General features: G+C 38.5%; 67 protein-coding genes and 6 tRNA genes (1 of these 73 running past the window's edge). 15 read left to right on the forward strand and 58 right to left on the reverse strand.

What is annotated here, in order from left to right:
- Nucleotides 1-18: 18 nt before the first annotated feature.
- The 12 genes from F938_RS17855 to F938_RS17910 all read right to left on the reverse strand — a co-directional run bounded on the left by F938_RS17855 (nucleotide 19) and on the right by F938_RS17910 (nucleotide 8647).
- Nucleotides 19-95: transfer RNA gene (locus F938_RS17855), tRNA-Arg, on the reverse strand.
- A gap of 346 nt (nucleotides 96-441) precedes the next feature.
- Nucleotides 442-1602, reverse strand: a complete 1161-nt coding sequence (locus F938_RS17860; RefSeq protein WP_005034004.1) for a tyrosine-type recombinase/integrase — start codon at nucleotides 1600-1602, stop codon at nucleotides 442-444.
- A 98-nt stretch (nucleotides 1603-1700) separates the two neighbouring features.
- Nucleotides 1701-2441, reverse strand: coding sequence for a 3'-5' exonuclease (locus F938_RS17865; RefSeq protein ID WP_005034006.1), 741 nt, complete (start codon nucleotides 2439-2441; stop codon nucleotides 1701-1703).
- On the reverse strand, nucleotides 2441-2845 hold the full coding sequence (locus tag F938_RS17870) for a hypothetical protein (protein ID WP_005034009.1): 405 nt from the start codon (nucleotides 2843-2845) through the stop codon (nucleotides 2441-2443). Before F938_RS17870 ends, F938_RS17865 begins: the two co-directional genes overlap by 1 nt.
- On the reverse strand, nucleotides 2845-3537 hold the full coding sequence (locus tag F938_RS17875; protein WP_005034011.1) for a hypothetical protein: 693 nt from the start codon (nucleotides 3535-3537) through the stop codon (nucleotides 2845-2847). The genes F938_RS17870 and F938_RS17875 overlap by 1 nt, the downstream gene beginning before the upstream one ends.
- An 85-nt stretch (nucleotides 3538-3622) precedes the next feature.
- The gene (locus F938_RS17880) at nucleotides 3623-4144 is read right to left on the reverse strand and encodes a hypothetical protein (protein ID WP_005034017.1); all 522 of its coding nucleotides are present in this window, start codon (nucleotides 4142-4144) and stop codon (nucleotides 3623-3625) included.
- 3 nt (nucleotides 4145-4147) lie between these two features.
- Nucleotides 4148-4498, reverse strand: coding sequence for a hypothetical protein (locus tag F938_RS17885; RefSeq protein ID WP_005034019.1), 351 nt, complete (start codon nucleotides 4496-4498; stop codon nucleotides 4148-4150).
- 67 nt (nucleotides 4499-4565) lie between these two features.
- Nucleotides 4566-5237 (reverse strand): hypothetical protein, encoded by a 672-nt coding sequence (locus F938_RS17890; RefSeq protein WP_005034022.1) that lies wholly within the window; start codon nucleotides 5235-5237, stop codon nucleotides 4566-4568.
- Nucleotides 5238-5259: 22 nt separating this feature from the next.
- Nucleotides 5260-8019, reverse strand: a complete 2760-nt coding sequence (locus F938_RS17895) for a toprim domain-containing protein (RefSeq protein WP_005034025.1) — start codon at nucleotides 8017-8019, stop codon at nucleotides 5260-5262.
- A gap of 15 nt (nucleotides 8020-8034) precedes the next feature.
- Entirely contained in the window at nucleotides 8035-8214 is a 180-nt protein-coding gene (locus F938_RS17900) for a hypothetical protein (RefSeq protein WP_005034027.1), read from the reverse strand.
- Between the two features lie 4 nt (nucleotides 8215-8218).
- Nucleotides 8219-8446: a hypothetical protein gene (locus tag F938_RS17905; RefSeq protein ID WP_005034030.1), complete on the reverse strand. Its 228-nt coding sequence runs from the start codon at nucleotides 8444-8446 to the stop codon at nucleotides 8219-8221.
- A 3-nt stretch (nucleotides 8447-8449) separates the two neighbouring features.
- Nucleotides 8450-8647 (reverse strand): hypothetical protein, encoded by a 198-nt coding sequence (locus F938_RS17910; RefSeq protein ID WP_005034032.1) that lies wholly within the window; start codon nucleotides 8645-8647, stop codon nucleotides 8450-8452.
- Between the two features lie 83 nt (nucleotides 8648-8730).
- On the opposite strand from F938_RS17910, the gene F938_RS17915 reads away from it, so the two are divergent.
- On the forward strand, nucleotides 8731-9078 hold the full coding sequence (locus F938_RS17915) for a hypothetical protein (RefSeq protein WP_005034035.1): 348 nt from the start codon (nucleotides 8731-8733) through the stop codon (nucleotides 9076-9078).
- A gap of 49 nt (nucleotides 9079-9127) precedes the next feature.
- On the opposite strand, the gene F938_RS17920 is transcribed toward F938_RS17915, so the two are convergent.
- Nucleotides 9128-9700 carry a hypothetical protein gene (locus F938_RS17920; RefSeq protein ID WP_005034037.1) on the reverse strand — a complete coding sequence of 191 codons (573 nt, stop codon included), beginning with the start codon at nucleotides 9698-9700 and terminating at the stop codon, nucleotides 9128-9130.
- 3 nt (nucleotides 9701-9703) lie between these two features.
- Nucleotides 9704-9901 (reverse strand): hypothetical protein, encoded by a 198-nt coding sequence (locus F938_RS17925; RefSeq protein ID WP_005034038.1) that lies wholly within the window; start codon nucleotides 9899-9901, stop codon nucleotides 9704-9706.
- A gap of 332 nt (nucleotides 9902-10233) precedes the next feature.
- On the opposite strand from F938_RS17925, the gene F938_RS17930 reads away from it, so the two are divergent.
- Nucleotides 10234-10974: a hypothetical protein gene (locus tag F938_RS17930; protein WP_005034041.1), complete on the forward strand. Its 741-nt coding sequence runs from the start codon at nucleotides 10234-10236 to the stop codon at nucleotides 10972-10974.
- A gap of 34 nt (nucleotides 10975-11008) precedes the next feature.
- Nucleotides 11009-12064 (forward strand): HNH endonuclease, encoded by a 1056-nt coding sequence (locus F938_RS17935; RefSeq protein ID WP_005034043.1) that lies wholly within the window; start codon nucleotides 11009-11011, stop codon nucleotides 12062-12064.
- A 12-nt stretch (nucleotides 12065-12076) separates the two neighbouring features.
- Here the strand turns inward: F938_RS17935 and F938_RS17940 are convergent, their stop codons facing one another.
- The 5 genes from F938_RS17940 to F938_RS23960 all read right to left on the reverse strand — a co-directional run bounded on the left by F938_RS17940 (nucleotide 12077) and on the right by F938_RS23960 (nucleotide 14562).
- Nucleotides 12077-12523 (reverse strand): hypothetical protein, encoded by a 447-nt coding sequence (locus F938_RS17940; RefSeq protein ID WP_005034045.1) that lies wholly within the window; start codon nucleotides 12521-12523, stop codon nucleotides 12077-12079.
- Nucleotides 12524-12528: 5 nt separating this feature from the next.
- Nucleotides 12529-13191: a hypothetical protein gene (locus F938_RS17945; RefSeq protein WP_005034048.1), complete on the reverse strand. Its 663-nt coding sequence runs from the start codon at nucleotides 13189-13191 to the stop codon at nucleotides 12529-12531.
- On the reverse strand, nucleotides 13166-13849 hold the full coding sequence (locus tag F938_RS17950) for a hypothetical protein (RefSeq protein ID WP_010590765.1): 684 nt from the start codon (nucleotides 13847-13849) through the stop codon (nucleotides 13166-13168). Before F938_RS17950 ends, F938_RS17945 begins: the two co-directional genes overlap by 26 nt.
- Nucleotides 13846-14073 carry a hypothetical protein gene (locus F938_RS17955; RefSeq protein ID WP_005034052.1) on the reverse strand — a complete coding sequence of 76 codons (228 nt, stop codon included), beginning with the start codon at nucleotides 14071-14073 and terminating at the stop codon, nucleotides 13846-13848. The genes F938_RS17950 and F938_RS17955 overlap by 4 nt, the downstream gene beginning before the upstream one ends.
- 210 nt (nucleotides 14074-14283) lie before the next feature.
- Nucleotides 14284-14562, reverse strand: a complete 279-nt coding sequence (locus tag F938_RS23960; RefSeq protein ID WP_322783453.1) for an Ogr/Delta-like zinc finger protein — start codon at nucleotides 14560-14562, stop codon at nucleotides 14284-14286.
- 95 nt (nucleotides 14563-14657) lie between these two features.
- Here F938_RS23960 and F938_RS23965 point away from each other — a divergent pair, with 95 nt between their 5' ends.
- Both F938_RS23965 and F938_RS17960 read left to right on the forward strand, forming a co-directional pair.
- Entirely contained in the window at nucleotides 14658-14864 is a 207-nt protein-coding gene (locus F938_RS23965) for a Com family DNA-binding transcriptional regulator (RefSeq protein ID WP_080740838.1), read from the forward strand.
- Nucleotides 14827-15633, forward strand: coding sequence for a DNA adenine methylase (locus tag F938_RS17960; RefSeq protein ID WP_004723889.1), 807 nt, complete (start codon nucleotides 14827-14829; stop codon nucleotides 15631-15633). Before F938_RS23965 ends, F938_RS17960 begins: the two co-directional genes overlap by 38 nt.
- Nucleotides 15634-15670: 37 nt before the next feature.
- Here the strand turns inward: F938_RS17960 and F938_RS17965 are convergent, their stop codons facing one another.
- The 25 genes from F938_RS17965 to F938_RS18080 all read right to left on the reverse strand — a co-directional run bounded on the left by F938_RS17965 (nucleotide 15671) and on the right by F938_RS18080 (nucleotide 34193).
- Nucleotides 15671-16948 (reverse strand): contractile injection system protein, VgrG/Pvc8 family, encoded by a 1278-nt coding sequence (locus F938_RS17965; RefSeq protein ID WP_005034054.1) that lies wholly within the window; start codon nucleotides 16946-16948, stop codon nucleotides 15671-15673.
- Nucleotides 16949-17374, reverse strand: a complete 426-nt coding sequence (locus F938_RS17970) for a phage tail protein (protein WP_005034056.1) — start codon at nucleotides 17372-17374, stop codon at nucleotides 16949-16951.
- 5 nt (nucleotides 17375-17379) lie between these two features.
- Nucleotides 17380-20253, reverse strand: a complete 2874-nt coding sequence (locus F938_RS17975) for a phage tail tape measure protein (protein WP_005034059.1) — start codon at nucleotides 20251-20253, stop codon at nucleotides 17380-17382.
- A complete protein-coding gene (locus F938_RS23970) occupies nucleotides 20250-20369 on the reverse strand; it encodes a GpE family phage tail protein (RefSeq protein ID WP_004723897.1) in 120 nt (39 codons plus the stop codon). The genes F938_RS17975 and F938_RS23970 overlap by 4 nt, the downstream gene beginning before the upstream one ends.
- 8 nt (nucleotides 20370-20377) lie before the next feature.
- Nucleotides 20378-20719, reverse strand: a complete 342-nt coding sequence (locus F938_RS17985) for a phage tail assembly protein (RefSeq protein ID WP_005034061.1) — start codon at nucleotides 20717-20719, stop codon at nucleotides 20378-20380.
- Between the two features lie 73 nt (nucleotides 20720-20792).
- Nucleotides 20793-21308, reverse strand: coding sequence for a phage major tail tube protein (locus tag F938_RS17990; protein WP_005034063.1), 516 nt, complete (start codon nucleotides 21306-21308; stop codon nucleotides 20793-20795).
- A 26-nt stretch (nucleotides 21309-21334) separates the two neighbouring features.
- A complete protein-coding gene (locus F938_RS17995) occupies nucleotides 21335-22507 on the reverse strand; it encodes a phage tail sheath protein (protein ID WP_005034065.1) in 1173 nt (390 codons plus the stop codon).
- 220 nt (nucleotides 22508-22727) lie between these two features.
- A complete protein-coding gene (locus tag F938_RS18000; RefSeq protein WP_005034067.1) occupies nucleotides 22728-24929 on the reverse strand; it encodes a phage tail protein in 2202 nt (733 codons plus the stop codon).
- A gap of 25 nt (nucleotides 24930-24954) precedes the next feature.
- Entirely contained in the window at nucleotides 24955-25560 is a 606-nt protein-coding gene (locus tag F938_RS18005) for a phage tail protein I (protein ID WP_005034068.1), read from the reverse strand.
- Nucleotides 25557-26462: a baseplate assembly protein gene (locus F938_RS18010; protein ID WP_005034069.1), complete on the reverse strand. Its 906-nt coding sequence runs from the start codon at nucleotides 26460-26462 to the stop codon at nucleotides 25557-25559. Before F938_RS18010 ends, F938_RS18005 begins: the two co-directional genes overlap by 4 nt.
- Nucleotides 26459-26806, reverse strand: coding sequence for a GPW/gp25 family protein (locus F938_RS18015; protein WP_005034070.1), 348 nt, complete (start codon nucleotides 26804-26806; stop codon nucleotides 26459-26461). Before F938_RS18015 ends, F938_RS18010 begins: the two co-directional genes overlap by 4 nt.
- Nucleotides 26803-27489, reverse strand: coding sequence for a phage baseplate assembly protein V (locus tag F938_RS18020; protein WP_005034071.1), 687 nt, complete (start codon nucleotides 27487-27489; stop codon nucleotides 26803-26805). Before F938_RS18020 ends, F938_RS18015 begins: the two co-directional genes overlap by 4 nt.
- Nucleotides 27490-27557: 68 nt before the next feature.
- On the reverse strand, nucleotides 27558-28004 hold the full coding sequence (locus F938_RS18025) for a phage virion morphogenesis protein (RefSeq protein WP_005034072.1): 447 nt from the start codon (nucleotides 28002-28004) through the stop codon (nucleotides 27558-27560).
- Nucleotides 28004-28507 carry a phage tail protein gene (locus tag F938_RS18030; protein ID WP_005034074.1) on the reverse strand — a complete coding sequence of 168 codons (504 nt, stop codon included), beginning with the start codon at nucleotides 28505-28507 and terminating at the stop codon, nucleotides 28004-28006. Before F938_RS18030 ends, F938_RS18025 begins: the two co-directional genes overlap by 1 nt.
- A complete protein-coding gene (gene lysC / locus F938_RS25045) occupies nucleotides 28504-28695 on the reverse strand; it encodes an Rz1-like lysis system protein LysC (protein ID WP_369441064.1) in 192 nt (63 codons plus the stop codon). Before lysC ends, F938_RS18030 begins: the two co-directional genes overlap by 4 nt.
- Nucleotides 28625-29041 (reverse strand): hypothetical protein, encoded by a 417-nt coding sequence (locus F938_RS24800; RefSeq protein WP_005034075.1) that lies wholly within the window; start codon nucleotides 29039-29041, stop codon nucleotides 28625-28627. The genes lysC and F938_RS24800 overlap by 71 nt, the downstream gene beginning before the upstream one ends.
- A complete protein-coding gene (locus F938_RS18040) occupies nucleotides 29038-29871 on the reverse strand; it encodes an N-acetylmuramidase domain-containing protein (RefSeq protein WP_005034077.1) in 834 nt (277 codons plus the stop codon). The genes F938_RS24800 and F938_RS18040 overlap by 4 nt, the downstream gene beginning before the upstream one ends.
- Nucleotides 29868-30140 carry a phage holin family protein gene (locus F938_RS18045; protein ID WP_005034080.1) on the reverse strand — a complete coding sequence of 91 codons (273 nt, stop codon included), beginning with the start codon at nucleotides 30138-30140 and terminating at the stop codon, nucleotides 29868-29870. Before F938_RS18045 ends, F938_RS18040 begins: the two co-directional genes overlap by 4 nt.
- Complete coding sequence (locus tag F938_RS18050; RefSeq protein WP_005034082.1) at nucleotides 30137-30496, reverse strand: putative holin; 360 nt, start codon at nucleotides 30494-30496, stop codon at nucleotides 30137-30139. The genes F938_RS18045 and F938_RS18050 overlap by 4 nt, the downstream gene beginning before the upstream one ends.
- Before the next feature lie 7 nt (nucleotides 30497-30503).
- Nucleotides 30504-30716 carry a tail protein X gene (locus F938_RS18055; RefSeq protein ID WP_004723928.1) on the reverse strand — a complete coding sequence of 71 codons (213 nt, stop codon included), beginning with the start codon at nucleotides 30714-30716 and terminating at the stop codon, nucleotides 30504-30506.
- 3 nt (nucleotides 30717-30719) lie between these two features.
- Nucleotides 30720-30953 (reverse strand): hypothetical protein, encoded by a 234-nt coding sequence (locus F938_RS18060; RefSeq protein WP_005034084.1) that lies wholly within the window; start codon nucleotides 30951-30953, stop codon nucleotides 30720-30722.
- The gene (locus F938_RS18065) at nucleotides 30950-31399 is read right to left on the reverse strand and encodes a head completion/stabilization protein (RefSeq protein ID WP_005034087.1); all 450 of its coding nucleotides are present in this window, start codon (nucleotides 31397-31399) and stop codon (nucleotides 30950-30952) included. Before F938_RS18065 ends, F938_RS18060 begins: the two co-directional genes overlap by 4 nt.
- 116 nt (nucleotides 31400-31515) lie before the next feature.
- Complete coding sequence (gpM, locus tag F938_RS18070) at nucleotides 31516-32313, reverse strand: phage terminase small subunit (RefSeq protein WP_005034089.1); 798 nt, start codon at nucleotides 32311-32313, stop codon at nucleotides 31516-31518.
- Between the two features lie 2 nt (nucleotides 32314-32315).
- A complete protein-coding gene (locus F938_RS18075) occupies nucleotides 32316-33320 on the reverse strand; it encodes a phage major capsid protein, P2 family (RefSeq protein ID WP_005034091.1) in 1005 nt (334 codons plus the stop codon).
- 30 nt (nucleotides 33321-33350) lie between these two features.
- The gene (locus F938_RS18080) at nucleotides 33351-34193 is read right to left on the reverse strand and encodes a GPO family capsid scaffolding protein (RefSeq protein ID WP_005034094.1); all 843 of its coding nucleotides are present in this window, start codon (nucleotides 34191-34193) and stop codon (nucleotides 33351-33353) included.
- Nucleotides 34194-34375: 182 nt separating this feature from the next.
- Here F938_RS18080 and F938_RS18085 point away from each other — a divergent pair, with 182 nt between their 5' ends.
- Both F938_RS18085 and F938_RS18090 read left to right on the forward strand, forming a co-directional pair.
- On the forward strand, nucleotides 34376-36145 hold the full coding sequence (locus F938_RS18085) for a terminase large subunit domain-containing protein (RefSeq protein ID WP_034715510.1): 1770 nt from the start codon (nucleotides 34376-34378) through the stop codon (nucleotides 36143-36145).
- Entirely contained in the window at nucleotides 36142-37206 is a 1065-nt protein-coding gene (locus F938_RS18090) for a phage portal protein (RefSeq protein WP_005034098.1), read from the forward strand. Before F938_RS18085 ends, F938_RS18090 begins: the two co-directional genes overlap by 4 nt.
- Nucleotides 37207-37960: 754 nt before the next feature.
- On the opposite strand, the gene F938_RS18095 is transcribed toward F938_RS18090, so the two are convergent.
- The 5 genes from F938_RS18095 to F938_RS18115 form a co-directional block, all read right to left on the reverse strand.
- Nucleotides 37961-38037 (reverse strand) — tRNA-Arg (locus F938_RS18095).
- A 53-nt stretch (nucleotides 38038-38090) separates the two neighbouring features.
- A tRNA-Arg gene (locus F938_RS18100) sits at nucleotides 38091-38167 on the reverse strand.
- A gap of 53 nt (nucleotides 38168-38220) precedes the next feature.
- Nucleotides 38221-38297: transfer RNA gene (locus F938_RS18105), tRNA-Arg, on the reverse strand.
- Between the two features lie 53 nt (nucleotides 38298-38350).
- A tRNA-Arg gene (locus F938_RS18110) sits at nucleotides 38351-38427 on the reverse strand.
- Nucleotides 38428-38442: 15 nt separating this feature from the next.
- A tRNA-Ser gene (locus F938_RS18115) sits at nucleotides 38443-38532 on the reverse strand.
- Nucleotides 38533-38796: 264 nt separating this feature from the next.
- On the opposite strand from F938_RS18115, the gene rnr reads away from it, so the two are divergent.
- From rnr to F938_RS18145, 6 genes are all read left to right on the forward strand, one after another.
- Entirely contained in the window at nucleotides 38797-41241 is a 2445-nt protein-coding gene (gene rnr / locus F938_RS18120) for a ribonuclease R (RefSeq protein ID WP_026040254.1), read from the forward strand.
- A 65-nt stretch (nucleotides 41242-41306) separates the two neighbouring features.
- Complete coding sequence (locus F938_RS18125) at nucleotides 41307-41870, forward strand: hypothetical protein (protein ID WP_005034104.1); 564 nt, start codon at nucleotides 41307-41309, stop codon at nucleotides 41868-41870.
- A 79-nt stretch (nucleotides 41871-41949) separates the two neighbouring features.
- On the forward strand, nucleotides 41950-42576 hold the full coding sequence (locus F938_RS18130) for a hypothetical protein (RefSeq protein WP_005034106.1): 627 nt from the start codon (nucleotides 41950-41952) through the stop codon (nucleotides 42574-42576).
- A 92-nt stretch (nucleotides 42577-42668) separates the two neighbouring features.
- Nucleotides 42669-44696: a M3 family metallopeptidase gene (locus F938_RS18135; protein ID WP_005034109.1), complete on the forward strand. Its 2028-nt coding sequence runs from the start codon at nucleotides 42669-42671 to the stop codon at nucleotides 44694-44696.
- Nucleotides 44697-44750: 54 nt separating this feature from the next.
- Nucleotides 44751-44960, forward strand: coding sequence for a YheV family putative zinc ribbon protein (locus F938_RS18140; protein WP_171064900.1), 210 nt, complete (start codon nucleotides 44751-44753; stop codon nucleotides 44958-44960).
- A 15-nt stretch (nucleotides 44961-44975) separates the two neighbouring features.
- Nucleotides 44976-45410, forward strand: coding sequence for a hypothetical protein (locus F938_RS18145; RefSeq protein WP_005034111.1), 435 nt, complete (start codon nucleotides 44976-44978; stop codon nucleotides 45408-45410).
- A gap of 67 nt (nucleotides 45411-45477) precedes the next feature.
- On the opposite strand, the gene F938_RS18150 is transcribed toward F938_RS18145, so the two are convergent.
- Nucleotides 45478-46398 carry a DMT family transporter gene (locus tag F938_RS18150; RefSeq protein ID WP_005034113.1) on the reverse strand — a complete coding sequence of 307 codons (921 nt, stop codon included), beginning with the start codon at nucleotides 46396-46398 and terminating at the stop codon, nucleotides 45478-45480.
- 162 nt (nucleotides 46399-46560) lie between these two features.
- On the opposite strand from F938_RS18150, the gene F938_RS18155 reads away from it, so the two are divergent.
- Nucleotides 46561-47340, forward strand: a complete 780-nt coding sequence (locus F938_RS18155) for an AraC family transcriptional regulator (RefSeq protein ID WP_005034115.1) — start codon at nucleotides 46561-46563, stop codon at nucleotides 47338-47340.
- Between the two features lie 168 nt (nucleotides 47341-47508).
- Here the strand turns inward: F938_RS18155 and F938_RS18160 are convergent, their stop codons facing one another.
- The 5 genes from F938_RS18160 to F938_RS18180 form a co-directional block, all read right to left on the reverse strand.
- Nucleotides 47509-49707, reverse strand: coding sequence for a TRAP transporter large permease subunit (locus F938_RS18160; RefSeq protein WP_005034117.1), 2199 nt, complete (start codon nucleotides 49705-49707; stop codon nucleotides 47509-47511).
- Between the two features lie 327 nt (nucleotides 49708-50034).
- Nucleotides 50035-50613 carry a rhombosortase gene (gene rrtA / locus F938_RS18165; RefSeq protein WP_005034118.1) on the reverse strand — a complete coding sequence of 193 codons (579 nt, stop codon included), beginning with the start codon at nucleotides 50611-50613 and terminating at the stop codon, nucleotides 50035-50037.
- Between the two features lie 75 nt (nucleotides 50614-50688).
- Nucleotides 50689-51777 (reverse strand): hypothetical protein, encoded by a 1089-nt coding sequence (locus F938_RS18170; RefSeq protein ID WP_005034120.1) that lies wholly within the window; start codon nucleotides 51775-51777, stop codon nucleotides 50689-50691.
- Between the two features lie 574 nt (nucleotides 51778-52351).
- Nucleotides 52352-52750: a hypothetical protein gene (locus tag F938_RS18175; protein WP_004825170.1), complete on the reverse strand. Its 399-nt coding sequence runs from the start codon at nucleotides 52748-52750 to the stop codon at nucleotides 52352-52354.
- A complete protein-coding gene (locus F938_RS18180) occupies nucleotides 52743-53000 on the reverse strand; it encodes an FAD assembly factor SdhE (protein WP_004825172.1) in 258 nt (85 codons plus the stop codon). The genes F938_RS18175 and F938_RS18180 overlap by 8 nt, the downstream gene beginning before the upstream one ends.
- Nucleotides 53001-53180: 180 nt before the next feature.
- Here F938_RS18180 and F938_RS18185 point away from each other — a divergent pair, with 180 nt between their 5' ends.
- Entirely contained in the window at nucleotides 53181-54353 is a 1173-nt protein-coding gene (locus F938_RS18185) for an acyl-CoA dehydrogenase family protein (protein WP_005034122.1), read from the forward strand.
- Between the two features lie 117 nt (nucleotides 54354-54470).
- Here the strand turns inward: F938_RS18185 and F938_RS18190 are convergent, their stop codons facing one another.
- From F938_RS18190 to F938_RS18200, 3 genes are all read right to left on the reverse strand, one after another.
- Nucleotides 54471-55964 (reverse strand): flavin-containing monooxygenase, encoded by a 1494-nt coding sequence (locus F938_RS18190; RefSeq protein WP_004825174.1) that lies wholly within the window; start codon nucleotides 55962-55964, stop codon nucleotides 54471-54473.
- 201 nt (nucleotides 55965-56165) lie between these two features.
- A complete protein-coding gene (rplQ, locus tag F938_RS18195; protein ID WP_004281488.1) occupies nucleotides 56166-56531 on the reverse strand; it encodes a 50S ribosomal protein L17 in 366 nt (121 codons plus the stop codon).
- 18 nt (nucleotides 56532-56549) lie between these two features.
- A protein-coding gene (locus F938_RS18200) for a DNA-directed RNA polymerase subunit alpha (RefSeq protein ID WP_004650465.1) crosses the window boundary here: on the reverse strand, nucleotides 56550-56558 show its final stretch. Its footprint extends 999 nt past the window's final position; 9 of the gene's 1008 nt are visible here — the last part of the coding sequence; its start codon lies off the right edge, out of view; it ends in the stop codon at nucleotides 56550-56552.

Here is a 56558-nt window from a genome sequence, read left to right on the forward strand (position 1 = left end):
ACATGTTGATTAACTTATTGGTGCGCTCAGAGAGATTCGAACTCCCGACCCCTTAGTTCGTAGCCAAGTGCTCTATCCAGCTGAGCTATGAGCGCGTCATAAGTAATCGTTGGCGGTGAGAGAGGGATTCGAACCCTTAATTTTGATTTTATTTTCTACATATAAACCAATTATTTATTGATATTTTTTATATAAAAATCATGAATATGGGAATTTTATAGGGAGTATCTCAATAAAATTATTTTTTTGATTTCGTCAAGTTATTTTTATATTTATCAATACTTTTTTGTTTAATTGACCATTTTGACACAAAAAATTTAATAATCAGTTTGTTTGATTGGTTCCGAGTAATAGAGTAATAAATAAAAAAAGTGCTTATAAAATTAAGCACTTACTTTTTGATTGGGTTGTAATTTTTAGGTAATTTTCAAGTCATAAATATTACTGGTTAATGTAGTTATTAATTTTAGTAAGGTAGTCGGGCATGTCATCTGCAATGAGTTTGCCATAGTGTTTGTAAATCATGGATGTATCTGTATGCCCAAGCTGATCTGCAATCCATTCTGGTGGAACTTGGCCACTTGATAAAAGTTGACTGGCAAAGGTGTGACGTCCTTGGTTGACTCCTCTTTTTCTGACATTGGTTTTGCGTAGATGTTTGTTCCATCTATAGCAGAGTTCGTGGTATTTGAAGTGGGTGTTTTGTTCCTGGTTGATCCATACGAAACGGACTTGTTCTTTTTTATAAGTTTGGTTATCTCGTTGCAATACGTTGATGATTTTGGGACTGTAGTGACCTGTAATTTTATATTGTTTACGCAATGCATCTATTGCAGGTTTCAGCAATTTCAATTCTCGTTTTCTACGACGGTTTTTGGTGACTCGGTAAATATTTTTGACAAACGAGCGATTGATATAGATTAGACCTTTATCTAGGTCTATGTCCTCCCATGCGATCGGAAGCTGTTCTGAAATAGAGAGACCTGTCCACATAATACATGGAAGTAAATTTTCGATATCTAGATCTGTGGGAGTATTTAAGATCAATGCTATTTCTGTTTTTGTAAATGGATCAGGTTCAGGACCATCAAGCTGTTGAATATTGATAGATTCAAATGGGTTATATGAAATCTGATGCTCATGTCGCCAGATGGCATGGATAGTGGCCAGGCGTGTGACCACTTCTCGGATCGTTTTTGGATTTAGGGTTTCTTTGAGTTTGTGAATCCATTTTTTTACTGAAACGGTATCTACATCTTTGGGGTGAGTTTTCCCCCATCGAGGTAGGACATGTATATTAATTTTACTGAGATAGTTATCATAGGTAATAGGTGCAACTTCCTTGACCGCTATTGTTTGCCATAATTTTGCATAATATGCGATTTGGTTCTTCTTGATATGTTTTGAGTTTGGAAAGTGTTTGCCCAAGTCGAATTGGTCGAGTTGGATCTCAAGTTTAATGAGATCCGCTAGTTTTTTTGCACGTTCGATATTTTCTGGGGTATGTGCCCAGTCGAGGGTTTCTTTGATGGGTGTTTCTGTTGATTTGGTTTTTATCCAAATTCGCATGGATTTACCACGTATTTCAAGTCCTGCAGACATAAGTAGACCTACATTTAAGTATTTTAAAGTATTGGGGATATTTTATGCGGTTGCACCTCCGATTGGAGGTGCTTTTGAGGTGATTAAAAGGTGTGGAATTATATAAACGGTAGCTCTTCGTTTTCGCTTATATTATGTCGTCCTTCAAATTCATTTTGCAGTGAAATTCGAAGATATGGTTCATCTGTTCTCTGCAGTAACCAACCTAAGTCATAATCATCCATGTCCTTGATCGCCCAACCTTTATATTTTCCATAGAATATGTGGGTTGGGTACCTTGCCTGTTCTGAAAATTCCCACAACTCTTCTAAACTGGTAATGTTCTTTTCACGAATAATTCGTGCTACCAGTGAGAAAGTAGTTTTACAATCAGTTAATGCTGAATGTGAATTGCGTAATCCACGTCTTGTCGCTTTGCGATCGGAACTAATGTGATAAGCCAAAGCCGTTAAATTATGCGCTTCCAATGTTGGCCACATATAACGCGCCATTGCCAGTGTACAAATTGCTTTGATGCCATTGGTTTCTGTCCCTGCACGATTGATGGCTGCAATGTCATAGTCAATATTGTGACCAATCAAGTATTTGACATCATCTTTAGGCATTTGAAACTTAGTGAATGATGGGCATTTTATCAAATCTTCATCGACAATATGGTGGACTGCCATTGCACCTAAACCGATAGGTTCACTGGGTTTGAAGCGTTTTTGGTACTCAAACATGGTCGGTAAAAATTCCTTTCTGCCAGATAACTCCCAAAAATATGCTTCCATCGCAGCTGCTTCGATAATATCGCCATGTAATTTGTGCGTTTCAGTGTCGAAAATCAGGGCTGTCATTAGCTTTGCTCCTGTGTATCAATAATATTTAAAATTGCACTCTCAGCAGCAGTGTAATGATCAAACCAAGTTGAAGGTTTGCCAGTTTCGTTGTACACAGTAGATGTTTTTTCATCACACATAGCATCACTAGCATTGGAAATAACTTCACGGATGTCCTTAATTTTCACCAAAACAAAATCTTTTGGTATTACATTTGCTTTAGCAGATTGCCAAAACTGCCAAAGTTGATGCGCCTGTGTTTTCATCCAAAATATTTCATTTTCGTTATTCACTGCATAAGCAAATGGATCTGAATTTGTATATGAGTTTGCCCAGCAAGCAACAATATGCGTTTTCATTGCTTCAGCTTTAAATACTTCAATTTCAGCCTTTAATTCTTGATTGACTTCCTCAATGATCATCACGCCACCTGCTCTATGTTTTGGCTTTTAAAAGATTTGATTGCATCATTGACCTTTTTAATGCCCTCTAATCCGCTATTTCGAATGACTTTTTTGACAAAGTTAAATTCTTTTAAACATTCATAGTTGGTAAAGCCTGTGACGCATGTCAACTTGGCATCAGATCTGACACGATCATAACCAAGTGGAACATCTGCCAATAAAATGGCATTCAGTTCGTCATTGATGCCTTTCCAACGGGTTTTTAATCCATGTCCACGATCGACCGCGAGAGTACTGCCGAATTTGAACTCATTAAATGACATTTTCGGCATTTGAAATTGCACCGGTACAGTCATCACATCGTCCGTTTCAGCGTTGTAGTAATGGCTGTCTACACCGAGATGCCATTCTTGATCCAAAGGGATGAGGATATTTTTCAGGCAAATGATGAGGTCACCGTGATAAACAGAGTAAGCAACATGCTCTGGTGTTTGTTCTGCATCTTGCAATCCAGTTTCTGTACGGTATTTGTCGATGACCGTGTTCACTTCATCTACACAAAATTCCATGCTGAGTGTGTATGGACCAACAGCAGCTGCATTTTGTTTTAAACGTTTGATGTTTGAGATTTTTTGTATATTTTTAGATGGTTTATTACGATAACCATTTAAGCCTGCAAGTTCTCTTGCATTGTATAATTGATGAATCATTGATTTTCTCCAACTAAATAAACAAATGTGGTGATGAATAGCGATGCTAGAACATTGATGAACATTGCATTTTTGAAGTTAAAGCTCATGCGGTATGTTCCTGGTCTTCTTCTCGCTTTTCTTGAATGCACTCTTCCAGATGTTGAATACATTCAGATTTGGAATTAAATGGGCCTTGCCAACAACCATCTAAATAAATGTCCCATTCCTGATCTTCTTTAATCCAATTCATTTGAACTTCACCAAAGTATGGAACATCGTGAGCCCACCAAACTTCATTGTCATCTGTGCCAAATTTAATTTTGGAATTTTGAGCGATCACTTCAGCCTTATAAATTTCTTCCGCATGTTTTATCAATGCTGATACTGGTGAGCCTTTCATAAACCATGTATGTCCGATCATGCAGTCACTTTTTAAGTTCAGGTTCTCCGTTGCATGATCCAACCATCCCAACCAACGTTCATTGGTATTTTTATCTGCAAAGTCATAAGGATGAGTTTCTGAACTAGGATGCTCAGATAAATCGTAAATTGTTCCTTTTACGAATGACTTTTTAAATAATTCTTTTTCCTGAAGAATAAAGTTTTTGTGCTGTTGTTCAGTCATTTTTTAGCCCTCAACCTGTTGCTGATCTAACTCACAACGGCATTTCCCAATTCGTGAATATTCAATTGGTCCTGGTGCATCGATAGGCGTAATTCCAAAGCGGTAAAGGTCATATAGCTTATTACCTGATTTCACCTGAATATCATCACCTGTTATTTTGGTGATAATACCTGTGTAAGCTTTTTGATTTACACTTACTAATCCACCACCTAATTGCTTAACTTGCTGTTGCATAAAGTTGACTTCATCATCAACTTTGTAAGACTCGAAGTCTGGAAGAATTAAGCCACCGCATTTACAGTGGTATTTTGAAATTTCTGCTTCTGCAGTTTGTACGTTAGAATCATGTTGCATTGTTTAGTCCTCCGACTGGGTGATGTAGCACATACGGAAGTGGCAGCTTTCGTATGTGCGCTTTCAATTAATGTTTAGAATTTGATTTGAAAATATCTGATTTTTCACCAAATACTTCTTCAAACATATCTTTCAAGCTGTTGCCTTTTGAATTTACTTTGTGAACATGTACCTCAACCGCTGCATCGGATAATGCCTCTAATAATCCTTTTAAACCTTTGATCAGTTCCGATGGATCTGGACGTTTCGAACGTTCTGGAAATTCAGGAAGGTTCAACTGATTGTAAAAATCCTCTACATACGCCCACTGATGAATTTGGCGAACATTGATATTTCCGTGCTGGGTATGCCAAGCATCGTGTTTATTGCAATATTCCGCACTGATGATGTCTTTATCTTTAAACACAACAATCAAAGGTTTATTGGCAATTGGCAGATCATCTGCTGAGTAAAAAACTTTCTGATGTGCAGGGATTGCTTCGATTTGAACTGTAAATGTTGGTGAATTGGATTCAGCTAAAATTGCATTGGCAAAGTTGTAAACACTGTCCAAAAATGAACCATTTTGGCTACCAACACCTTTTGGATAACCAATTTGTTTTAATAGCTCTTTACGTTCAATTGAATCGGGATTGACCAAACGTGTAGCTAAATAATTGGCAACTTCATCAGATACTGGCAAAGTGGCTTTCATACATGATGGTGTAGAAATATGTAGTTGATACATGGCTTGAGTCATGGTTTTTTCCTTAAAAATGGGATTAATCCCGTTGTGAAGTTGGTTTTTCAAAGACCCAACAACGTTTTGATTTACCATCGATTTTACTTGCCACCATTTTGTTGGCTTCGATAAAACGATAATGAATACTGTGACGAAGTGCGTGTTGCAGTTCGTTAAGATCTGGTAATGAATAACGATAATTGGCTGCAAGTTGATAAAGCTGAGCAAAATTAATCGCTACAAACTGCTGTGATTTGGCGTGATGATTGACATTGGATTCTTTATGTTCTGGAAGCTTAATTGCATCTTCCATTTCTTCGACCGTAGCCCAGAAGTTTTGCACAATGATTGGATCTGACTTAAGTACCTTGTCGCGGTTCATCGCCATTTCTAATAATTCGCCATGTACCTTTTTTTGCATATCAATTGAAATCAGGCTTTTGACTGTGCCTTGAGAATCTTTTTCAATAAGGACATGCATACATAACGCATCAAACAAAGACATGATCTGAGCGTGGTTATGAATAACACGGGAACTTTTTATACCGAATTTTTCATGATGTAAAAATTCATCATATTTCTGCATTCCCAAACGATAACTTTCTAATATTGCTTGTTCTTTTTCGACACAAAGTAGAATAAATTGGCTTATTTCTGACTGTTCATATTTTTCTAATCTTCGTGAGGCATAGAGACCTTTTTTAGACATTTGTTCTTTGGTGAATTTGTACTGAACAATACGTCCCATGACCGCTTCGGTCGATACAATTTCTGCGTTTTGGCTGATAACCAATGTGCCCATAAATGGTGGCTCATATGTTTCATTGCCTCCATTTTTTACACCCTTTGCACCCAATGAACCGTTGTCATACAAAGTTTTAAGAGCATTCCAGTCGAACTGTTTAACTACACCTTTATCACCTTCACGATCTGACTCAAGTAATACCATTGGCAAGTTTGATACTTGGCGAAATGAACGAAGTAAGCCTGCCATTGAAGACTTCACTGGATCTGTTCCTTCATAGCCTGAACGCCCCAAAAGCTTCCAAAGGAAAACTAAGAGTGTGGACTTCCCTGTTCCTGGTTCTCCGACCAATTCTACAAATGGAAATGATTTGTCCATGCTTCGGATCTGCTGTGCAAATAAACTACCGAAAAATGCAGTCAGAGCCACCATGCCACGAACGTCGTATGAATCGAGTAGATCTGTGACCCAAGAATGAGTGTAATCGCCTAAATTTGAATTGATATCTAGTTGAAATGGGGCACGGGCTTTTAAATTGGTTTTACGTGGCAGTTCGAAAAAATCTTCTTTATTAATGTCAAACCGTCTGCCGTTTTGAACTGCAACATCACCTAAAACATAGGTTTTGTGTTCTTTGTGATAGCCCACATAATTAATCAGTTCGACACGACGAATATCACGTAATTCTCTTTTTAGAAATGCAATGAGTTGTTTACTGTTACCCTCATAAAATACACCGGGTGCAATATGAGTTAAGCGATCGCCAAAAGGTCCTGCAGATGTGATTTGTGACGAAGTGAAAGTGTTTTTGATGCTTTGACCGCCTCGAGGGAAATCAACTTTGAAATAATATTCAGCTTCATCAATTTCTTTTTGGTACTGGTAATACAAACCATGTGGACGACACTCCATCATGATTTCGACTGATGATGCATGTTCTAATGCTGAATCACGACGTTCTGCGATTGCTAAATCTTTTTCTTCTTGTGCCCAGTCATCATTATCATCTGTGCCATTTAAACCTTTCATATAATCGTCGTATTTGTCCATATCTAACTTGAACCAATAGACTTGATTATTGAAGTCGAATGGGAAAGACTTCATTCCTTTGTGCTTGTAGATAAGTATGCCTTTATCCACAGCTTTTTCGGCTGTGATCAGTGCACCATAATATTTATAGTTTTCAATGTCTGAAAATTTAAGTCGATCTTGTTTGTAGAGATCGTTCCAGTCCTGCTTTTTGCGACCAAACGGTGGTAATGCAGCTGTACATTCAAAACCATCTGCTGTTGCTTTTTCGATGTTTTTTAATATGCCTGCATGCCCTGCAGGATCGTTATCTAAAGCCCAAACCAGTTTGGGTAAAGGTTTTTCCTGCTCTGCACACTTCTCAGCAATATGGTTTAAAAATATAGATGGATAGTTTCCAGCAGAAAGTTGTGAAAATGAAGTGATATCTGATAACCATAGTGCGATGGTGTCAAAAATGCCTTCTGTTATAAATATTTCTTTTGAATCGATATAGTTCGTGTTTGGTGTCGTCCAAGCATGACCACTTGATGACCATTTTTCTTTAAAATATGTTTTATGAAATACGCCTTGTTCGTCTAATACACGTTCCCACCATCCTTCATTACCTTCTTCATCTGTAATGGGAAAGCGTAAAGTAATGGTCGACATTTTAGGATTATATTTGACACGGTTTTCCTGTGAATATAATCCCTTCAATGCTTCCAGTGGAAATCCCCGACTTTCTTGTAAATAAGCATTGACGGTGCGTAATGGATCTTCTGGGGTAGGTTCAAAGCGTTTTTCCCATTTTTCAAATAGGTCTGGGAATAAGTCACGAACATGGTTTTCATGTCCACATTCGTTTTTACGTGGGCAGAAAACGACCCACGGTTCTTCAGCATGTGCCCATGCTGACGCTTCTTTATGACCACAGTCTGGGCATCTGCCACGTAAAGTAAAACCCTTTGCACTCGGCTTACGTTTAAAGCCATAGACACTTGATAATCTTTCTTCAATTAAGATTTGTGTTTCTGGGAACATCATTTTCAATAAACTGCCTTAAAAATTGTGACGGTGGCTTTTAATTTCTTGTCCTGCAAGTTTTGCAAGTAGTTCCTGTATCCGTTGCTTGGCAAGATACTCAAGGGTTTCTTCGATACTTTTAAAACCGAGTTCGGTTTGAACTTCCTGTACGATTTCTTTCTCTTTATCGCTTAATGCAATTTGCTGTTTTGGCATTTTTTCAGCTCCGAGAAAGGTGACCTTGTGCGCCTTTGGTTAAGTATTCATCTAGATTAAAATTGTCTATGTCTTCTGCAATGAGTGTTGCTAATGCTTGTTTCATGACTAGCTGACGCAAAATCACACCTGGTGGAAGTCCAGTCAGCTTTGAAACGGCAACGAATAATTGTGATTCGTCATCAGTTAGATTGACATTGAAACGATTGTCACGTTTTTGTTTTAAAGCCATGGGTTAGACCTCTTGTTGTATGTTGTTTTTGCCCAATGCGTAATAACGGGCAATAATGCCTGACTGACTGACACCCGTTTTCTTTCTTTCAGCTTCAATTTGTGCAGCTTCTTCTTTGGAAAGATAAACAACACAACGTACTCTGCCACCGTCTAGCTTTTCAGAACGTGTCGGATTAACAGGTGAATTATTTGTGCTCATACATTATCCTAGCGGTTATAGTGGTATGCTAAGGCACACTATAGCACAAATATTTAACCGTTCAATATTTTTAGGTGAAATTTATGTCCGATAATTTTGACGAGCAGTCAGCCGTCATCGCAGAACGTTTTAAAAATGAAATGTCAAAAAATAAATTTGCTGCGAAAACAACAAGTAGAGAAATAGGCGCGCATGAAAATACGTTGGGCAACTACATTCGTGGAAAAGTACCTGACCAATGGGTTTATTTGGCTAAATTGCATGAAAAAGGGATTGATATTCGTTATGTGATTCTTGGGATAGATCCCGACTATGCAGGTTTAACCAGTGAAGAAAGTTTATTATTAAAAGCCTATAGACAACTTAGTCCTGAAGCTCAAACTGCGCTGTTGGGTTTTACTAAAGTCGTGGCAAAAGAGTTAGAAAAATAATGTTATGCAGCCATAAAAAAGCCCACTTTTTACAGTGGGCTTTTGCATTTTATTCTTCCAGTGAATGCTGGACGATCTTTAATCTTTCCTCTAAATCCATGAGTTTGTAAACCAAGTCATTTTGTTTATAAATAACATCCTTGTTCTCACTGCCTATTTCCAGTGAATTTCTCCAGATACGAATTGAACTTAAAGCCATATCCAAATTTAATTCGGCATCATTCTCTATATGTTGCATATCTACCCCATTGGCAATTTGGTTTAATTGAAATTGCCAAACGGTGACTTCCGTTTGATTCCAAATGGGGCTTGTGACCTTATATACACCATTGAATTTAGGATAAACTAAATCATTAAGCGATTGTTTTAAAAGATTTATATCTATAGGTTTGTCTAAATGATCAGTTTTTGATATTTCCTGAATCAAATCATTGATTTGTTCGGGACAAATAGATAAAAAACCGCGCTGCGTGTCATGGTTAAACAAGATTTGAGAACGGACACAATGGTCAATCATGTTAAAAAACTGCTGACACAGTAACTGGCTTTTGTCGTTAGATGCTTCGACCCGATCTGCAATGGGGACGTAGGGGATAATGGATTCATTTATTTGTTCTGGCATGGCTTATTCCCCAATAAATAATAATGAGAATGTAAGCACAAATGTACTGAGAATAAAGCTGTTGGCAAGTAGGCTTTTGAAGAATTGTTGAATTTTACGTTGTTTGAGGCGTTTTTCATACGCTTCGAGATCGTATATAGGCGTATGTTCTTGAACTTGGATGATTGGCGCAGTTTTACGGACTTGAATTTGTCTTTTCATGACTAAAATTCCTTTGAGTAAGTTTGAAACCTACCCCCATTCTTTCCACGGAATGGTGGCAGACCGACAGGGGTGGAAATACCGTACTCAAAGAAACGGCCAGCCTTACGACTGCCCTGCCGATCTACCATGACAAGTCTAGCAGATACGACTTTTTTTAAGCAAAAAAAATCCGCTTAGAGCGGTTGTTTAATGCTCTTTGAGTAATTGGACAGGTTTCCACGCCTGTACTCAGATTTTGCTGAGTAAATACATGTTGCTCTATAGTGTGCTGTTATGTCAATATAGTGAGGTACTATTTTTTATAAAACAATGAATATAAAGAGGTTATTGTGGCAGAATTATTTTCTATATTGTTTTTTATTGGCTTAATTATTACTTGCGTTTTTATGGCAAAGCCAAGTTTGTCACAGTTTAAAAATAGACCTGCGCTGACACGTAAGAAAATCGCATTGTATGGTTTTGGCACCTGCTTAGTGTTGTTTGCATTGATTGGTGTTTTTGCGCCTAAGGCACCTGCGTCTACAACTGCTGTTGTGGAAAACATGGAAAAAGAAACGCCTGTAGTTGAGCCTAAGGCTGAAAAAGCAACTGATGTTAAGGTTGAGTCAAAAGAAAATAATCAAGAAAAAGAACTTGAAACAATTAAAGGATATAACAAAGCCATTTTAGCTGTTCGTAATCATGGGAATAATGTTTTAGAAATTGATTTGCCTGCTACTGAGGTTGCTTTTACTGATTTGGATTATATAGATCATACGAGTAGAACGACCCGTGATATATTGATCAAAATTTTAAAAAACCCACCAACACAACAGTTTTCGGCTATCCGATTTGTGATATTTGCTGACCTACGTGACCAATATAATAATAAGAAAAATGAGCCAATCTTCCAGTTAACTTATGATTATGCTGAAATCAAGAAAATTAATATTGATGCGGACTATGTAGACCATCGTTTATTTTTAAACTTTGCGATGTTTGGTCTGCGTAGTCCTGTAGCACATGAGATGTTTGAAGGTTGGTGTGCTAAAGATGATAATGCTGAAAAATCGGGAAGTTTCTGTCAATAGTTAAATAACACATGGCTAACAGGTAGTTTGAATAATGAATTTTGCTTATAAATCCACATATAGAATTAGAAGTTTCAGCTTAGAATTATTTATTTGGAATAAGGAAAGAATCGAAACAATTATTCAAATGCTAATCAAGATTAGCACTTATAAGCCTTTATTTAATTATTCTGAATATCGAAATATTCAAGAAAATAAATATTTATATGAAATTGATAATCATGAATTTAAAAAATGTATATTTTGTCTAAAAGATTCAAACCAAACCAGTTTTGAAAAAATTCCACACGTAATCCCTTATTTGTTAGGAAATAATTATTTATTGCATTATGAAGAATGTGATAAGTGTAATGAATACTTTGGTAATACACTTGAGTGTGAACTTGATAAATATGTTACTCCGCATCGAACCCTTAATAGATTAAAAAATAGATCTGGAAATTTGATTAGCACCAACCTTGGTAAAAATCGACAATTTAAATTCGACCAATCTAAAGAGACTTATACAGGGGATTTTTATGAAGATGAAATCACCTTTGCTGAGAACTCTAATATTGTCACATTCAAATTAAAACAAAATAAATATGTGCCAATGACTGTATATAAGTCTTTAATGAAGATCAGTTATGGATTATTACCGCGAGAACACTTAAATAATTTTGAAAAACTTAGACAATGGATTATTAATCCAGATGTTAACTTTAAGTTATTTTCACCTATGAACGTAGTAAAAACTCGCTTAGATGGTTTTAGTACATCTGTTTTGGATTTTATTATTCTTCATAAAAAAGTATCAAATTTAGATGAATTTAATGAAAATCTTCCTTTAAAAGAAGATTTTGAATATTTGGTTTTTTTTAGATTTGGGTCTATCGTTCTAGAGTTTCCACTTTTTACAGATCTTTGTTTTGAAAAGTTAAGTGTTTTAAAGGAAAAAAATTTACCACTCGAATTTAACTTACCAAATATTCCTAAACCAGGATACCCAACAAATCGTGAAATTATTGATTTTTCAGATACCATTAAAAAAAGTACATCTGAACCTATGTATTTCCAATATGATCGAGTTATCTCTGAAAAATTAGAATAAGAAATTTTCGGTCTAAATATCTAATCTATTAATCAGTTGTTTAGGATATAAGCCTTTAAAGACCTGCTGTTCAGGTTCCTGAGCCCATGAAGCTAAATATTGTTTACAGAAATATTCATCGCAGAATAAATGGGACACAGCATCGATATGATCATCATATTTTTCCCATGGTAATTCATCTTTTATAAATCTAAATCTTGGCAGGCGTTTAGACTTGAATGATTTTTTATAAAGTGCAAAGGATTGGTAGCAGACTCTGCGAATTCTTCGTTGTGCTACTTTTGGTATGTGCTTTGGATTGAATGGGAAATCGAGTTCGATATTAAATTTCAACTCAGGGATCTGTTGCTCTAATAATCGTATGATCCAATATTTTTTTAAGTGAAAACGTCCGCCCATGATCAAGCTATTATTAGAAAAGTGTCGGTAAATAGGATTTAGATAATTAATATCTTTCATAGCATTCAATCCCAACCTGAACTGGATGATGATCCACTGTCGCAACTGCTCGATGAGCTGTCACTCGAATAAGAACTGCCTGAGTCTGATGGTGCGGAAACAGATTCGTGATGATGACCTTGTATAGTTGGCTTTATTGGTTCAGATCTACACGCGTCATCACTTGCAGATGTTAAAAATGCTTGTTGCTGAAGTAGTTGTTGAGCATACATTTGTTGCTGTTGTAGATCATTTACAGCACTTGAATCCGAATCACGTCGAATTGTCTGCTTAATCGTGACATTTGAAACGGGTGTCTTTGGATATGTGTAATTTTTCTTAGTCACTTGTTGTGGCTTACAAATATGATTTGAAAAAAACCAATAACGTGTACCACATAATTTACATTGAGCCATGTAACATCTCCTTAAAGTACCAGGTAATAACTGGCGGTTTTGTTTTTGATACTCTTTACGGAATTGATCAATCAAACTTTTAAAATAATCCGCATGAATTTCCGTTTTTCCCATTTGCCGAGCTTTTATAAAGCTAATTCGTCCTCCATGTTTCAAATACAAACTTTCAACAGAGTGATCAGGCTTTGATCCAAGGTCACAACTAATACTTGTAGCAGTACCAATGGCTTTTCCGTTCATATAGACATTAAGATTTTTCAGTTTCGTAACCATCTGATATCCCTAAAACTTGATAAGAATTTAGAATTTCGGCTAATGCACCTTTAACAAGTTGCCAGTTGTCATTTGTTTGAAACTGCAAAGGTTCGGTATATAAACCTTCCGTGACAAAAGGAGTACCCAACACAAAAGAATGATCAACCTGAAAACCTTGCTCCTCCACAATCCAAATTGCGCCTTTCGAGCAGCTCACTGTATGAAACTGCTCAACCGCCATGTTGACTGAACAGCCTTTGGGAATAACACGATCGGAAAGTGAATATTTACGCTTGCCTGCAAAAGTTAAACCTTTGCCATTGTTCAATGGCGACTGATACATAAACCAGTCCATCGCCACAGATTCTGGTTTATAGTCAGGTGAACCCTTGTCCCAAGTCGCAACATGATCTGTCATCGTGCCTTTTAGAACCGTTAATCGGATCGGATAGCGGTGGGTGTGGTACTGGATCTGCGCAGGTTTAATCTTTTTATGTGCGATAAAAACACGGAGTAATTTGCCGTGTTCATTGCCTGCAATCACCAGTGAAAACAAGCCATCACAATGGACATTGTTTAAACTTTTACCCATTGTTTCAGATGTGGCGTTGAGTAACTTTTCTTTAAACTCAGTCAAATATTGAAAGTTACTTCCTTCTGCAGCATGTTGCATCATTCCTTTTCTCCAGTTGAATTTAACTGTTCAAACTCAGTCAACCAGTCCAAACGATTAAAACCGCCTTCACCTGAATTTGGATAAATGCCTGCTATAAAAAAGCCCTGCTCGGTTTCGGACTTTTTAAAAGTATGGGCAATGATGTTGACGTAAACACAACGCAGGTTTTTCACCTGTTCGTAGGCTTCGTGTGCGATCGGATGATCTGGAGTGACATTGATCATTTCTTATCTGCCTTAGTCACTTTAATAAAAATAATCAAAGCAAGCATGAAACCAACACCAAATATAAAACCTCGAATAAGCCATTCGAAAAATGCAAACCAATTAATTGAATAGTCAAATATCATTTGTAAATCCTATAGGCCATAAACAAATTTAAAAAATAAATAACCGTTGATAAGCGTTCCCAGCTCGAATGAAAAAAGTAAAAACTCAGCCATGACTTTGCCTTTTTGGTTTAATCACTTTTACAGAAGGAATATTGATGTTGGGATTTGCTAAAGCTGGTGGGGAAATTTGATGCTTGATTTCAAGGTTGGCTTGGCAAGTAAAGCCACAATTTATGTCTTTACACTGAAAATAAATAATCTTGAGCAATGGATGTGGTTGTTTGCTCGATCTAACGCGCAATGAATTTTTCTCACAATGAGGACAACACATTACAAAATTGGAGTATTCGCGTATTTCTGCCATTTCCCACCCAAAGAACATTTTTAAATACCATTGTAATTTATTCGGTGAAATATTTGTTCTTTATCTCTAATTTTTATACTATTTGTTTGGTTTTTCTTGTGTAGAAAAATTTCATGCAAAATGTGAAATGTAAGTGCTGTTTTAAGCTACTCGCTAAAATAGGCACATTTGATCGTATCGAGATCAAATGTCCACGTTGTAAAACGTTAAATAACTTCCAGAGCACCCCGAGTGCCTTACCTGAACGCCAAAATGAGCGTCACATCGAAACAGGTAAGATCGATGAGCAACACTTCTGTAATACCGCAATACAATCCTAAGGGTCACAGCTTTTCAGGTTGGCTAGGTGGAAAATCTCAACTAGCACGTACGATCATAGACATCATGCCCGAACATAAAACGTATGTTGAAGTGTTTGGTGGTGCAGGATGGGTACTGTTTAAAAAGACTGAATCGCCTGTTGAAGTGATTAATGACATTAATGACGATTTGATTAACTTATATCGTGTGCTGAAATATCACTTTGATGCGTTTTTAACTGAGTTTGAAAATACTTTATTTTCACGAACTGTTTTTAATGAAATGCGTAAAAATGACCGTGGCTTGACTGATATCCAACGTGCTGCCAAGTTCTATTATTTATTACGTTCAGCTTTTGGATGTCAATTGGACGGCTCGTTTAGTTATAGTCGTGACCGTAAAAGCCGTTTGAAACTCGGTGAGGATCTGCGAGCACATCTGCAGTCGATTCACACCCGGTTGCAAAATGTGGTTATTGAAAATGCCAGTTATGACTATGTGCTTAAACGTGTTGATGGTCCTGATACATTATTCTACTTAGATCCACCGTATTGGGACTGTGAAAATGTGTATGGCAAAGGAATTTGGTCGAAACAGGACTTTTATGATTTGAAAGATTACCTGGACAAAATACAGGGTAAATTTATTCTCAGTTTGAACGATACCCCTGAAGTTCGGGAACTGTTTCAAGATTATAAAATCCAACATAAGAAGATCCGTTGGTCTGTAAATAATAAAGCAGCGCATGAAGAACATAATGGGAATGAATTGATTATTACCAATTTTTAATTTTTAAAGGGTCGCATTTTGAATGTGACCCTTTTCATTATTTATTTTCGGATTGTGGTTGTTCTTTTTCCGCTTGCATGGCTTTATATTCTCTCGTTGCTGCAGTAGTTGCTGTCTGTTTGTTTTTATACAAATAGGTTAAACGCTTTGGTGTAGTTTGATCGCCCTGTGTAACCTTACCTGTGTTTTTTCCGTCTTTATAATACGCCAAAATCCCTGTGTAACTGCCTGAGTCATCGTCTACAAGTTCAGATAAATCATCTGAATCGGGTAAATAGACTTCAAGTTCAACGTCCGTCACAAAACCACTGTCTGCAGATAATGTATGTACCACACGAGAACCAAGCCAAATAATATCGTCTATTTCTGACTTTAAGCCCATAAACTGTACCTGCATTTCAGGAATGAGGTCAGGTTTACCGTAGGCCAGTTTATAACTGAATGTTGCTGACTTAGATTTAATCCGATTGAACTCTGACTGCGCCACACGTTTAGCAGATTTTTCATCTCGTTGAATATTTCGAAGTTCACGGGTGTTTTCGTCTGACATACCGACTGTAACTTTTTGGCGTTCGGCTTTGTCATTGTCATAATAAAAAACAGTTACGCCACTAACTTCATCTGCACCGTCCGTGTCTGACCAACGATGTGAGTCGCCCATATTACGTGTGATAAAAAATGTTGGCAGATCTAATCCTGAAATGGTTTTACTCTCACCTTTGGGCATAAATAATAAATAGCCGTTTTTAACGGTCGCAATCGCATCATGCTCGTCAGCTATACGTGTGATGAGGTTGGCATCAGATTCGTTTTGGTCAATATGTGCAAGTGTGATCTGCCCCAAGCTGTCATGAATAATGGCTTTGAGGTTTTGCTCACTGGCAATGGTATTGATAATATCTTCGATGGTTTTGTTGTCAAAACTGCGTTCTTTTTTCTTTTTAAATGTGGCTTTTAGGTCTGCAGCTGCGCCTCGAATAGTAAGAACGTCGGGCACACCTGAGTGCTCTCTCTCTTTGATGGTGTACTTGCCTTTGTAGACCAAGCCTTCATTGCTCCAACCAATCCATATTTCCATATCCGCACCTTTTGGCGGAATACCCAGTGAACCATCATGATCGGAAAGTTCTATCTCTACTGTGTCTGCTTCGATACCACGATTGTCTGTAATGGTTAGGCGCATTAAGCGTGTTTGAACCAGACCGCCGATGTCTACTCCATTGACCACGATTTTATAAAAAGCATGAGGGTAACTGGCATCGAGTTTGTTGCTGATAAAGTTGATGGCAGTACTGGCAAGACTGAGCAATGACATTTAAAGAATACTCCCCACTATTGATCCCAATACGTTGCCAATGAGTACACCTGCGGTTTGGGTTTTCTTTAATGTTAGGCTGAACTCCACCAGCCGTGGTTTACCATTTTTAAAGAAATAGGTTTGTGTTTCATTTAGCGATTCAATCACCCATAAGCCATAAATTTTGCCCGTACCTGAAATAAGCGGAAATGATTTGCCTGTGTCTGCCATCAAGCGCATTGCCGTCAATGACATAGGTGCACCAAACTCGGGTACAATCGAACCTTCAAGTGTAATGCTATCTTCACCTTTGCCTGCATACTGATATGCAGGCATGTCACCAACACGATTATTGCTGACATGATTCCAAGTATTACTACGTTGTAGGCTTTGGTAAGTAGCGGTTGGTATAGAAAATACAAACATGCCATAAATCATCATCATTTTTATTATTCCTGGTCTTTAAAACTGCTACGTACTCGTGCCATTTTTTCGCGTTCACGTTTATTGAGCATGTTTTCGAGCATGCTTTGGATCTGTTGGATGTTTTGGCTAGGGGCAGCATTTATGTTGATCGTAATCGTGTCACCTTCAATGGTATAGTTGCCAGAGCTCACTGAACCAGAAGATAAGGGTGCTGGATTAATTTTTCCTAGTGCTGGAGCTACATTAATTTTTTGCAGTAACTCAGAATCAGGTTTGAAAATACTTACCACATCTGCAAACTTGGCTTTTAGATTTGGAAAGGCTTTTTCTATACCACCATGTAAACCAGACATGATATGCCCACCAAGCCCTGCCATGACTCGGGATGGGCTGTGAATGTCCATGGTTTTTTTCATAAAGTCAGGCATCCAACTGTTAATCGTTGCCCAAAGTGATTTGAGCTTTTCAAAACCTGCTTGAATCCCTTTCACTAAGCCATCAATGATCATGCTTCCAAAGCCAGAGAATTTGTCAGGCAATTCAATACCAAACCATGACAAGACTTTAGCGAAAGCAGCATAAAACAATCCAAATGGGGACCAGTTGATGATTAATGCACTCATGCCTGTGATTCCACCTGAAAATGCAGTTTTCACCTCTGTCATTCGTGAACTAAACCACTGGCCAATCGGTGCAAAAATGGTTGAAATATGCGTCCATAATCCACCAAAAAAGGCTTTGATTGGTTCCCAGTTGGCAATGATCATGCGTGGTATGCCAATAAAGGGCATTAAAAAGTTCAAAATCGGGTTATCTGCAAAGGTTTGATCAATACTTTGAAAAATACCTTTGATAAATGACACGCCAGCATTAAATGCAGTTTTGATACCATTCCATAAGTTGATAAAGAATGCCTTTATCGGTGTCCAGTTTTTATAAATAAGATAGGCTGCAACCGCTATGGCTGTGATTGCCAAGCCGATCGGATTCATGAGTAATGCACGACCTAAAAATAAAAATACTCGACCGACACCCATTAAGGCTGACTTTAAAATATTGAGTACGACTGGAGCTGCTGCAAACACACGTGAAAATAAACCTGCAGCTGTTGAAGTCGATGCAAGAATGAGCCTTAGACTTAACATCCCTAGAATCAATGGAGAAAAAATGGCTAATGCTCCACCAATGGCGACGAGGCTTACAGCAATAAATACCAGCCCTGCACCCAGTACTTTTGCTAGTGTTGGATTCTTTTCCATCCATCCAGTAAATATTGCTAAAGCTGATGTGGCTGATTCAATGGCTTTGGTATAAATCGGTAAAATGGTTTGACCAAAGCGTAAATAGGCATCATGCAGTTTGGCTTTGGCTTCCAGTTCCTTACCTGTCGTTGTGTCTTTACCTTGCGCATATAACTGGTCAATGTTATTTGCACCTTCATTTAGCTTGGCATTTTTATGAATTTGATCCCTTTGTTGATACATCTGTGCAAATAAGTTTGATGCTGTACGATTTGAGAAAATACTCCCGATCGCATCGACCACATCACCCTCTTTAGTGATGCCTTTAGCATTTAGTGCAGGTACAAGAACTTGTTCCATCCAAGCGAATTGATCTTTCTTGAAAAGATCTGCACCCTTTATTGCCCCAATGTCTAAATATGACAAATCACCTGTTTTGTTGTGTTTGACTTTAGACGGATCTCCAATCAAGCCAAATTTGTCCAAATTACCCATCGCACGTTGAGTTGTACGACCTTGATACAAGTTTTGGTACGCTGACATCATAGCCGTACCAACACGGAATCCACCCATTTCTTGTACCAGTGGTTCCATCTTGTAATAAAAAGCTTTGTTATCTATGCCTTTGGCAGCAATACCACCTGTTTTAATGACATTCAGCCATTCTTCACCCTGTACCCGTCCGCCAGTTGCGGTAATCACTTGTTGAATAATATTGGCTTGATCATTAAAGGCTTTTTCACTTTTTAAGCCCCCACGTAATTCAATGACTTTAAGCATGTCCATGAATTTTTTTTCATTTTCAGCCCCACCTTCACTACCAAACATGGCTTCATTGGCAAATTTCATTTTTGCCAATGTTGGTGCAACCATCTCCGCATGATGGACATCACCAAAAGCAGTAATCCCATCACGAACTAAAGTTAAGTTTTCTAAAGTTGAAGTCCCATAAGTTTTCATTGCTTTAGCATACAAAATGGCTTCTTCAGTCGCTTTTTTACCTAATCCGAGGGATGCAATGCGATGCTCCTCAACATCTGTACGTTTGGATTCTTCAATTGGTTTACGCATGGTATATAGCGCGCCTGCACCTGTCATCGCTGCACCCATGCCATAACCTGCAGCTGCTCTTAACCGCCCTGCATGACGTTCATAATTCTGTTGCATCTGTGTCATACGTTGTAAGCGTTGTTCTTGCTCACGCATAGACTGATTCGCTCGATTTAAATCATTTCGCAGACGTTGTTGATGCTCAGACAGCCGATTTGTAGATAAACCTGCATTGTTCATTTCTGTACGCATTCGCTGAAGTTCTATGCGATTGCGTTGGTACTCTTGTTTAAGTTTTTTAGCTTTTTGAACAGATTTTTCGAAGTCACGTGTTAAGTCTGCAGACGGATTGGTTTTCATCTGCTGTCGAAGGCTTTTAATATGGTTCTGTAAATCTTGTAAGGCTTTGCCTTGATCTTGAACGGCTTTTTTTTGTTTTTGGTAACCGTCTATTTTCTTTTGTTGTTCGTTGAGCTTTCGAATCTCGTCACGTGTTTTTTTTAACGCCTTGGTAGCAGCATTACTACTACCAAGGATTGCTCTAAGTGCAGGACTTAGTGTATTGTTCTTTGAGCCAAAAATGACTTCTAATCTTAATTGTTTCATTCGGCATCTGACCCATTTCGTTCAATGGCTTTTTGATGCCATTCCATCAATTCACTGAGTGACATACCTTCATAGGCTTGCGGTGACCAGTGAAACACCACCGCAATATTTGCCATGGCATCTTCTACTGTTGGAGTGCAATTTCTGCACGTACTGATTTCGGTTGCAAAAAAGTGATAATTGCACTACCCATTTGAATGATGTCGACTGGATCCACAAGTGTGTCGAGCTGTTGTTTCGTTAATGTTGGATTGGCTGTACACAAAGGCAATAAGGTACAAATGGAGTTGACATCACCATTTAAAATATCGGCAATACGGACTTTTCGAAGTGCGATAACCGATGGTTTACGGACTTCGACTGACTTAATTTCTTGTCCACCAATTTTAAAAGGTGAATCTAAATCTACGATTTCCACATCTTGCTGAATTGCTTGTAAGTTTTCGATTTGTTCTTGAGTTTGCATGGCAAATTCCATAAATATAAAAGTTGATGTAAAAAAACCTTCTGTAGCACTGGACTACAGAAGGGTAGGAAAACTAGATACCAATGTTTTGACGATGTTTTTCATACATATCGACACCATCGACTTTGAATACAGTGCCTGGAATATCGATTTCAATCACAGCTTTGCCATCGATTGATAATTTGTAATATGACCAGACCGTTTTCATCGAAAGTTCAGTGTCGTCACCGGGTTTTGAATTACCAAAGTCAATTTCTTCATGACGGCCACGCACGACCATTTCGAGTGCCGTAGTTTCTCCAGTGTCGTCACGCTGATAGGATCCAGCGAAACGTAGACCAATTGCTCCAACAGTTGCAGCACCGTATTGCCCGATCACCAATGGGTCGATACCACCCAATTTCCAAGCAAATTCGATCATGTCATCTGACATGCCTGCATCCCACTTGATACTACCGTCCATACCACCGCCACGCCAAGCCTCCAACTTACGTCCGAGTTTTGGCAAAGTGACTTCACCTGTTTGGCCAAGGTATGAATTACCTTCGTTGAACAGGTTCATCATTTTTAATTTTTTAGGTAAAGCCATGTCGTTTTATCCTTTTTATTCTTCTGTTAGGCAGTCATACGAGAAGCGAAATCAGCTAAATAACGGTCTGTGATACGCTGACGTAAAGTAAGATCTTCCAGTGGCGGTACTGGCGTGAAGTCATAATCAAGCAGTAAACGTCCTGATTTGAGCGACTCTTTAGAATTGACTGAAGGATCAAACCAACATTCACCATCAATGATGTAGCCACCATTTTTTAAATCACGGAATTTGGCATTGATGCCGTCGACAATATCTTTAGCCAATGATGGATGAAGATCTTTATCTACTGCCCACATGTGCCCTTCTGCCATGGTGTCGGCAAGAATTTGTGCTGTCCGGGTGTAGTTTTCAAAGGCGAAAAGCGGATCTGCTGAACATGTACGAGAACCCCAAAAACGGAAGCCATCTTTTTGGATCAGCGTGGTGATTTCATTGCTATTTAGATAGCCAGCATCGGTATCCATGGACTGCAATTGCCAAAAAATATCTTGAGAAATACCAGTTACACCGTTGACTGGAACGTTTGAAAGTGTTTTCTGCCAACCTGTTTCATTGTCAATTTTGGCGCGTAAACCTAAAGCACGAGCAGTGGCATCAAATGTTGTGGTTTGTGATGTCGCTGTGTCCCATCCTAAAAAGTCAGGATAAATAAGCATCGCTTCTCGCGCACCAATTGCTTCACGATATGCAGCTGCTTCTTCTTTTGTTTCACAACCAAAACAAGATAGGTAGTTGAATGCGCGAAGCTTTTCAGCAATTGAGTTTAAAGCCGTTGCCACAGGTGCAGTGTCTAGACCAGGAACACCCAAAATACGAGGGCGTACTTTCAGATTTTGTTCTGCTGCCAATAAGGCTTTCATACCTGTATAACGGCCATTATCAACACCACCGATAATTGCTGAGTTTTGTTCAGCTTCTGTGGTTTTTTGGTCTACACGTACAATGACAGTAACCGCATTGGTTTGGTCTGCGATGGCTTGTAAAGAACGTGCAAGCGTTCCCTTTTCACCTGCTTTGTCCAAAGCTGTTTTGATATCTGTCGCAAGGACTGGAGTATTGAGTGGTAAAGCTGCTGCATCTGCATCTTCTGCAGTTGCAACCAATCCGATCACAGCAGTTGAAACTGTACGGATTGGTCGGGTGCCTTCATTGAGTTCAAGGACTCGGACACCATGATGGTATGAATCTGTAGCCATATAAAAAGCCTGTGATCTGTTGTTATGTTTTCAGATCACAGGCTTACAAATTGGCTTTTATTTGACTATTTTGTGCTGTTGTAGTGGTGCGGTTTACAACTTGACATAAAAAACATGTAGTTTGAGTTTAACTTCAATTAACAGGTTTACATGGTTGCTATTAAACATATTCGCTGATGAGATAAACTATTTTGACTGAATATCCTGTATAGCATTCACATTAAATAGTTAAATTAAATGCATAATCGAGTGCATACCACTCTGCAGCAGATTTTACATAAAGCCAACCATCAGTATCGACATACCCCAATAATTTGGTCGAATATTCTTTATTCGCGATAAAATCCACATATATTGTCGCAATTTCGGATGGTGTATTCTGGTTTTTTGAAATAGTTGAAACAATTATGCCTACTTTTCTTTTTTCATCATCATCTACATAGCAAAAATAAGGCTGATTCGGATCGAGCGAGTTCGCACTTTGAATAATTAATCGACTTGATTTTCCAACGTAACATAATGCTTTATATGCTGTTGAAATGTTTAAAATATGTTGTACTTGCCTGTTAATCTGATTGAATCTTGAATCTACAAATTTAGAAAAAAATGCTTTGTTATTTAGAATACTATGTATTGGTTTTTGATCTGATAGCCCATATTCTTGCTGTGGCAATGCACAACAGTCAAAATCTAAAACAGAAATATCATCTCGTGTATAAAGCTCATAATTTTTTCTTTGTGCTACTGTCAAACTCGTCGCAGATTCAAGAAAATCAAAAGCAACAAATTTAACAATTGAATAGGACAAAGATATTCTATTTACCGTTACACTTGAATCTACTGCTTTTGCACGCCAATCTTGTCCACCGATTTGCATGCCATAGCTTCCAGAAAATGAGAATGCTTTTCCTCTATGCCCTTCACTATTGAATTTTCCTGAGACACCTTTACAGTCTATAAATTCGTAACAAATTGCACCAGATAAACCTTCTGTACCACACCCATCTGCACAACATTTTAGATCTGAATAAATAACTTTACTGAATAAGAAAGCTCGACCTTTCGTTGCTGTTGCATAAAGTTGTCCCCCACGGAGTGATGTTCCGACATCAAAAATATAGCCTAATGTTCCACCATGACACCAAAGCTGACCAAAATTTGTCATCCAGCAGTCATTAAAAATGAAATGTGTGTGATTATATTCTGCATAAATATCGTCTACATATCCCATTGCAGATCTGTGTCTGAGCCAGCCTAAACTGTTTACAACTTCATTTTTATGTTTTAAAGATATCCCCTTTACTTCCTCTGATATTAAATATGCTGCAGTGCCTTCAGGATTATCTGAACGAGGACTTGATACTAATACTGCATCTGCTGTTGAACTTGCTAAATAACCTGAACCGAGTGGATTCGCTGTTGTTTTAATGAGAATTGTTGCTTCACGACCTGCGCCGATGAGTTTTGGTGGGATAATGTGATTTGTTGAAGTAATAATCACAGCATTTGATGTGTAAAAAGTACCAACACCAATTGTCACTTTTTTTGCTTTACTTGTTGTAGTTGCTTGCGCTGCCGTTATTGCTGCATTAATTGCTGCATCATTAAATATATGAGTATCTGCTGGATATGCACCAAAAATTTCCGCAGGAACAGTTTCTTTTACATTAACAGCAATATAACAACCATTGCCTGCTGTTGTTTTTTTCTGCAAATATGCAGGTAATGCACTGAATGTTGTAGGGAAAACAAGGTCTGGGTCAATAATTGTTCCACCATTGTGTAAATTTTTAGCTGCGGTTTCACTATAACTATAACGAAGACCACCTGTATTTAAATCGGGCCACCATGATTTAGTTTGGATCATACGACCATTGATATGTTCAATTTGATTTAAATCCCTCAGAGATTCAACTTTTTCAATTTTTGTTTGATCTGCATGTGAAATAGCAGCCTGCTTTGCTTCTTCAACAGATTGAATAGTAGCCATGACAACAGAAGCATCAATCTTCAATTCAAAATTTGCAGTATTATCGATCTGTAAAACAATACGAATGGTCTTAATTTGTGCTGTGCCTTGATCTGCTGAAGGTTTGTAAGTCGGTGGATAGTTGGCATAAGCAACCATAACATCACCAGCCCAAAGTCCTACTTCACGAATATTAAAACCGCCAACTGCTGATGGAATCACCCCATCGGCTTCTAACCAATTTGGATTGTCTTTAGAAGGTGCAAGTCGGTTAAGTGGTGTGCGATAGACCTCATTGACCATTTTTTTAAATTCATCATTGGGCTCTGGAAGTACCCCCCCACCATCACCATAAGACATGTGGGTAATTCCCAGTTTTGTTCCACTTTGTATTGCCGTTCTAAGTAGATCTAAGCCTTGTTTTGTAAACAATGAATGATATTGTGAAGCCATAATTTTTATACTCTATTTGATTCGTCTATTTGGGATAAACAACAGTAATTTCGTGCTCATAAAAAGCAAAAATGGGGTAAATCAAAGATTGTGGGTCATCAATTTTGGGATAGATCGTGACGTCTTCACCGCAATACATAGCAGCACCAACATTGGTTTCACCATTGACATTGATGACATTAATTTCGATGCCTTTGAGTTCCCTTGTCAGTGGTTTTGCATCATGAATAAGTTCAACTAATGTTTTGTAGGTTCGTTCGGACAAAGATTTTCCGTTAGTTTCTACTGTGATTTGAAACGTGCCTGGTTCATTCATAGGAGTTTCATCAAACCACTCATGCACTTTCAGCGAATAGCCAAAACTTTCAACGATCTGACGGAGTGCGTAATTAGTGCCTTTGTGTTGATGCACTTTGATTGAATTTTTAATTTGGGCACGTTTGACTTCATCTGGCCAATCGTCTTGCCAACGGTCTACAGAAAACTGCCACGCTAAAATGGATAAAAAATCACTTGGTGCATCATCAATACGGATCAAACTCGACAGATCTGCATTGAGTTCGGTCATTTGTGCCGAGGTTTCTACAATTTTATTTTCAAAATCTGTCGCATTTGGAGGGAGTAAGTTCATGACTCATTCCTCACACTGAGTTTAATTTCAGTACAGAAAGCTGCCTGAAAGTTATTAATATGGACTTCTTCAATTGGGTTAACTAACTCAACACGCTCCACACCTGATACTTTTAAAGCAGAATAAATATCTGAAAAGAACACACCTTTACCAATGCGCTTGGGCGTTTTGGCATAGTTATTAATATTGGTAGTCGCAGCGGATAAAACTGAATCTGTTTCAGGAACGTTTTTAGTCACTAAAACAGCTTCTACTGTGTAATTCACAATTTCAGCGGACTGAACTTGAACACGATCACCTGTTGGACGTTTCTTTTCAGCAGAAACGGAATTCAAAACAATATTGTTTAACTCTGGCGTAGAAGCATTATTTGCTGTGTCATGTTGCAAAATGGTCAATAACGCATGTGCAGGTGATGGTGAACTACATTTAACATCCGCCACACGCCCATCTGCTGACAGCGTATGATATTCATAAGATGATTCAGGTCCTGCTGTACTTAAAGCATCTAATTTTTTCTGAATGCGATAACGGAAATTTTCATCGGTTTCATAAACTGCAGGTGCAGGTGGTGTGATTGAATTATCCGCAGGGGTAATAAGCAAACGTGAAACATCAAAATTTGCACCCCAAACGTCTAGATCTGCACCTTCTGCAAATGCCAACTGTGTTGCTAATGCTTTTTTATTGATATGCGTTCGTAATACCATTTCACGATAAGCATTTTCTTGTAGATATTTATGCAGAGGATCCGACTCACGCCCCAATAAAATCGTAATGGCTTCTTGTTCTTCTGGTGGATACAGCGAGATCAAAAATGCTTTACGTTCTGCCAATATCTGTTCGTAATCAATTTCATCGACAAAGTTTGGTTTAGGTAATTGGCTAAAATCCACACTCATGCGCCAGCCCCCATGTTTAATGGAATTCTAAGATTCATTTGTTGACCTGTGATTTGGGAAAAGCCTTCGATATCGAATACCAAACCATTTCCCTCAACACTCGACATATAAATTTGACTGATGCTGATTCGGTCTTCCCAACGTGAAATGGCGGTATAGATTGCGCTGTAACATTTCAAAGCCAAGACATCGTTAATCGGTTGATCGAGTAATTCAAAAATGAGTGAACCGTATTCGCGTCGCATAACACGAGATCCGATCGGCGTGGTGATAATGTCTTGCAATGATTGTTGGATAGACTGTTGTTCTGTCTGTAGACTGCGACCTGTATTTTTATCAATCATGGTACGGGTTCTCCCGAAGTATCCCCACCTGATTTGACACCTGATGTTTTATGTGACTTCAATGAGATAGAACCTGCTGTTACGTCAGCCTCGGTACTGAAATTGCCTGTTGAGTGGCTTGAACCTTGGACTAACTGACTACCTTGGACTGTGTTATTACCTGATGTGACTTGGCTTCCATTGAGAAAAAAATTGCCATTGTGGGTTGTCCCACCAGATACGGCATTGATGGTTAAGCCATCATTTGCATTGACTGTAACACCACCACTGGCATTGACTGTCACACCACCATTGGCAGTTAAAACCGCAGTCCCATTGCTCGGTAAAATCACTTCTAGGGCATGCGCTTTGGTGTCATAAGAGATCAAGCAACCATCAGAAAATAGGCGAATATTTTTATTTAAATCTTGGGACAGTATTGGATTATCAGAATTGTTTAAGCCACCAAGGACAATGCCAATTTCTAAAACTCCGCATGGACTTAAAACAACAACTTCTTCGCCAATAGATGGAGGATCAAAAGTTTTATCGTTGCCTGCGCGTAAATTGAGATAACGGATGGGTGCAGTGGTAATCTCGCCACAATCGACGGTCACTGTTAGATAATTTTTGGTCGGTTTTACTGTTTTGATTTTTCCTAAACGAATCAGGTTTTCAAAACGTCGAAATAGGTCTGCGCTCATGACTGCAATCGTGTTGCAGTCATTTTTTTAATGCACTTTATGGCAGTTGTAGTGGTGCGGTTTACAACTTACTTGCTAATGAAGTTAATGACTTCTTTTTCGATCATGTCCATTTCTTCTGCGGTAAATCCTAAAAGTTCACGACTGGCATATTGAACAGTTGGTCCGTCCTTTTCAACTTTGTCACGTAAACCATATTGGTGAACTCGGGCAATAAATGCCACACGACCTGCAAAACCAATTGCGATGCCTTGGGCTGTGCGCTCAAAGCGCATGTATTTGGCATTTTTAATCAGATTAAACATTTTATTTTTGATTTTATTTTTTTTGTCCCGGAGACGAAACTTTCTTGGAACATATGCCGAACCATCTGGATTTTGTTGTTTTGTGATTCGGCTTTTTTGTGATGCTCGTAACTTTCGACCAATCTGCATTTCTAATTTGCGTCGTTCTTGATCACTGAGTTGGTTCAGCATACTACCCAGATGTTCGGTAAGCGCTTCAAGCTCTGCCATTAGAAATATTGTTCCTCAGGTTCTGCTGACTGCCATTCAGCCAAAGTTTGTCCCGTTTTACTGTCGATCATTTTAAACAGTTGCGATGGTAATGCTTTTTCATACTGAGACTCGTCAGGGAATGAAACACTTAAAGTGCCATCATCATTGCGTTTGACAATGACTCGTTCTGTGAGTGGAAGTGTCAATGCAAGGTCTACGGTACCGTTGTTTAAGACAACAGTTTCAAACTTAAAGGCTTCTTTGCTTTTTTCCAAGTTCGATAATAATTCATGCTGATTGATACGTACCCAGTCCAGTAATGGAATCATGACTGCGTCTAAATCACCTGCATACTCAGTCAAAATCAAATTGAGATCATAGACATATTCAAATGAAAGCCCGTTAGCCAAAGTGCAACGGACATTGCCTTTTTCAGTAAAAATAAGCATACGTTCAGGATCACGCTGTAATTCTTTAACTGCGTTAAGCATGTGAGTGCGTAGGCTTTCCAATTTTTTCATGGCTGTTCCTGAATTTTTATGACCGCATCTACTTGTGCTGCACAAAGTGAACGTGCCAATTCGATTTGTTCTAGCGCAAAAACCAAGTCTTGATTGGTATTCAATACAAAAATGGGTTTAGTGCATGGGCTGAGTACTGGATAAAGATTTTGCACCTGGTGCTTTTTGGGTGCTGTTGAACATGCCACGAATAGCGTCAGGCACAGGCTGACTAGCCCAACTTTTACTGTTTTGATCATGGGTAAATATCTCGTTCAGCGTAACTTTGCGCTGTTCATAATTACTCTGAAGCTCTGTTTGTGCTTTTTGTAATTCTGCAATGGATCTGCTTTGCTCAAGTACTTGTGTACGGATTTTTTCAAGTGTTTGATCTTGGCTTTGCAGCTGCTGTTGTTTTTCTACAAGTTGTTGTTCTAACTGACCAATTTTTTGTTGAACATGGATGTAATGTTTGAAGACTAGAAACAATACGAAACATAAAAGCAAAGCCAGTATTGGCTTTGCGAATGGGCGAAGTACAGTTAAAGCAATCATGATGCTTTTTGCACTCCATAAATGGGTTCAAGATGCGCACGTTCAGCAAGGAATTTGGCTTCATAACCGAGTTTTTTATAATTAGGACCGTTGTATAAACGGAATACCGTGTCCCAATCTTCTTTTTGTAATGCAGACAACAAGCCATTTTTGGTTTCAATGAATCGGATGAAGGCTTCAAGCTGTAATGTTTCACTGGCCTGCATCTGCTCAACAAAATCAAATACCGATTTATAGCCAAGGTCTTGCCAGTTTTCACCCATGATTTGGAACTGCCCCCAAGAACAGGACATAAGTGCAGCTTCTTCATGTATATTTTTAGCAAGTGACAACCGGGTGTATTCCGCTTCATTGCCTTTGTAGCCACCAGTAGCAGTATTGACCAAGTTCGGATAGAGCTTCATCTGCTCATTGGCAAAGGCTTTGCCTTTAAATTTGACCAAATAGGCATACATTTTATGGCGTTCAAATAGAATCTTGGCTTTGCCATTTTTCAGAAAGCCAACACCCCGCGCTTCGGTTGCACCAAAGGCACGAATATTGAGTTCTGGAACATTGAGACGGACTGCAGCATTTTTATAGTCGGAACCTTTTAAAAACTTATCAGTACTACCACCCATCAACGCTGTACGGGTTTTATCACCCACTTTACCGTCATCGACTAAACCATATTTACGTTGAAACTGAATCACTGCATATTCAGTATTTGCACCAAAGTCGCCATCTGGAATAAGTACTTTTCCGTTTATTCCTTTATATCCCAGTGCAAGGAGTTGCTTTTGGATAATAACAACTGCATCGCCTCGAGCACCAAATTTAATTAAACTCATGATGCACTCCAGATCAGTTTGGCCACATTACCCTTTGTGCGCAAAATCAACACACAAAGCAGGATGGCAAAGATTGCGTCCCACAAGGTGACAGGATCTTTGAAAAATAAAATATGTACGCTTTGCCCGATAAATGAGCCAATCAGAATGGCAGCAAGAATCGAGTATCCTTGGCGGTGGCATAGGCCTTCAGAATTAAAGCAAATGATACGAAAACCGCAGATCATGTATGCAATAAGTGCTACAAATTGAAATAATTGTTCCATCATGATGATCCTCCACCACGAAAAATTTTATTGATGATGTCTGTTAAGTTGGACTGATCTACCCACACCATGACTTTCAAAATGATTGGAAGTGAGAAAATGGCTGCGACCATTCCAGCTGTTGCGTCATTACTAATAAATGAACGGGATGTAATTTCAGGTGTAAGCAAATAACCAATGCCCGTTGCTAAAAGCATAGTCAGCATACGTTGTAAGGGTTTTAAATCTTTTTTAGTCGTAGCAAATAGTGCTGCGCCAAAAACTGCCCCCAACAATGCATTGCCGTTGATAAAGGGTAAAAGTGAAGCTGCACTTAATGTGATTGCTGTTGCAGCTGCTGTTGTGGTTGGTTCTGGCATCTTGTTATTAGTCCCATAGGTTTATGGTTTGTTTTGTTTGTTGCGGTGTTTCAATTTCAGGCAATGTGACTTGTGTCCCCATTGGAATGAATGGACCAAATTCAGCAAGTTTGGGATTGGCAGTTAAAACCATTTCGACCACGCCTGAGCTACGACCGTACTCACGCCAACAGATCGCATCGACCGTGTCGTTCTGCAGAGCAGTGATAGTTTTAGCCATGAACTAATCCTTACAATCCAATACTTCTACAATTCGAATTTCACATTCATACGTCGTTGGATTAATCCCATTATTTTGAGTAAGAACACGTGCCTCAGGTTGAATTGCTTTAGATTGCAAATCCAAACCCAGTTCAATAGCAATTCTTTCAAGTGCAAGTCGTTCTAACTCTTTCTGAGAAAAACGATAGAAATGAACCCGTTGATGTGTTTCCTTTGATGAAATATTCATTTTCATATCAACTCCACTATGGTGTGGTTTTCACCGAGCAACTGTTGAACTGCCCATTGTCGATTGCGTCGATAATCATCAACCGTACATTCCGCTTGCTCTGCTTTTTTCGCACCTGAATTGGAACTGTCATAATTGCGATAGTTCTCATTGACCTTGGCTGCGACACCATTGGCAATTGCTGATAAATATAGAAAGTCGGTTGCAGGTTGGTCGTTGATCTGGGTTTCAGCAAGATCGGATAAAACAGTTGCTTTTTCTTTTAGAGATTTAAGTAGCCGATTTAAGTCGATGACTTCTTCGATGATGGTTTGTTTAAGTCGTTCGTTGGTGACAGCTCCGTCAATACGGACAATTTCTCGGATATGATCAAGACAAACACTCGGATAAAACGGGTCACTTTCGATGATGATTTGACTTGGTGTTGTATTGCCATTTGCGACGAATCCCATGCTGTCCCCTGCCGTTGGTTTTGTTGAATTTAGTGCATGGGTGGGAACAATTTTCTAAGCGTGTATTACGATGTAATGACACTGAAATTGTTCGCCCATGCGGTGCGTGGGCACTCTTATGTTGGAGATGTATCCCCAGCATTTTTTTCAGAATTGTCTTCTGCATTTTGATCAGATGTGCTTTCAACTTTTGGCAAACGATCTGCAAATTTTTCTAAAAATTTATCATTTGCTTTGAGCTCACCTAAAGCACCAGATTTATCATCCAATTCATACGCTTTCGACAAATAGACTTTTGCTGATTGAGCTATTGCCAAATCTGCATCGCTTGGTTCGTCTTTGCTTTGAATGCTTTTGACTTGTGCTTTGCCTAATGCCACATAAAGCTTGGCTTTGGCTTGGTGTGGCATGTCCAAAACTGCAGGATCTAAGTCTGGATTCAGAATCAGATTTTCGACTTGCTCTAAAACAGAAATATCGACAATTGCATTGGTTTTTAATTGCTTCAAATACACTTCAGCAATGGTTTCCACAACATAAGTTGCTGTATTTCGCTTGAATGCATCTGGCATGATCATGTTGTGACGTAATGCAAACTCTGCTAATAACAATGCTTTTGCATAATCACCGACATCGATACACCAAACCAAAATAGTCATAAAGACTTCATCTTGAATAGATTTATCAGCTTCAAGAATACCTTCGATATAGGGTAGATAATTTGGAAGCAAAGCTGTTTTTAAAACAACTTTCGCATCTTTGGCTTGGATTTGTTTTAGACGTTGACGGTCATTATTGAGTTGCATCATCTGCAACTCATAAGCCGTCATGTCTTGCATCGCACCAAACTCAGCAGCCTTTTCGGCTGCCTCTTTGGCTTGATGTTTTTGGAAGTGTTGACGTGCTAAATTCATAATCACACCAATTCGATTTTTTCAGCCATTGCAGCAAGACCCAAATCTTCAATGTAGTAATCTTCATTTGAAGATTCATAGTTTTCGATTTGGTCACGTTTTGGATTGTCGATAACCGTACGACGACGAGCACCTTCTTGCACATAGATCGAAAGGTTATCGAAAGTCGTCACCAAAATGGCATCTTCTGGGAAGAATGGGACAGCAGCAACAGGTAAATTCCCCATACGTTTTTGACTGATAATGATATCTGCTGCCAATTTTTCTGAGTTTTCTTGTTCTTTGTTTACAATAGGGAAATATTTGTCTGCCAAAGTTTTGCGGTTGCACAGCACGACCAAATCTGGATTATCACGGTGAACTTCATCGATCAACTCATCTGTCATACTCATCACCAATGCATCAACATTGTGATAGTCACCCGTTGCACCAATTGTGATTTTTCCAACGACTTTTCCTGATGACATTACTCGCGCTGGGTTTTCTTCACGCATTTTTTGCAACCAACCTTTATTGACGTCCTGTAGTTTTGGATTGGCCGTAATATTGGTTGTAGTTGCGATAGAGGTACCATTAAAACCGATCATAATACGGTCAAGACCTTGACGTTTTTGAATCTGACCACTAAAACGTGCATAAAAGTCTGGGAACTTTGCCCATTGATCTAATTTCTGATATTTGATGGCTGTATCAAAGTCAGTTTTACGGCAGAAATATGAACGTTCGTCCATCGCAGTTGGATCAGTGGCTTGACGATCTGTTGTATCAGTATTTGTGCGTGATGCAATTGGACGAGAAATACCAAGACCGACAGCCGAACCAGATTGCTCATTGACTAAGAAAATATTAATTTTCTGTAAAAAGGCTGAAGAGAGCTGAATTTTTTCTTCAAGTTTTTGCTGTACAGATGGTTCAACAGTAAATTTTTCAGATACTGTTGTCACACCATTAATAGTTGCTAATTTAACCATTGCAGCTGTATATTTTTGACGTGTAAAAACGCGCATATTTATTCCTCTTTATTCTTATTTATTTGACTAGCAATCGACGGTTTCAGTGAATTTTGAATTTCCTGAAGTTGGACGCTGTTGTTGATCTGACTCGCCATCTAACTTGGTTTTCAATTCATTGAAATCTTTTTGCAGCTGCTCATGTGCTGTGTTCAAGGTGCTGTATTTTTTGTCCAAATCAGTAACGGCTTGACCTTGGTTCGCTGTTTCAGTTGCAATTTCTAGAATCGCTTGTTCTTGCTCAGAAAAAGATTCCGCAGACTTCTGTTCTGATTTTTGTTGTTTTGAAAACAGGTCTTTTACTTTTTTTACTAAGCCTGCGGAAAACGATTGCGACTCTTGAACCTCTTCGAATTCGAAGTCTGTTTCAACAGCAGCAGTAAAGAGATTTTCAGGACGTTGTTTTTTACTTGCCAATGGATTGACTGTCGCACCTGCAGCAAAGGCTAACATTTCAGTTCCCAAAGATGCTGGGCTATCAGTTACTGCTAAACCAACTAAATAAGCAGAACCTTTATTGGCAAAATTTTCATCCACTTCAATTGATGTATAAACTTTTTGTCTTTTTTGGTTGAGATCAATCAGACTTTGTGTTGGTTCGATTTGAGCAAACAATGCATCTTTTTCTTCACCATCAATGGTGATTTTTTCAGTTTTCAGTGCCAAAACATCGCCATATGCACCAAATACGCCATCTGGAAATACTGAACGAAAATGTTCCATGTTGATGCGAGCACCATAAGTATTTGGATCGTAATTTTGAGCCATTTGGACAATCCATTCGGATTTAATTTCACGACCATCAGTGGTATCCCCTGCCACAGCAATACGGGTCCACTTGGATTTATATTTCTTATCTTCTTTGCTCATTTGCAAACCTATTCATAAAAAAAGGGACGGATAAAAATCACGTTTTTGAATAGATGCAGAATGGTGAAAATAGGGATGCATTCGCAATTTGTTTGAGTTGTAAACCGCACCACTACAACTGAATAAGACTGATATATAAAGGCATGACTGCCAATGTTTGCGAAAAAGCAAATGTTATTGGCATGAATGACTTATCCCCCATCGCAAATCTGCACTTGATTATGGACAACAAGCTGAAAGGAAAATTCCTTTATTGGCTTGGTTGGAAAATTGTCGATATTGCAGAAGTACTGGAAGAAAAAGAACGGACAGTTCAGGCATGGAAAACACGTGACGAATGGGAAAAGGAAAAACCTGAAAACCGTGTTGAATGTGCGCTGACTGTACGTTTGATGCAACTCATTTTAAAAAATAAAAAGACCTCAGGTGATCTGAAAGAAATTGATTTTTTGATGCGTCAATACAAGGAATTTGCACGTATTGAAAAATACCGCTTGGATGGATCAGAAGCGGATCTCAATCCCAATATTCAACGTCGAAATACTGCTTCTCGTAAAAAAGTACCGAACCATTTTGATGAAGAACAAATCGAACAGATGGTTTTGGCATTTGAAGAACGGCTGTTTGAGTACCAGTGGACTTGGTACCGTGCAATGGATCAGCGTTCTAGAATGATCCTAAAAAGTCGTCAGATCGGTGCAACATATTATTTTGCATTTGAAGCACTAATCGACGCACTAAAAACAGGTCGAAATCAAATTTTCTTGTCAGCTTCTAAAGCCCAAGCACATATTTTTAAACATTACATTCGAACTTATGCAGAAGAAATCTGCGGTGTTGAACTCACAGGAGATCCGATAGTTCTATCTAATGGTGCCGAACTTCGGTTTTTAGGTACCAACTATAGAACGGCTCAAGGTCATCATGGAAATTTGTATTTTGATGAAATTTTCTGGACTCATGGTTTTGCTGAACTTGAAAAAGTTGCTTCAGCAATGGCAACACATGAGACATGGAGAAAAACATATTTTTCAACACCTTCAACAATCACACATGAAGCCTATGAATTTTGGACAGGTACTCGTTTCAATAAAGGTCGGACTAAAGACCAGCAATTAAAAATTGATGTTAGTCATGATGCTTTAAAAGATGGGCGTGTTTGTGAAGATTTGATGTGGCGTCAGATTGTCACTGTAGAAGATGCAAAGGCAGGCGGATGTGATCTATTTAACATTGAACGACTCAAATTTGAATATGCGCCTGACGATTTTCAAAACTTGTTCATGTGTAAATTTGTCGATGATGGGCAGTCCATGTTTCCGCTTAGCATGTTGCAATGTTGCATGGTGGATACATTTGAAGTTTGGAATGATTTTAAACCACATCATGCAAGAGCTTTTGCAAATAGACCAGTGTGGGTCGGCTATGATCCTGCACGAACAGGTGATAATGCAGGTTTAGTTGTTGTTGCCCCTCCTCTTGTTCCTGGTGGAAAGTTCCGAGTTCTGGAGTGTCATCAATTCAAAGGCGATGATTTTGCACAACAAGCAGAACATATCAAAAATATAACCCTACGTTATAACGTGGTTTATATCGGAATTGATACTACTGGTATGGGCTATGGTGTTGCAGAACTTGTACGCCAGTTTTTCCCTGCATTGACCACATTTAATTATTCGCCAGAAGTTAAATCTAATCTTGTTTATAAAACATTGGATGTCGTCAGAAATGGTCGTCTTGAGTATGACTCAGGCAACAAAGATTTAACTCAGTCATTAATGAGCATTAAAAAAACACTAACTGCTTCACAAAAACAAATCACGTTTACAGCTGGGCGTTCGGATGATGTTGGTCATGCGGATCTCGCGTGGGCACTCATGCATGCAATTTATAACGAACCACTCGCAGGTATTACAGAAACCAATTCTTCAATGATCGAGATTTATTCATGAAACCATTTTCTATTGCAAAAAGCATTTTAAACAATGTGCTGGATTTACGACCTCATCCTAATAGACCAATGCATTCAAATCCTAGAACTGAGGCATTTACATTTGGAGATGCAATACCAATAACTGATGGCCATGATTTATCAAATTATATGGAATGTTGGTTCAATGGCCGTTGGTATGAACCACAAGCCAACTTACATGGTTTATCAAAAACAGTAAAAGGCACACCATATTTAAGTAGTGCGATCAATTTTAAGAAGAATTATTTATCGAATTTATTTATTCCACATCCACATTTGAGTAAAAAAGATTTTGATCAAATCGCTTTAGATATTTTATGGAGTGGTAACTTTTACTTGGAAGATATTCGATCACGTTTGAATAACCGCATTCAGCTTAAAGCTGCTTTGTCGAAATACACACGAGTTGGTGATTTACCTGGTCAATTTTTTTATTTGTCCAATGATCATAATGGTTATGTTGAACATGAATTTATGAATGATCGAGTGTTTCATGTCCGTGAAACAGATATTGATCAAGAAATTTATGGCGTACCTGAATATTTATCAGCATTACAAAGCGCGTGGCTGAATGATTCGGCAACATTATTTCGTCGTAAATATTATAACAATGGATCTCATACAGGATTTATTCTTTATGTGAATGACCCAGCTTCAAATCCGAATGACATTACTGCACTTAGAACAGCACTGAAAGAAAGTAAAGGACCTGGGAACTTTCGCAACCTGTTCTATTACAGCCCAAATGGCAAGAAGGATGGTATTCAAGTCATTCCCACATCTGAGATTGCTGCAAAGGATGATTTTGTTAGCATCAAAGGAACCAGTCGTGATGACATGCTTGCATCTATGCGAGTTTACCCACAGCTTTTGGGGATCATTCCATCAAATGCTGGTGGCTTTGGTGATATCAAATCCGCATCGGAAGCATATAATTTTAATGAAGGTGGACCATTGAAAGCTAAGATGCTTCAGCTCAATGAATTGGTTGGTGATGAAGTCATTAAGTTTAAAGAGTTTGAGCTGATAACTACAAAGTAACCATCATTTATGAATAAAGCCTGCGAAATGCAGGCTTTTTTTGTATTTATTGAAAAACCCAAGTTATTGAGAATCATTGTCATTTATGTGACTTACACAGGCGCAGCCGCGCAGTTGCCCCACCCCACCTGCACACTCTAAATAGGTCAGTTTTACTACAGCAACAAGCTAAACGAGAAAATAGCCAAAGGTTTATTGTTATTAGAGTGTTTCAAGTCTTTTTGAATTTTTCAAATACTGCATTTCACTGCAAATTATGCATTTGCATTTCTGACAAGCAGACAAATATTTCACCGCAAAATCTTACGAACATTGAGGATACCGAGAACATTGTAAAAGGTTAAAAATTGAGTCTTTTGGATGACCTAGCAATAATTTGAGGTAATAAAGTAATTTATATAAGTAAGCTGTTGAAATTAAAATGAAATATTTATTACTTTTTTAAGTAATTTTTTGTAATTTTTGAAGTAATATTTTATAAGTGTTTGATTTTATTAATGCATGTATTAAAGATAAATCACAAATTTATACAGTATTAAATTACTTGTTTATTACTTAAATATTACTTTTGAAAAAACACATAAAATATTGAATATTAATAATTAAATTAAGAAAATTACTTTATTACTTAAAATTTTATAGACCGTAAAGGTTTTTTCAAAATAAAGAATAAATCGATTATGTTTATATTTTAAACAAATCAATTTTTGAGAATGGGAATAGATTGGGTATTAAAAATGTATATTCATCAAGTTGGTGCGCTCAGAGAGATTCGAACTCCCGACCCCTTAGTTCGTAGCCAAGTGCTCTATCCAGCTGAGCTATGAGCGCAATACTTGTGTGCCTATGTTAAGGCTTCGTTACTTTTCAAATACTTAGTTAGTTGGTGCGCTCAGAGAGATTCGAACTCCCGACCCCTTAGTTCGTAGCCAAGTGCTCTATCCAGCTGAGCTATGAGCGCAATACTTGTGTGCCTATGTTAAGGCTTCGTTACTTTTCAAATACTTAGTTAGTTGGTGCGCTCAGAGAGATTCGAACTCCCGACCCCTTAGTTCGTAGCCAAGTGCTCTATCCAGCTGAGCTATGAGCGCAATACTTGTGTGCCTATGTTAAGGCTTCGTTACTTTTCAAATACTTAGTTAGTTGGTGCGCTCAGAGAGATTCGAACTCCCGACCCCTTAGTTCGTAGCCAAGTGCTCTATCCAGCTGAGCTATGAGCGCATCATAAGTATTCGTTGGCGGTGAGAGAGGGATTCGAACCCTCGATACAGTTACCCGTATGCATCCTTAGCAGGGATGTGGTTTCAGCCACTCACCCATCTCACCGTAACGAGCCGCCATAATACAAAGTTAAACCCGATTCGGCAAGTGATGATATTAAAAAAAATAGAGAAATTTACTCAATTAAATACTTTTTAAGCGTTTTTCATCATTTTGTTGTTTTTTTATGCTGCAAAATATTCATCATCTTAAAAAACATGCCCAATTTCTAAAAAAACCAAATTAAAAACACAATATTGCAATCAATTACGTGCAGTATTGCACGGTATGTCTTATGCTAATCCTATCTTCTGACTAGAAACCAAATACATCATGAAAAATTGGGTCGATCCTGAAGCCAAAGCTGAAGCTGAGCGTTACGACAATCCCATTCCAAGTCGTACGCTGATCTTAGAAATCATTGAGCAAAAACAAGAAGCATTGTCACATGCCGATCTTGTAGAACTGTTTGAAATTGTCGATCAAAAAAGTATAGATGCTTTAAGCCATCGTTTAAGTGCAATGGTACGTGATGGTCAGTTGATGAAAGATGGTTTTAAATATCAACTCATGGCAGATCAACCGACCCTTGATGCCACAGTTTATGTCAATGCAAAAGGCTTAGGGGTTGCCAGTCTGGATGGTAAAAAAGATGAATACTTGCTACCTGAGCGTGAATTACGCCAAGTCTTTCATGGTGACCGAGTAAAAGTTCAGCAAACCTCTGTAGACCGTAAAGGTAAAGCTTGGGGATATATCACCGAAGTGACTCAACGCCGAGTGAAGCAATTGATTGGTAAAGTTGCAGAATTTGATGGTGAGTACTTTATACAACCTGCCAATCCTAATGCACATCAACCCATTACCTTAGAAAAAGAACTCATTGAGCATGCCAAAGCCAAAGTGGGTGATGCTTTACGTGTAGAAATTGATGATTATCCTACACGGGACGAATTTGCCACAGGTCATGTGATTCAGTCCATGGCGGATAAAGCAGATACTGAAATTATCATCCCACAAACCATTTTAGAATATGGTTTACCTTATGAATTCCCAGAAGAAGTCATCAAAGAGGCTGAAGCTTATAAAGAACCTTCAGCAAAAGATCGACAAGGGCGTATAGATTTACGTGATTTGCCACTAGTCACCATTGATGGTGAAGATGCTCGTGATTTTGATGATGCCGTTTATGCTGAAAAGCGTGCAGGTGGTGGTTATCGTGTAGTCGTGGCTATTGCCGATGTCAGCCATTATGTGCGAATCGGTCAACCTTTAGATGATGAAGCACAAGAGCGCGGTACATCCGTGTATTTCCCTCATTATGTATTGCCCATGTTGCCTGAAGCGTTATCAAATGGATTATGTTCTTTAAATCCACATGTTGACCGTTTATGTATGGTCTGTGATTTAAATCTCAGCCGTGCAGGTCGTGTAACCAAATTTGAATTCTACCCATCGGTGATGCATTCAAAAGCAAGATTGACATACACTCAAGTTGCACAATACTTAGATGGCGACAGCAATTCGATTCCTGAAGATCGTGATGTGCGTAAATCTGTCAATACACTTTACCAATTATATGAAACATTAAAAGGTTTACGTGCACAGCGTCATGCAATGGAATTTGAAACCGTTGAAACGTATATGACCTTTGATGAATTAGGTGGAATTAAAGAGATTTTACCGCGCACTCGAAATGTTGCACACAAACTGATTGAAGAATGTATGTTGCTCGCCAACGTTGCCGCAGCAGAATATTGTCTAAAAAATGATGTACCAATGTTATACCGCGTACATGAGGCACCAGAGTTTTCTCGAATTCAGAAAGTCAAAGACTTCGTCAAGTTACTTGGTCTTAAATTTCCTGATCAGCCGACACAGGCGGACTATCAAGCTGTTATTGAAGCGACCAAAGATCGTATTGATGCGCCAAGTATCCATGCAGTGTTGTTACGTTCAATGATGCAAGCTTATTATGGACCAAAAAATGTAGGTCACTATGGTTTGGCTTATGAAGCATATACTCATTTTACCTCACCAATTCGTCGCTACCCTGACCTGCTCTTACATCGTGCGATTAAAGCCAGTTTAACCAACAAAAAGTATCCACTTTCAGGTGCGGCGTTAGAAGATGCAGGTGAACATTTCTCTGCAACTGAACGTCGTGCAGATGAAGCTTCTCGTTCTGTCACCTCATGGTTGAAATGTCACTATATGCAACAGCATTTGGGTGAAGAGTTTGTTGGTGTAATCAGCGCAACGGCTGAGTTTGGATTATTCATCACCTTAAAAGACTTGTATGTCGATGGTATGGTGCATGTCAGCCAGCTAGGCGATGATTATTTTGTTTACGATCAAATGAGCCAAACTTTAATTGGACAAAATCGTGGACAAGTTTTTGGTCTAGGTGATGAGGTGAAGATTAAGGTTGCTGGCGTCAATCTGGATGAGCGTAAGATTGATTTTGAGTTGTTGCAACAACTGTCTCATGCAGGTCGTGCGATTCGCAGTCGTGCTCCACGTGTTGCAAAACCAACAGCAAAAGAAGAAGTTTTCTCTGAGCGTCCAAACAAAGCTAAATCTGAATCTGATCGTTCAAATGTCAGTGAAGATGGAGAACGCCCCATTCGAAAGAAAAAAGCCAAAGGAAAACCCAGCTCTTACAGTAAAAAATCTGGAAAAAGTACTTCAACAAAGTCTGAAACAAAGACTAAAGATAAAGTGAAGAAAAAGGTAAAAAAGAAAAAGTCGAATGCGAAAGCAAAAGATGAATAATTTTTTAGGAAGCCTTACTTTGTAAGGCTTCTTTTGATTAATTGAGTCACTTTATCATTCAAAATATGCAAAATAAAAATATAAAATCTATTGTTTGTTTGATCTATATTTATATGCTCGTCAGTGCGATCTGGGTTAAATCAAATGCAAGCTTTTTACTTAACCCTAAGTTAGATATTGCATTATTGGTGCTTTGTGCAGTACTCACGATAATTGCTACAATTTTAATTTATGTTTTTAGAAAAAATATCAAACAAATTGATCCTTTAAATATAATTTATGATCCAGAAAAAGCTTTTAATTTATTATGGTTACCCCTACTTATTTTCTTTTTTATTGATTGCCAAGTTTCTGGAATTGTTCCTATAGCATATACCTCACTTTTGGGAGAACAGAAACTGATAAATGTTCAAACACATACCATTTATAAATCAAATCGCCGTAATTTTTTCACGTGTAATTATCAATTGGGTATCAATGATCATTCTAATGAATTTCTAAATCTCTGCATTTCAGAAGATTTCTATAACAAATTTAAGGATCAGCAAGAAATTCCGACTCAACTTATTGTCGTTGAGTCACCATTAGGCTCTTTAATTACTCACATTAAAGTATTTAGTCACGGATGATTCCATTCGTTAAAATTGAAATGTTCAATATGCGTTTACTCTATAATTATTAAATAAGAATAGCCCAAGAAGCAAAGTTATGAAAATTAAAACCACCATGTCACTTGCAACACTGTTACTCAGCTGTGTAGCTTCTGCTGAAACCATCACCTTTAAAACTCAAACGATTCCTTCAAAATACACAAACTTTTCAGGAACTATTCCTTTTATCCAAGGCAAAGGCTTTGAAAAAATCAATCAACAGATCCAGCAAGAACTTTTAGCAGATGAAACATCTCGAATTGATTTTAGTTCAGAGCAGGTTTATCAAAATCACGATTATTTAAGTATTCATATCCATTTAGAGATTGAAGGTGGTCGAAGTTATTATCGTGAAAAATACTATGTGATCGATTTAAAAAAGAAACAATTCGTGACTTTGCCACAATTACTCAAAAAATATCAATTGTCCGCAAGCCAAATTTCAAGTGAAATTGCCAAACAACTTGATCCATGTATTGAGCAACAAAAATCAGCAATCGCTGAGACTTGTGACAGCGCAGATCTGCAATATCTATATCGAGACTATGCAGAAGATCGAAAGATCATTGATCTAAAAAAAGCAGATGGTTTTTATCTGAACAAAGATATTTTAGGCATTAGTTTCGATGCTGGACCGTTTTCTGTACCTTTTGAATACAACATCAAAACCAAACAGTTAGACTAAGCACTGTGTTAATTTTATTGTTATACCTTGATTTCGCCACTTAAAAGCCCTACATCTATCTATAACTTTAGAATTGATATGGCATAAAGCATATGACATTAGAAAAGGCAACTTTGCCTATCCCCCAATTTGATCAAATCACCCTAGATCAACTTCAACACAATATTGAACAAGCCATTCAAAATGGTCAAAACTTTTTAAATGAATTGACTCAAGTTCCTGAAACGATTCAGCAACAACTTACCGTGATTGAAACGGTAGATACACTTGAAAACAATATGAGTGAATCTTGGGGAATTTTGTCACACCTCAATGCGGTCATGAACAATGCCGAAACACGCGAAGTGTATCAAGCCTTATTACCAAGCCTCAGCGAATACTACACTCAGCTTGGTCAACATGTTGCTTTGTTCCAGACTTATCAAAATGTCTATGACAACTCAATTTTTGCTGACTTATCAGCAGCTCAACAGAGTGCAATTAAACTCGCGCTTCGAGACTTTAAGCTTTCAGGTGTCGCTTTAGAAGGTCAAGCCAAAAAACGCTATGCTGAAATTTCAGCACGTCTATCACAACTCTCGTCAGACTTTTCAAATCATGTTTTAGACTCGACCCAAGCATATAGTAAAGTTTTAACGACAGAACAGTTAAAAGGTTTACCGCAAAGTAGCATCGAATTGCTCAAACAATATGGACAGCAACGTGAGTTAGACCAACCTGTTGCTACTTTAGATATTCCATCCTATTTGGCGATCATGACCTATGCTGATGATCGGGCTTTACGTGAAGAGCTTTACCATGCCTACGTAACACGTGCATCTGATCAAGCAATTGACACACAGTTTGACAATGCGCCGGTCATGGTTGAAATCCTGAGCTTACGTCAGGAAATGGCAAAGCTTTTAGGTTTTGACAATTATGCTGAATATTCACTTGCATCAAAAATGGCACCCGATGTTGCCACTGTAGATCAATTTCTTGTGGATTTAGCAGAACATGCGCGCACTCCAGCATTAAAAGAAGTTGATGAACTCAAAGCCATCGCCCAACAAGATGGTATCGATGAACTGAAAGCCTGGGACAGTACCTATTATTCTGAGAAACTTAAAGTTCAACAGTTCAATCTTTCTCAAGAAGATTTAAAACCTTACTTTCCTGCACCTAAAGTCATTCAAGGCTTATTCAATATTGTAAAACGCTTGTATGGTATCCAAGTGATTGAGCGTGAAGCTCCACTTTGGCATAAAGATGCACACTACTATGAGCTAGAAGATCAAGGGACTGTAATAGGTGGATTCTATTTTGACCTTTATGCCCGCAATGGTAAACGTGGTGGTGCATGGATGAGTGGCTTCCGGTCACGTATGCAAACCGAAACAGGTTTACAAAAACCAATTTGCTATATGGTTGGAAATTTCACCCCTCCTGTAGGTAATCAACCTGCGTTATTAACACATGATGAAGTGAATACCTTATTCCATGAGTTTGGTCATGGCTTACATCACATGTTAACCGAAGTGGATAATATCGCAGTTGCAGGAACACACGGTGTGGCTTGGGATGCAGTTGAATTACCAAGTCAATTTATGGAGTTTTGGACTTGGGACCGTGAAAGTTTAGCTTTAATCAGTGAACATATCGAATCTAAAGATACACTGCCCGATCACCTGCTTAAAGCATTGTTGGATGCACGTTTCTTCCAATCAGGTATGCAAACGTTACGTCAAATCGAATTTGCTTTATTTGACTTAACCATTCACAAGCTCACTCCTGCACTGAATGCAGAACAGATCCAAGCGACTTTAGATGATATTCGACATAAATATGCAGTGTTAGCGACTGCACCTTATAACCGTTTCCAAAATGGGTTCAGTCATATTTTTGCAGGAGGTTATGCTGCAGGCTATTATTCCTACAAATGGGCTGAAGTTTTAGCCAGTGATGCTTTTGACCGTTTTGAAAATGAAGGTGTTTTTAACACCCAGACTGGTCAAGAATTTCGTAAGGCAATTCTTGCAGTTGGCGGAAAAGATACAGCACTTGACGCATTTATCAATTTCCGTGGTCGTGAGCCAAAAATAGATGCATTATTGCGTCATCAAGGTTGGACTAATAGCTAAAAAAACGCTTAAACTAACGGTCAAAATTGTTTAAAGTGTGGTGGGTGTATGAATATTAAACGTCGTTTCATTGCTGGTGCAAAATGTCCGAAATGTGAAGCGATGGATCGTATTGTAATGCTCACCCAAGGCGATGCTGAATGGATTGAATGCATCGAGTGTGGTTACTCTGAAAATCGCCCTACTCATGTAGATGCGCCTGAAGAGCCAGCCATACCTGATGAAATTGGGGTGATTCAATTCAAGCCTCGCTCTTCAAAATAAATTGGATCTTATAAAATGTATGTAGAAGAAAGAAATAATTCAAAATTAATGTGGATCATTGCAGGTGGCTTAATAGCGGTTATTTTATTAATTGCAGGTTTTTTCTGGTTGAATCATTCATCTGAAACGGCACAAAATAATGAGCAAATTCATCAAACTGCACCTACCAAAAAAGTACCAGAAACTGCTCCAGTTACCGCACAGCCCGCTGAGCAAAGCGCTTCTGCAGCCAATGTGGAATTAGTCAATGAAACGATTTTAAAAGATAAAGTCCCAGAGAATGCCAGTTTGGCAAAAGAGGAAGTTGCCAAGTTAGAAGACATTCAAAAACAATTGGATGATCAACAGCAGAACCTCACCTCTCAACATGCGGATGCAGATCAATTGATTAAGTTGAAAGAAGAGCAAATTAAAATATTAGAACAACAACTTGCTACTCAAAAGCAATAAAGCGGTGGATTCATAAAAACCTAAACAAACACACTGTTTAGGCTTTTTTATGGTCAATAAAATACATTTAAAGTGAGTCGAGTGACTGTTTATTTCGTTTGCCCCATTGAATCGGTTTTTGCATCATTTGTGCCAATAAAATTCCACACAATGTCAGACCACCACCAACCAAATGGAAAACTTGCAGCTGTTCTCCGAGCAACGCCACTGCAATTAAAGCAGTAAAAATCGGCAATAAATTCATAAAAATACTATTCTTATTCGGTCCTAAATGCCTTACCCCCTCAATCCATAAATAAGACAACAAAATAGACGAGAAAATGCTGGCATATAAAATTAAAGGAATGGTGTGTTGATTCAACTGCATTTGAGAAGCAGGTAAAAAAATGGAAAAAGGTAAAACATATAGGATTGCAAAAGTAGACATCACAAAATTTGCTTGCCAAGCAGGGATCGGCATTTTCCAACGCTTTAACAGAACACCATATAGCGCATAACCGATTGATGCAATAAGCATCAAGGCATCACCAAGATGCATACGTTGAGTAAACACCTGAGCAATATGTCCATGACTCAATAAGTACAAAATACCATAAAAAGATAATAAGCCCCCGATCACCAAACCATAACTCATCTGATCTTTTAAAATCCAAGTACTTAAAATAATTGTCAATAAGGGAATCAGCGCTGTGACAATCGACATATTGGTTGCAGTCGTGGTAGCAGCAGCCTGATAAGATAAAAACTGAAATAATGAGACTGATAGAAAGCCACCTAAAGCCAAGTGCTTCCAGTATTGAGCAATGACTTTACGATTTTTCCATGTCGGAATCAGAACAAAAGTACTCATCACAGCCAATGCAAAGACCAATCGATAAAATGTAATCGCTATCGGTGAAATCGCATGACTCGCCATTTTGGACACAATGACATTTCCAGCCCAAAACAAAATGGCAAACAAGGGATAGAAATATGCTTTTTGGAACATAAGCTTCTGCCTATACAGAAAGAAGCAATCATGTTAAAAAATATTGATTTCGGGCTTGTACGACAAAATGATAAAAATTATCGAGAAAAGGACATTTTATTTATGATAGGCACAGGGTCATGTTGAAAATAAAACCAAACATTCAAATATGGGGGTAGGTCGTTGGGCAATAATTACGATCATGGATTTTTAGATTATCCTGTATATGCATTTACAGAAAACTATAGTCACGGTCATGTAGAAGATTGGCACAGCCATGATCGAGTTCAGCTCATTCATACGCTTACGGGTGTAATTCGAGTACAAACCACAGAGGGAACTTGGGTTACACCTCCTGGACGTGGTGTATGGATTCCTGCCTATCAGCTTCATGCCTTACACATCAGTGGTGATGTACAAGCCTATGGCGTATTTATCGAGCCTGATGCACGTGATCAATTGGTGAATCATTGTCGTGTCGTGAGTATTTCTCCCCTGCTCAAAGAGTTGATTCGTCATGCCATGCAGATTCAAAGCCCAATTCAGCCACACAGTCGAGAGCAGCGATTACTTGAGTTGATTTTAGATGAAGTGGCTCTACTAAATGTACTGCCTTTTAATTTGCCCGAACCGCAAAATATTAAACTGCAAAAACTCTGCGTTGCTATTAAAAATGATCTGGCTCAGGATTGGAGCTTAGCACATGCCGCAGCACTTTTGCATATCAGCCCCAAAACCCTTACACGACATTTTCAAAAAGAAACCCAAATGCATTTTAGTCATTGGGTTCGCCAAGCCCGCTTGATGCAAGCAATGATTGATCTCGCAATGAATAAGTCAATTTTCAATGTTGCTTTAGATTTAGGTTATGACAGTGCAAGTGCTTTTAGTGCCATGTTTAAACGAGAGACCAGTTTAACGCCCAGTGAATATATTCAACAATTTCAGTCTGACTCACTCTAAACACGGTCATCAAGTTTTAGCACAATCATCGACATATCGACTACAGCTATTTATAAATGTTCGCTTTAACTTTTTTGCTCAAATATATCAGCACTTAAAAGCTGTAATTTCTCCACATAATACATACCATCAAAAAAAGCGCCCTAAGGCGCTTTTTAATTGTGGTCATTACTTCGCACTATACCAATCAAATAGATTAAATAAGTAAGGTGCATAGGTCACGATCATTAAGGCAGAGAACAAGACCACGATTGGTAAGATCCAACGCTCATAACGATAATAGAAGCTGGTATATTTTGCTTTCGCTTCAGCGTCAGCGGCGGCGACTTCAGCATCGCCCACAGAGAGCCTCGTCAGCAAATGATTCAGTGCAACTGGTGGCGTCACATAACCGAACTCGAATGCAACCAATACAATCATCCAGAAGTGGATTGGATGGATACCATTATCAAATGCAACTGGCGCAATCGTTGCAGCAACAAGAATCACCGCACCGAATGGATCTGTTGTCATCCCGATCATTGCAAGCAATAACGCCATAAAGCCAAGCGTTACCAAGATACTGCCCAGATGCGTTGGAACCATGGTCACGATTTCGCTACGCTCAATCAAACCACCCACACTTGCAGACAATGCCATCAGGATAATCAGTGCACCAATATGTCCTACACTCTCAGAGGTCGCAAAACGAATCGCACTGCGGAAACCACGCTTAGTTTCTGCGGTATCTCCATGCTCACGTAAGTACTCTGAATTCTTTTCATGTTCCAGTGCAAGTGCTTTATTTGGATTTTCCGGAATTGGTAATTTATTGCCAAATAATTTATCAAACAAAATAAATGCCAACAGCATGATTGGAAGAATAACAGGTGCAGTAAACTCATCCATTTGCGTGTCTAAACCGAACTTATAGAAGCCGATCACAACTGCAACAATCAAAATATATGGGATCACAGGTAAAAATGCGCGCAACATACCTGGAACTGCAACTTTTGGTGAGTTAATGCGGAATTTATTCTCTGCAAGGAACAATGACACCCCGAGGAAAATAAATGCAGTTAACCAGAATACATAGATACCGTGATCAAATAATTCATCAGAAGTGACATGGCGGCTATCAAGCATCGAAATTAAAATCACCAACAGACATGGACGTAATACCACACCCAATGAACCTGACATTGCTGAAACAGCCAATGCATATTGACGGCGTGCACCAGAATTCCATACTTCTTTATAGATGATCGCACCCGCGGCAACAACGAAGATACCCGATGCGCCAGTATAGGCTGTAGGAATTGCAGCACCAATCAAAATGATCCAAGTCAATGTTTCTGGCGCCAAGTTCCAAGGGCGTAAAATCGCCAAGAACAAGTCCATGACTCGGGTTTGAGTCAGTAACATCCCCGCCCAAATGAACAGCGCTAAGTTCAGGAAGATATTAGAGAACTCAGTCAATAAGCCAAGGTAAATCCCTTGTCCCATTGGATAGTCCATAAAGAATGTAAAGGCAATACCCGTTACAATCGCCATGAAGGCATATAAAGGAATGCTGAGCAGTGCTAGTCCAAAATTCCCACCTTCTTCGGCTGCTTCAGGTGTGCGGAATAATTTATACAGGCTAATCACGGTGAGGACGGTAAATAGAATCATCCACAACCAGTAGACACCGATGGTTTCCAGTGTAGATTCTACACCTGAGTTTTGTACGGAACGATACTGGCTAATTACCGAGAAACTGAGCAATGCATTACCAAGCACCATTGCAACGTTATAAACTTTAAAATCAAGTTTGGTTCGTGCAGGGCGTAAACCAATATGATGCATTTTTAATGATGCTGTGATTGCAGCAATCACCACCATCAAAATTAAAATCAGGACGCGATGTTCAGAGCCCCATTTCAATATCCAGAAAAAGCCCGTTTCCATTGAACGATAAGTACGAATGGATGGATGATCTTCCATATGCTTCATTGACTTATCATAGAACGCATATTTTTGTTCACAATCAGTCTGGGCTGAAACAAATGACGCTCGGACATCTGCCTCAGGTGTTAACCCGAAAAACGCAGCATCAGGATCACTGGCTTCCTGTTGCATTTTTTCTTTTACCAGCTTATCGATGTCTAGATTGCGATCACATGAAGGTTGTTTTGGTTCGGCACGTAAAAAGGAATATTGCATTCCTATTTTTTCGTCTCCATACAGGCGTTCGCCTAAACGGAGCATTTGCCCATGGATCATATCCCCTGTCCCAATAATCAAGGTCAGCAGGAGTAGAATAAGGATGGAAAAGGTTGAGAACCACTCATTCCAGAGATAACTGAGTAGACCTAATCCCGATCTATTATTTACAGGTTCTTGCATTGTTATTCCAGTTTTAAAACCACTATGCAATTGCTTGCATAACTTATCTTTATTATTAGGTCAGAGGTAAAATCCTTTACCAATACCCATTCCTATCGGTACATCTTAAATTTGCCGTAATTTTCCTAGAAAAAACATGACAAAGATTAATTTTTTTGGCGACCTTTTTGTCAACTCACCTCTAAATTTATAATTTAATATGAGAAAAAATCAGTGTTTATCTATTATTCTTACTAAAATACGCTGAATGCCTGAAGAATCAAGAACAAAAGCAGATCAAAATTAATCAATTGTAAGAAGTTAATATTTTTGTCTCCCCTTATAATATTACTTATTCTTTAAAACATTAAAATGAAAAACCAAAGTTAAAATTGAACAAATACTGCCAAAAATGACACCTAGTAAATGAGCCTGCGTCAATACAGGATGACCAATCAATTGTTCTGTTTGTAGAGCGCCAAAGCGATATTCCCAAGCTATTTTTCCAAGGATGAGTAAGAGTAGCAATACAGCAAATTTACGTTCATACGGTTGTTGCAAACTTACAATTGCACCAAAAATAAATAAACCATGCAAAACACCTGACAAGCCTGCATAAGCGAAAATCTGAGGATAAAACAGGTAAAAACAAAGACTGAGTAAAGGTGATAAAACCAGCAATAATAAGATTAAGACTTTTTGTTGAATGTTGGGAAATAGCAAAGGGAGACATGCCAAAGCCAACACATTTAAGCCATAATGAATCCATCCCACATGTACCCAATGCCCTGTCCACCAACGCCAAGGTTGAGTCAGAAATAAGTCTGATTGATAAATCAAGGCATTTTGAAAAAGCTGAAGAACTGCAAAAAAAGTGATGCTTAAACCAATAAACCAAAAATTCTCATTATGCTTCTGTTGGACCATGCGACACCATAAAAAAGAAGAGCTATTGCTCTTCTTTGATTCTAACCAATCTATTCATTAGAAAGAAAATGAATATTATGGATTATTTGCGGGTTCTTCTGTAGATGGAGCAGGATCTTCTGTTGGCGCAGGTAAGTCATTGAATAACTCGTCATCACCAGAAGAAGCTTGTTCATCCCAGAAAGTAGACATACCATCATCTGGCGCACGTACACCTGTATTTTCAGTCCAGTAACGATCTGCGATACCTTGGATCATCTGACCTGCCATACCATCTAACAATCTAAATTCAGGGTTAACAGGCTTATCATCAGCACGAGATGCAGCATAAGCTTTTAACGCAGATCGCAATTTTGCGTCATCACCGCTGGCTTGAGCAGCCACAGCATTCATTGCAAATGCCAAACGAACGCCTTTTTGTTCTGCAATTTGCATAGATTGTTGTAAGGTTTGTGTCGGATCTGGCTTACCATCTCCTGCACCTGGTAACAATATCCAAATTACAGCACGGGTCGCCATTGGCGCACCCCAGAATTTGTTATTGTCTAAACAAGTCATACCACGTTCAACAATTGCAGCAATATCTTTAGGCACATTCACTGCACCGCCAGAGTTAATATCATTGGTCATAGCCTGCAAGCCACTCAATAAACCAATGAGATAGATTGTTTGATCTAAGTCCTTACGCATGGTTGTACAAGAGTCACCCAAGGTATATTTATATTTGGCTTGCCAACGTTCTGCAAATAACTGATAACCCGTGTATTGGCGTTCTGCTGCCAATGCTGCCCAGCGCTTTTGTTCTACACGCGCATCTTGCGCTTCTGTGACTTTACCGTCTTTGGAAGCACGTAAATATCTGAGTTCAGCATCCAAGGCGCGATTTTCTGCACACATTCCCGCAGCGGAATAGAGTAATACTGCCATACGGGTTGGATCTGCCCCCATATCTTTAGTTGCCATGATTGCTGGAGTTAATGCATTGCCAGAATTACAAGCCATATCAGTATCATTTCCCGCCAAAATTGGTGGAACGATATGCTTTTCACTAAATCCAAGTGCAACATTGGCACCTGATTTAACGACATATGAGCATCCTGATAATACAGACGAAGCAATCACAGCGGTCAGCATCAATTGACCAAATTTACGGGCCTTAGACATACTCCTGTCCTCTATATAATTGTGTTTATATCCTTTTTAAATAACAATATCAGATGCATTCTCTGAATAAAAGAGTAATTGCTCTAATTCTATCTGAACAATTTGACAGACTTCGTTGTGTATTCAATTGACCTGATCTTTTTTTTATAGAAATTTTAGGCAAAAAAAAGTAGCATTGCGACGGTTCAGCACATGCTACTTATTAAAAGGTAAACTCTATTGAGAGAGCTTATTGGTTTTAAACTTACTCGCGTTAACTTTGTTATCGTGAGCCTTTTCAATCTGTTCCCTCAGCATAGTTCCTAGTCTTCCAAATATAATTGCAAGCATGATTGCAACCACTAAGAACCAAAACGTATGAATTTCACCCATTTGGAAATTCCTCCTCGCTGTTGGTTTTTTTAATTTACAGGTAGAAGTATGTTTTTGAAGAGATAATTGTCAGACAATTGCTGAATTGCACAATTTTTTATCCTTTTGGTCTAACAATGTGAACTAGATTGCCATTTTTTTAATTAAGAAATTGTTTTATCAGGATTAAATTTAACTTTAAAAATTTATATTTGTTAGACAATTATTGAAGTTTGACCCGAGATTTCAAAGATTTCCACGCCAAAATACTCATTTGATCCTGCCAAATAATCAAATTCGCATGTTTTTTTTCATTAAAATACACCACAACATAAAAACTATGATCAATCATGTGTTTGATCTGCACATGCTTTGCTTGTTGTAAATCCGTATATTGAATCACCCATTCAGCTAAATCCAATTGTGCCAAACTTTTTACCTGCCGATGTTTTCTCAACCATTTTAAACTGAGTAATCCCAACAACAGTAACAACAAACACAACCAAATATTCAAAATTTTCAGCCACAGAATAAACATCAATGCTAGGCATAAAAGCTGAAAACCCAGTGCAATCCGACTGGGTCTTAATTCATATCGCTGATGTTGACTTGATTCAGCCATGAACATAATGTTTTAACTTATTGATCAATACTCTTAACTCTGGACGTGGTGGTTCAGAAACCTCCATAAACCAATCGAGTAGGTCTGGATCTTCTTGATCAACCAATTCTTTAAATAAGGCTTTTTCTTGTGCATCCGCTTGTAAGTAATATTGTTTTACATAAGGGTCAAAATAAACATCAATCTCTTTTAGACCACGACGTGCGCGATAAATCACCTTACGCTCTTCTAAACTCATTTCTTCTGACATTTTTTACCCCAATGATTCAGTTCTGGCTTAGTTTACCTTATTCAACATTAATTTCGCGCTAAATTCTTTGAAATGACCAAATTCATCATTTAAAAATAAGTTTTGAGCATTCATCTCATTGCGGCAATTCGACATTTCACCTAATTTCAACTCACTAAAACTCATATGGATATTATAAAAATGCAATCAGGTGCAATTCGACCTCTAAGCAATATGTTGCCACGCCAATTATTTAATTCAGATCACGAGGCTTTTCGTGAAACTGTACGAAAATTTTATGAAAAAGAAGTTGTACCGAATATTGCAAAGTATGAGCAACAACAACATGTCGACCGTGACTTGTGGAATAAGGCTGGTGAGCTGGGTTTACTTTGTGCAACCATGCCTGAAGAATATGGTGGTTATGGAGTAGATCGCCTATACAGCATGATCTTAATTGAAGAACAAGCCTATGCGATGGATTCTTCAACTGGCTTTTCTCTACATTCAGATATCGTTGCCAACTATATCAATAATTTTGGTAATGAAGCGCAAAAGAAACATTGGTTGCCTAAAATGGCATCTGGTGAAACCGTCACTGCAATTGCAATGACTGAACCGGGTACTGGATCTGACTTGCAAGGTGTTCGCACTACAGCCGTTCTGGATGGTGATGAATATGTCATCAATGGTTCTAAGATATTTATTACCAATGGCTATCTTTGTGATATGGCAATTGTGGTCTGTAAAACAGGCAATTCTGATAAAGGTTCGGCAAACCTATCCTTAATTATCGTTGAAGCAGACCGTGCTGGATTTACCAAAGGCAAACCCCTCAATAAAATTGGGATGAAAGGTCAAGACACTTGTGAATTGTTCTTTGAAGATGTACGAGTCCCGAAAGAAAACCTTTTGGGTATGGAAGGTATGGGCTTCATCATGCTAATGAAAGAGTTGGCTTGGGAACGTATGTTGGTGGCAATTATTTGTCAGGCGGGTGCAGAAGCCGCACTGGCGCATACCGTTCAATATACCAAAGATCGTAAAGCCTTTGGTAAACCGATTGGTGCATTTCAGAATACCCGTTTCAAACTTGCAGAAATGCGCACAGAAATTGATTTCTGCCGTGCTTATCTTGATCGTTGTATGGAATTACAACTTCAAGGAAGCTTAGGGGTCGATGCTGCAGCAGCGGCAAAATATAAAATTTCTGAACTATTTTCAAATGTTGTCGATGAATGTCTACAATTGCATGGTGGCTATGGCTATATGATGGAATATCCAATTGCTCGTGCATATATTGATAATCGTGCAAATCGGATTTATGCAGGCACCAATGAAATTATGAAAGAACTCATTTCACGCTCCTTATAATTGAAATGTTCTGATCAAGGAGCTCCGGCTCCTTTTTCTGTAGCCAAGCTTTTTATAATTAAATTTTATCATCACATAAAAAAGGAGCTTATGCTCCTTTTTTATTTCTAAATTAAATTAGGAAACCAGTTTAGGCTTTTTTGCTGTTTGCGCTTCACGTTTGTGAAACTTTAAAACCCCATCATCAAACTTGGCATTTTTAAGCTCTTTACGATCTGCAAGATAATTATTGGTCACTTTCCAAGGCGCATGCTTACCTTGTTTTGGCATAACATCCGCAGCACGTGCGATATAGCCCGAGCTTAAGCTACCCATCACAGTATCTTCCATCAACTCTGTTGCATCACCTTGAGGAATCACTTCATCATAGCCTTTCTTGTCCATATAATTGACCAGACGACAGATATATTCAGCTGCAATATCAACTTTCAATGTCCATGATGCGTTGATATAACCAATAATCATCGCCATGTTTGGCACATCGCTGACCATTACACCCTGATACAACATATGTTGAGAGGTATTCATTGGCTTATTATCAATAGTAGCTTTAATACCACCTAAAATTTGAATTTCTAAACCGGTTGCCGAAACAATGATGTCTGCATCTAAATGCTTACCAGACTTGAGCTGAATACCTGTTTCAGTGATTCTTTCTATATGATCGGTTTCCACACTGGCTTTACCTGAACGTAAGGTTTTAAATAAATCACTGTCTGGAACAACACATAGACGTTGATCCCAAGGATTATAACTAGGTGTAAAATGCTTAATATCTGTTGTTGAGCCTTTTAACTGACGTTCAATTCGATTCAGTAAAAAACTTCTAACAATTTTTGGTTGGCGCTGTGCCAAAGCATATAAACCACGTTGAATGCCAATGTTACGTGCGCGAGTCAATTTATAGGCAATATCTTCTGGTAAAACTTTACGCATCTTGTCATAAACAAAATCAACAGATGGAATAGAGGCAATATAAGTCGGTGATCGTTGTAACATGGTCACATGACCTGCTCCACCTTTAGCCATTGCAGGAACTAAAGTAATGGCAGTTGCACCACTACCAATAATCACTACTTTTTTACCTGTGTAATCTAAGTTTTCTGGCCAAAATTGTGGATTAACGAATTCACCTTTAAAATCATTTTTACCTGGATAGTCGGGTTGATACCCTTGATCGTAATTATAATAACCCGTACAGCCAACTACGAAGTTTGCGACCCAAGTTTGTAATTTTTGATTTTCATCTTCGATTTCTACAATCCATTTTTTGATTGAAGAATCATAATTTGCAGTACGCACACGATGATTAAAATGAATTTTATCTTTTAACTTAAACTCTTCAACAACTTCTGCAACATAGCCTTTGATTGATGCGCCATCAGCTAATACATTGGCTTTTTGCCATGGTTTAAAATTAAAACCAAATGTAGACATATCTGAGTCAGAGCGAATACCAGGATATTTAAATAAATCCCACGTACCACCGAAGCTTGCACGACGTTCAATAATTTCAAATGAACGTTGTGGCGAGTTTTTAGAAAGATGTGCAGCAACACCGATACCAGAGATACCTGCGCCAACGATAAGAATATCAACTTGCTTTTCCATGTTCTTTTTATAACCTTTTTAAGAGTACATTTTTATTAAAGCATAAATTTGACAATACGCAATGTCAAGTTTGAATTTTTCTGACGAAATTCATGTCAATTGAGGACAAATTTAAAAAATTGTCTAACAATACAGGCACAAAAAAAGGTCGGTGAAATACCGACCTTTTTCGAACAACCGATTGTTCTATGACGTAAGTAATTAGTTTACTTCACGATCCACAAGCTCTACATAAGCCATCGGCGCAGCATCACCTGCACGGAAACCAGCTTTAAGAACACGTAGATAACCGCCGTTACGTTCTTTGTAACGAGGGCCAAGAACGGTAAATAATTTACCAACTGTTGCTGCTGAACGAGTACGAGCAAACGCTAAACGACGGTTTGCTACAGTATCGTTTTTAGCTAAAGTGATTAAAGGCTCAGCTACACGACGTAACTCTTTTGCTTTAGGCACAGTTGTTTTGATTAACTCGTGCTCAAACAAAGAATTCGCCATGTTTTGGAACATCGCTTTACGATGGCTGCTGGTACGGCCTAATTTCACACCACTATTACGATGACGCATGGTGATAGTCCTACTTAATTAACGGCT

The sequence above is a fragment of the Acinetobacter bereziniae LMG 1003 = CIP 70.12 genome (genome assembly GCF_000368925.1).
GTDB lineage: Bacteria > Pseudomonadota > Gammaproteobacteria > Pseudomonadales > Moraxellaceae > Acinetobacter > Acinetobacter bereziniae.

Bases quoted from the DNA above. Each gene is read 5' to 3' on its own strand.
- F938_RS17860 (WP_005034004.1), bottom strand. From the start codon at position 1,602: ATGTCTGCAGGACTTGAAATACGTGGTAAATCCATGCGAATTTGGATA.
- F938_RS17865 (WP_005034006.1), bottom strand. From the start codon at position 2,441: ATGACAGCCCTGATTTTCGACACTGAAACGCACAAATTACATGGCGAT.
- F938_RS17870 (WP_005034009.1), bottom strand. From the start codon at position 2,845: ATGATCATTGAGGAAGTCAATCAAGAATTAAAGGCTGAAATTGAAGTA.
- F938_RS17875 (WP_005034011.1), bottom strand. From the start codon at position 3,537: ATGATTCATCAATTATACAATGCAAGAGAACTTGCAGGCTTAAATGGT.
- F938_RS17880 (WP_005034017.1), bottom strand. From the start codon at position 4,144: ATGACTGAACAACAGCACAAAAACTTTATTCTTCAGGAAAAAGAATTA.
- F938_RS17885 (WP_005034019.1), bottom strand. From the start codon at position 4,498: ATGCAACATGATTCTAACGTACAAACTGCAGAAGCAGAAATTTCAAAA.
- F938_RS17890 (WP_005034022.1), bottom strand. From the start codon at position 5,237: ATGACTCAAGCCATGTATCAACTACATATTTCTACACCATCATGTATG.
- F938_RS17895 (WP_005034025.1), bottom strand. From the start codon at position 8,019: ATGATGTTCCCAGAAACACAAATCTTAATTGAAGAAAGATTATCAAGT.
- F938_RS17900 (WP_005034027.1), bottom strand. From the start codon at position 8,214: ATGCCAAAACAGCAAATTGCATTAAGCGATAAAGAGAAAGAAATCGTA.
- F938_RS17905 (WP_005034030.1), bottom strand. From the start codon at position 8,446: ATGGCTTTAAAACAAAAACGTGACAATCGTTTCAATGTCAATCTAACT.
- F938_RS17910 (WP_005034032.1), bottom strand. From the start codon at position 8,647: ATGAGCACAAATAATTCACCTGTTAATCCGACACGTTCTGAAAAGCTA.
- F938_RS17915 (WP_005034035.1), top strand. From the start codon at position 8,731: ATGTCCGATAATTTTGACGAGCAGTCAGCCGTCATCGCAGAACGTTTT.
- F938_RS17920 (WP_005034037.1), bottom strand. From the start codon at position 9,700: ATGCCAGAACAAATAAATGAATCCATTATCCCCTACGTCCCCATTGCA.
- F938_RS17925 (WP_005034038.1), bottom strand. From the start codon at position 9,901: ATGAAAAGACAAATTCAAGTCCGTAAAACTGCGCCAATCATCCAAGTT.
- F938_RS17935 (WP_005034043.1), top strand. From the start codon at position 11,009: ATGAATTTTGCTTATAAATCCACATATAGAATTAGAAGTTTCAGCTTA.
- F938_RS17940 (WP_005034045.1), bottom strand. From the start codon at position 12,523: ATGAAAGATATTAATTATCTAAATCCTATTTACCGACACTTTTCTAAT.
- F938_RS17945 (WP_005034048.1), bottom strand. From the start codon at position 13,191: ATGGTTACGAAACTGAAAAATCTTAATGTCTATATGAACGGAAAAGCC.
- F938_RS17950 (WP_010590765.1), bottom strand. From the start codon at position 13,849: ATGATGCAACATGCTGCAGAAGGAAGTAACTTTCAATATTTGACTGAG.
- F938_RS17955 (WP_005034052.1), bottom strand. From the start codon at position 14,073: ATGATCAATGTCACTCCAGATCATCCGATCGCACACGAAGCCTACGAA.
- F938_RS23960 (WP_322783453.1), bottom strand. From the start codon at position 14,562: ATGTTCTTTGGGTGGGAAATGGCAGAAATACGCGAATACTCCAATTTT.
- F938_RS23965 (WP_080740838.1), top strand. From the start codon at position 14,658: ATGCAAAATGTGAAATGTAAGTGCTGTTTTAAGCTACTCGCTAAAATA.
- F938_RS17960 (WP_004723889.1), top strand. From the start codon at position 14,827: ATGAGCAACACTTCTGTAATACCGCAATACAATCCTAAGGGTCACAGC.
- F938_RS17965 (WP_005034054.1), bottom strand. From the start codon at position 16,948: ATGTCATTGCTCAGTCTTGCCAGTACTGCCATCAACTTTATCAGCAAC.
- F938_RS17970 (WP_005034056.1), bottom strand. From the start codon at position 17,374: ATGATGATGATTTATGGCATGTTTGTATTTTCTATACCAACCGCTACT.
- F938_RS17975 (WP_005034059.1), bottom strand. From the start codon at position 20,253: ATGAAACAATTAAGATTAGAAGTCATTTTTGGCTCAAAGAACAATACA.
- F938_RS23970 (WP_004723897.1), bottom strand. From the start codon at position 20,369: ATGGCAAATATTGCGGTGGTGTTTCACTGGTCACCGCAAGCCTATGAA.
- F938_RS17985 (WP_005034061.1), bottom strand. From the start codon at position 20,719: ATGCAAACTCAAGAACAAATCGAAAACTTACAAGCAATTCAGCAAGAT.
- F938_RS17990 (WP_005034063.1), bottom strand. From the start codon at position 21,308: ATGGCTTTACCTAAAAAATTAAAAATGATGAACCTGTTCAACGAAGGT.
- F938_RS17995 (WP_005034065.1), bottom strand. From the start codon at position 22,507: ATGGCTACAGATTCATACCATCATGGTGTCCGAGTCCTTGAACTCAAT.
- F938_RS18000 (WP_005034067.1), bottom strand. From the start codon at position 24,929: ATGGCTTCACAATATCATTCATTGTTTACAAAACAAGGCTTAGATCTA.
- F938_RS18005 (WP_005034068.1), bottom strand. From the start codon at position 25,560: ATGAACTTACTCCCTCCAAATGCGACAGATTTTGAAAATAAAATTGTA.
- F938_RS18010 (WP_005034069.1), bottom strand. From the start codon at position 26,462: ATGAGTGTGGATTTTAGCCAATTACCTAAACCAAACTTTGTCGATGAA.
- F938_RS18015 (WP_005034070.1), bottom strand. From the start codon at position 26,806: ATGATTGATAAAAATACAGGTCGCAGTCTACAGACAGAACAACAGTCT.
- F938_RS18020 (WP_005034071.1), bottom strand. From the start codon at position 27,489: ATGAGCGCAGACCTATTTCGACGTTTTGAAAACCTGATTCGTTTAGGA.
- F938_RS18025 (WP_005034072.1), bottom strand. From the start codon at position 28,004: ATGGCAGAGCTTGAAGCGCTTACCGAACATCTGGGTAGTATGCTGAAC.
- F938_RS18030 (WP_005034074.1), bottom strand. From the start codon at position 28,507: ATGAAAAAATTGGAAAGCCTACGCACTCACATGCTTAACGCAGTTAAA.
- F938_RS24800 (WP_005034075.1), bottom strand. From the start codon at position 29,041: ATGATTGCTTTAACTGTACTTCGCCCATTCGCAAAGCCAATACTGGCT.
- F938_RS18040 (WP_005034077.1), bottom strand. From the start codon at position 29,871: ATGAGTTTAATTAAATTTGGTGCTCGAGGCGATGCAGTTGTTATTATC.
- F938_RS18045 (WP_005034080.1), bottom strand. From the start codon at position 30,140: ATGATGGAACAATTATTTCAATTTGTAGCACTTATTGCATACATGATC.
- F938_RS18050 (WP_005034082.1), bottom strand. From the start codon at position 30,496: ATGCCAGAACCAACCACAACAGCAGCTGCAACAGCAATCACATTAAGT.
- F938_RS18055 (WP_004723928.1), bottom strand. From the start codon at position 30,716: ATGGCTAAAACTATCACTGCTCTGCAGAACGACACGGTCGATGCGATC.
- F938_RS18060 (WP_005034084.1), bottom strand. From the start codon at position 30,953: ATGAAAATGAATATTTCATCAAAGGAAACACATCAACGGGTTCATTTC.
- F938_RS18065 (WP_005034087.1), bottom strand. From the start codon at position 31,399: ATGGGATTCGTCGCAAATGGCAATACAACACCAAGTCAAATCATCATC.
- gpM (WP_005034089.1), bottom strand. From the start codon at position 32,313: ATGAATTTAGCACGTCAACACTTCCAAAAACATCAAGCCAAAGAGGCA.
- F938_RS18075 (WP_005034091.1), bottom strand. From the start codon at position 33,320: ATGCGCGTTTTTACACGTCAAAAATATACAGCTGCAATGGTTAAATTA.
- F938_RS18080 (WP_005034094.1), bottom strand. From the start codon at position 34,193: ATGAGCAAAGAAGATAAGAAATATAAATCCAAGTGGACCCGTATTGCT.
- F938_RS18085 (WP_034715510.1), top strand. From the start codon at position 34,376: ATGAATGACTTATCCCCCATCGCAAATCTGCACTTGATTATGGACAAC.
- F938_RS18090 (WP_005034098.1), top strand. From the start codon at position 36,142: ATGAAACCATTTTCTATTGCAAAAAGCATTTTAAACAATGTGCTGGAT.
- F938_RS18125 (WP_005034104.1), top strand. From the start codon at position 41,307: ATGCAAAATAAAAATATAAAATCTATTGTTTGTTTGATCTATATTTAT.
- F938_RS18130 (WP_005034106.1), top strand. From the start codon at position 41,950: ATGAAAATTAAAACCACCATGTCACTTGCAACACTGTTACTCAGCTGT.
- F938_RS18135 (WP_005034109.1), top strand. From the start codon at position 42,669: ATGACATTAGAAAAGGCAACTTTGCCTATCCCCCAATTTGATCAAATC.
- F938_RS18145 (WP_005034111.1), top strand. From the start codon at position 44,976: ATGTATGTAGAAGAAAGAAATAATTCAAAATTAATGTGGATCATTGCA.
- F938_RS18150 (WP_005034113.1), bottom strand. From the start codon at position 46,398: ATGTTCCAAAAAGCATATTTCTATCCCTTGTTTGCCATTTTGTTTTGG.
- F938_RS18160 (WP_005034117.1), bottom strand. From the start codon at position 49,707: ATGCAAGAACCTGTAAATAATAGATCGGGATTAGGTCTACTCAGTTAT.
- rrtA (WP_005034118.1), bottom strand. From the start codon at position 50,613: ATGGTCCAACAGAAGCATAATGAGAATTTTTGGTTTATTGGTTTAAGC.
- F938_RS18170 (WP_005034120.1), bottom strand. From the start codon at position 51,777: ATGTCTAAGGCCCGTAAATTTGGTCAATTGATGCTGACCGCTGTGATT.
- F938_RS18175 (WP_004825170.1), bottom strand. From the start codon at position 52,750: ATGGCTGAATCAAGTCAACATCAGCGATATGAATTAAGACCCAGTCGG.
- F938_RS18180 (WP_004825172.1), bottom strand. From the start codon at position 53,000: ATGTCAGAAGAAATGAGTTTAGAAGAGCGTAAGGTGATTTATCGCGCA.
- F938_RS18185 (WP_005034122.1), top strand. From the start codon at position 53,181: ATGCAATCAGGTGCAATTCGACCTCTAAGCAATATGTTGCCACGCCAA.
- F938_RS18190 (WP_004825174.1), bottom strand. From the start codon at position 55,964: ATGGAAAAGCAAGTTGATATTCTTATCGTTGGCGCAGGTATCTCTGGT.
- rplQ (WP_004281488.1), bottom strand. From the start codon at position 56,531: ATGCGTCATCGTAATAGTGGTGTGAAATTAGGCCGTACCAGCAGCCAT.